Annotated in this window: 46 protein-coding genes and 1 pseudogene (1 of these 47 cut by a window edge); 30 read left to right on the top strand and 17 right to left on the bottom strand. The window is 50.6% G+C overall.

All coding sequences use genetic code 11. From position 1 onward, the window contains the following. Together DEF47_RS07105 and DEF47_RS07100 are read left to right on the top strand one after the other, a co-directional pair. On the top strand, positions 1-739 hold the 3' portion of the coding sequence (locus DEF47_RS07105; protein WP_012192467.1) for a S1C family serine protease. Its footprint begins 386 nt before the window's first position; 739 of the gene's 1,125 nt are visible here — the last part of the coding sequence; its start codon lies off the left edge, out of view; its stop codon occupies positions 737-739. A 93-nt stretch (positions 740-832) separates the two neighbouring features. Continuing rightward, a complete protein-coding gene (locus DEF47_RS07100) occupies positions 833-1,930 on the top strand; it encodes a M20 family metallopeptidase (protein ID WP_012192468.1) in 1,098 nt (365 codons plus the stop codon). 179 nt (positions 1,931-2,109) lie between these two features. Here the strand turns inward: DEF47_RS07100 and DEF47_RS07095 are convergent, their stop codons facing one another. From DEF47_RS07095 to rpsB, 12 genes are all read right to left on the bottom strand, one after another. Beyond that, entirely contained in the window at positions 2,110-2,856 is a 747-nt protein-coding gene (locus tag DEF47_RS07095) for a DUF4388 domain-containing protein (protein ID WP_012192469.1), read from the bottom strand. Positions 2,857-3,016: 160 nt separating this feature from the next. Next, positions 3,017-13,228 carry a beta strand repeat-containing protein gene (locus DEF47_RS07090; RefSeq protein WP_287045045.1) on the bottom strand — a complete coding sequence of 3,404 codons (10,212 nt, stop codon included), beginning with the start codon at positions 13,226-13,228 and terminating at the stop codon, positions 3,017-3,019. A gap of 32 nt (positions 13,229-13,260) precedes the next feature. Further along, positions 13,261-14,388: an ABC transporter substrate-binding protein gene (locus DEF47_RS07085; RefSeq protein ID WP_041305003.1), complete on the bottom strand. Its 1,128-nt coding sequence runs from the start codon at positions 14,386-14,388 to the stop codon at positions 13,261-13,263. A gap of 20 nt (positions 14,389-14,408) precedes the next feature. Continuing rightward, positions 14,409-14,906, bottom strand: a complete 498-nt coding sequence (locus DEF47_RS07080) for a phage tail protein (RefSeq protein WP_012192472.1) — start codon at positions 14,904-14,906, stop codon at positions 14,409-14,411. 44 nt (positions 14,907-14,950) lie between these two features. Then, positions 14,951-15,466, bottom strand: a complete 516-nt coding sequence (locus tag DEF47_RS07075; RefSeq protein WP_012192473.1) for a phage tail protein — start codon at positions 15,464-15,466, stop codon at positions 14,951-14,953. A gap of 54 nt (positions 15,467-15,520) precedes the next feature. Then, entirely contained in the window at positions 15,521-16,033 is a 513-nt protein-coding gene (locus DEF47_RS07070; RefSeq protein ID WP_012192474.1) for a phage tail protein, read from the bottom strand. A 17-nt stretch (positions 16,034-16,050) separates the two neighbouring features. Beyond that, the gene (locus DEF47_RS07065) at positions 16,051-16,533 is read right to left on the bottom strand and encodes a GNAT family N-acetyltransferase (RefSeq protein WP_012192475.1); all 483 of its coding nucleotides are present in this window, start codon (positions 16,531-16,533) and stop codon (positions 16,051-16,053) included. A gap of 58 nt (positions 16,534-16,591) precedes the next feature. Continuing rightward, positions 16,592-17,737 (bottom strand): type 1 periplasmic-binding domain-containing protein, encoded by a 1,146-nt coding sequence (locus DEF47_RS07060; protein WP_041305005.1) that lies wholly within the window; start codon positions 17,735-17,737, stop codon positions 16,592-16,594. Between the two features lie 297 nt (positions 17,738-18,034). Next, the gene (gene frr / locus DEF47_RS07055; RefSeq protein WP_041305007.1) at positions 18,035-18,595 is read right to left on the bottom strand and encodes a ribosome recycling factor; all 561 of its coding nucleotides are present in this window, start codon (positions 18,593-18,595) and stop codon (positions 18,035-18,037) included. A gap of 28 nt (positions 18,596-18,623) precedes the next feature. Further along, complete coding sequence (gene pyrH, locus DEF47_RS07050; RefSeq protein ID WP_012192478.1) at positions 18,624-19,370, bottom strand: UMP kinase; 747 nt, start codon at positions 19,368-19,370, stop codon at positions 18,624-18,626. A 156-nt stretch (positions 19,371-19,526) separates the two neighbouring features. Next, a complete protein-coding gene (gene tsf / locus DEF47_RS07045; protein WP_041305009.1) occupies positions 19,527-20,111 on the bottom strand; it encodes a translation elongation factor Ts in 585 nt (194 codons plus the stop codon). A 122-nt stretch (positions 20,112-20,233) separates the two neighbouring features. After that, on the bottom strand, positions 20,234-21,001 hold the full coding sequence (gene rpsB, locus DEF47_RS07040) for a 30S ribosomal protein S2 (protein ID WP_012192480.1): 768 nt from the start codon (positions 20,999-21,001) through the stop codon (positions 20,234-20,236). Positions 21,002-21,627: 626 nt separating this feature from the next. Here rpsB and rpsF point away from each other — a divergent pair. The 5 genes from rpsF to DEF47_RS07015 all read left to right on the top strand — a co-directional run bounded on the left by rpsF (position 21,628) and on the right by DEF47_RS07015 (position 25,231). After that, the gene (rpsF, locus tag DEF47_RS07035) at positions 21,628-21,933 is read left to right on the top strand and encodes a 30S ribosomal protein S6 (protein WP_287045043.1); all 306 of its coding nucleotides are present in this window, start codon (positions 21,628-21,630) and stop codon (positions 21,931-21,933) included. 19 nt (positions 21,934-21,952) lie between these two features. Next, entirely contained in the window at positions 21,953-22,453 is a 501-nt protein-coding gene (locus DEF47_RS07030) for a single-stranded DNA-binding protein (protein ID WP_012192482.1), read from the top strand. Between the two features lie 45 nt (positions 22,454-22,498). After that, on the top strand, positions 22,499-22,759 hold the full coding sequence (gene rpsR / locus DEF47_RS07025) for a 30S ribosomal protein S18 (protein ID WP_012192483.1): 261 nt from the start codon (positions 22,499-22,501) through the stop codon (positions 22,757-22,759). Positions 22,760-22,855: 96 nt separating this feature from the next. Then, complete coding sequence (locus DEF47_RS07020; RefSeq protein ID WP_012192484.1) at positions 22,856-24,247, top strand: peptidylprolyl isomerase; 1,392 nt, start codon at positions 22,856-22,858, stop codon at positions 24,245-24,247. A 69-nt stretch (positions 24,248-24,316) separates the two neighbouring features. Continuing rightward, positions 24,317-25,231, top strand: coding sequence for a PH domain-containing protein (locus tag DEF47_RS07015; protein ID WP_012192485.1), 915 nt, complete (start codon positions 24,317-24,319; stop codon positions 25,229-25,231). 27 nt (positions 25,232-25,258) lie between these two features. On the opposite strand, the gene uvrB is transcribed toward DEF47_RS07015, so the two are convergent. Continuing rightward, complete coding sequence (gene uvrB, locus DEF47_RS07010; protein WP_012192486.1) at positions 25,259-27,355, bottom strand: excinuclease ABC subunit UvrB; 2,097 nt, start codon at positions 27,353-27,355, stop codon at positions 25,259-25,261. Positions 27,356-27,646: 291 nt separating this feature from the next. Here uvrB and DEF47_RS07005 point away from each other — a divergent pair, with 291 nt between their 5' ends. From DEF47_RS07005 to DEF47_RS06995, 3 genes are all read left to right on the top strand, one after another. Continuing rightward, positions 27,647-29,041: a hypothetical protein gene (locus DEF47_RS07005; RefSeq protein WP_012192487.1), complete on the top strand. Its 1,395-nt coding sequence runs from the start codon at positions 27,647-27,649 to the stop codon at positions 29,039-29,041. 243 nt (positions 29,042-29,284) lie between these two features. Beyond that, a complete protein-coding gene (locus DEF47_RS07000; RefSeq protein WP_012192488.1) occupies positions 29,285-31,039 on the top strand; it encodes a DEAD/DEAH box helicase in 1,755 nt (584 codons plus the stop codon). A 98-nt stretch (positions 31,040-31,137) separates the two neighbouring features. Next, a complete protein-coding gene (locus DEF47_RS06995) occupies positions 31,138-32,028 on the top strand; it encodes a phosphatase PAP2 family protein (protein WP_012192489.1) in 891 nt (296 codons plus the stop codon). Here DEF47_RS06995 and DEF47_RS06990 read toward each other — a convergent pair. Further along, positions 32,009-33,304: a sensor histidine kinase gene (locus tag DEF47_RS06990; RefSeq protein ID WP_012192490.1), complete on the bottom strand. Its 1,296-nt coding sequence runs from the start codon at positions 33,302-33,304 to the stop codon at positions 32,009-32,011. The genes DEF47_RS06995 and DEF47_RS06990 overlap by 20 nt on opposite strands. Positions 33,305-33,740: 436 nt before the next feature. On the opposite strand from DEF47_RS06990, the gene DEF47_RS06985 reads away from it, so the two are divergent. After that, positions 33,741-34,580 carry a hypothetical protein gene (locus DEF47_RS06985; RefSeq protein WP_012192491.1) on the top strand — a complete coding sequence of 280 codons (840 nt, stop codon included), beginning with the start codon at positions 33,741-33,743 and terminating at the stop codon, positions 34,578-34,580. Here DEF47_RS06985 and DEF47_RS06980 read toward each other — a convergent pair. Beyond that, positions 34,577-35,017 carry a nuclease A inhibitor family protein gene (locus DEF47_RS06980; RefSeq protein WP_012192492.1) on the bottom strand — a complete coding sequence of 147 codons (441 nt, stop codon included), beginning with the start codon at positions 35,015-35,017 and terminating at the stop codon, positions 34,577-34,579. The genes DEF47_RS06985 and DEF47_RS06980 overlap by 4 nt on opposite strands. 104 nt (positions 35,018-35,121) lie before the next feature. Beyond that, entirely contained in the window at positions 35,122-37,701 is a 2,580-nt protein-coding gene (gene clpB, locus DEF47_RS06975) for an ATP-dependent chaperone ClpB (protein WP_012192493.1), read from the bottom strand. Between the two features lie 245 nt (positions 37,702-37,946). On the opposite strand from clpB, the gene tsaE reads away from it, so the two are divergent. From tsaE to DEF47_RS06880, 19 genes are all read left to right on the top strand, one after another. Beyond that, a complete protein-coding gene (gene tsaE / locus DEF47_RS06970; protein WP_012192494.1) occupies positions 37,947-38,462 on the top strand; it encodes a tRNA (adenosine(37)-N6)-threonylcarbamoyltransferase complex ATPase subunit type 1 TsaE in 516 nt (171 codons plus the stop codon). Between the two features lie 37 nt (positions 38,463-38,499). Beyond that, positions 38,500-39,171 carry a tRNA (adenosine(37)-N6)-threonylcarbamoyltransferase complex dimerization subunit type 1 TsaB gene (tsaB, locus tag DEF47_RS06965; RefSeq protein WP_012192495.1) on the top strand — a complete coding sequence of 224 codons (672 nt, stop codon included), beginning with the start codon at positions 38,500-38,502 and terminating at the stop codon, positions 39,169-39,171. Continuing rightward, positions 39,168-39,695 carry a P-loop NTPase family protein gene (locus tag DEF47_RS06960; RefSeq protein ID WP_012192496.1) on the top strand — a complete coding sequence of 176 codons (528 nt, stop codon included), beginning with the start codon at positions 39,168-39,170 and terminating at the stop codon, positions 39,693-39,695. Before tsaB ends, DEF47_RS06960 begins: the two co-directional genes overlap by 4 nt. 27 nt (positions 39,696-39,722) lie before the next feature. Beyond that, entirely contained in the window at positions 39,723-40,451 is a 729-nt protein-coding gene (locus DEF47_RS06955; protein ID WP_012192497.1) for an FHA domain-containing protein, read from the top strand. Continuing rightward, positions 40,452-40,928, top strand: a complete 477-nt coding sequence (locus tag DEF47_RS06950; RefSeq protein WP_012192498.1) for an FHA domain-containing protein — start codon at positions 40,452-40,454, stop codon at positions 40,926-40,928. Positions 40,929-41,234: 306 nt separating this feature from the next. Next, positions 41,235-41,591 (top strand): NADH-quinone oxidoreductase subunit A, encoded by a 357-nt coding sequence (locus DEF47_RS06945; protein WP_012192499.1) that lies wholly within the window; start codon positions 41,235-41,237, stop codon positions 41,589-41,591. 88 nt (positions 41,592-41,679) lie between these two features. Then, positions 41,680-42,432: an NADH-quinone oxidoreductase subunit B gene (locus tag DEF47_RS06940; protein WP_012192500.1), complete on the top strand. Its 753-nt coding sequence runs from the start codon at positions 41,680-41,682 to the stop codon at positions 42,430-42,432. Then, positions 42,416-42,952 carry an NADH-quinone oxidoreductase subunit C gene (locus tag DEF47_RS06935; RefSeq protein ID WP_012192501.1) on the top strand — a complete coding sequence of 179 codons (537 nt, stop codon included), beginning with the start codon at positions 42,416-42,418 and terminating at the stop codon, positions 42,950-42,952. Before DEF47_RS06940 ends, DEF47_RS06935 begins: the two co-directional genes overlap by 17 nt. Before the next feature lie 3 nt (positions 42,953-42,955). Further along, positions 42,956-44,068: an NADH-quinone oxidoreductase subunit D gene (locus DEF47_RS06930; protein WP_012192502.1), complete on the top strand. Its 1,113-nt coding sequence runs from the start codon at positions 42,956-42,958 to the stop codon at positions 44,066-44,068. Then, positions 44,065-45,057: a 4Fe-4S binding protein gene (locus DEF47_RS06925; RefSeq protein WP_012192503.1), complete on the top strand. Its 993-nt coding sequence runs from the start codon at positions 44,065-44,067 to the stop codon at positions 45,055-45,057. Before DEF47_RS06930 ends, DEF47_RS06925 begins: the two co-directional genes overlap by 4 nt. A gap of 3 nt (positions 45,058-45,060) precedes the next feature. Continuing rightward, on the top strand, positions 45,061-46,302 hold the full coding sequence (gene nuoH / locus DEF47_RS06920; protein WP_012192504.1) for an NADH-quinone oxidoreductase subunit NuoH: 1,242 nt from the start codon (positions 45,061-45,063) through the stop codon (positions 46,300-46,302). 59 nt (positions 46,303-46,361) lie between these two features. Next, positions 46,362-47,024 (top strand): NADH-quinone oxidoreductase subunit J family protein, encoded by a 663-nt coding sequence (locus DEF47_RS06915; RefSeq protein WP_012192505.1) that lies wholly within the window; start codon positions 46,362-46,364, stop codon positions 47,022-47,024. Positions 47,025-47,034: 10 nt separating this feature from the next. Further along, positions 47,035-47,352 (top strand): NADH-quinone oxidoreductase subunit NuoK, encoded by a 318-nt coding sequence (gene nuoK / locus DEF47_RS06910; RefSeq protein WP_012192506.1) that lies wholly within the window; start codon positions 47,035-47,037, stop codon positions 47,350-47,352. An 80-nt stretch (positions 47,353-47,432) separates the two neighbouring features. Beyond that, a complete protein-coding gene (gene nuoL, locus DEF47_RS06905) occupies positions 47,433-49,643 on the top strand; it encodes an NADH-quinone oxidoreductase subunit L (RefSeq protein ID WP_012192507.1) in 2,211 nt (736 codons plus the stop codon). A 12-nt stretch (positions 49,644-49,655) separates the two neighbouring features. After that, the gene (locus tag DEF47_RS06900) at positions 49,656-51,353 is read left to right on the top strand and encodes a complex I subunit 4 family protein (protein WP_012192508.1); all 1,698 of its coding nucleotides are present in this window, start codon (positions 49,656-49,658) and stop codon (positions 51,351-51,353) included. An 18-nt stretch (positions 51,354-51,371) separates the two neighbouring features. After that, the gene (locus DEF47_RS06895) at positions 51,372-52,886 is read left to right on the top strand and encodes a complex I subunit 4 family protein (protein ID WP_012192509.1); all 1,515 of its coding nucleotides are present in this window, start codon (positions 51,372-51,374) and stop codon (positions 52,884-52,886) included. A gap of 11 nt (positions 52,887-52,897) precedes the next feature. Beyond that, positions 52,898-54,517 carry an NADH-quinone oxidoreductase subunit N gene (locus tag DEF47_RS06890; protein WP_012192510.1) on the top strand — a complete coding sequence of 540 codons (1,620 nt, stop codon included), beginning with the start codon at positions 52,898-52,900 and terminating at the stop codon, positions 54,515-54,517. A gap of 192 nt (positions 54,518-54,709) precedes the next feature. Beyond that, complete coding sequence (locus DEF47_RS06885) at positions 54,710-56,635, top strand: serine/threonine-protein kinase (RefSeq protein WP_012192511.1); 1,926 nt, start codon at positions 54,710-54,712, stop codon at positions 56,633-56,635. After that, entirely contained in the window at positions 56,632-57,102 is a 471-nt protein-coding gene (locus DEF47_RS06880) for a hypothetical protein (RefSeq protein ID WP_012192512.1), read from the top strand. The genes DEF47_RS06885 and DEF47_RS06880 overlap by 4 nt, the downstream gene beginning before the upstream one ends. A gap of 54 nt (positions 57,103-57,156) precedes the next feature. Here DEF47_RS06880 and DEF47_RS06875 read toward each other — a convergent pair. Beyond that, a pseudogene (locus DEF47_RS06875) lies at positions 57,157-57,671 on the bottom strand (glucosidase family protein); the annotation flags it as partial.

Genomic DNA, 57,671 nt, shown 5'->3' with positions numbered 1-57,671 from the left:
GATCGCCGATGTGATTGGCGTTGATAGCGATTCAGATTTGGCAGTAATTAAAATGCGTAATCCTGATCCTGCTATTCTGATTCCTGTTGAGTTTGGCGATTCGGCGGCGGTGCAAGTTGGCGATGTGGTGGTAGCGATTGGGAATCCCTATGGTGAAAATCGTACCGCGACTGCGGGGATTATTAGTGCGATTCGTGGAGCCAAGAATGAGGGTGGCGGCAGTACCTTTTCAATTCCTGGGGTGTTGCAAACCGATGCGGCGATTAACCCAGGCAATTCGGGCGGGCCATTGTTCAACAGCCAAGGCCAAGTAATTGGGGTCAATACCTTTATTCTCGACCCATCGGGGCGGGGCGCGAATATTGGCTTGGGTTTTGCAGTGCCGATTAATTTGGTTAAGCTGGTGGCCCCAGCGATTATTCGCGATGGCAGCTATACGCATCCATTCTTTGGCGCGGCGGTAAGTAGCGTTGATAGCTATTTTGCTGAAGTTAATAATTTACCAAGCAAAGGCATTATTATTACCCAACTCTACAATGGCCCTGCTGCCGAGGCTGGCTTGCAAGTGGGCGATGTGATTGTCTCGGTTAATGGTGAGCCAATGCTTGAAGCTGGCGATCTGATCACGCTCTTAGAATTAACCACCCAACCAGGTGATCGGATGACGGTTACGGTGGCCGAGGGCAATGGCCGCACCCGTGATGTGCAAGTGCTGGTCGGGGCACGTCCAGGTCGCTAAATTAACGAATAATCAAGATTCAACCCTTAGCCCTAGCGTGTTGCGCTGGGGCTTTTGCTACAATACAGTCAGGTTTATCGAAAGGGGTTCTGTGTGTCAATCCGTACAAGTTTGGTTGATCTGACCACGCGCTTGGTGGCGATTCCCAGTGTTTCCGCCGAAAAACGCGATTTGCAGCCAGTGATCGATCTGGTGGTGGCTGAATTAGCCGATTATCCAGCGGCGTTGTTGCATCATCGCGATGCTAATGGCTACCCAATGTTGGTGGTCAATTTCAACCAAGAACTGCGCAGCGATCTTATTTTGAATGCCCATTTGGATGTTGTGCCAGCCCGCCCTGAGCAATGGCACGCCTTCGAGCATGATGGCAAATTGTATGGTCGTGGCACGCAAGATATGAAGGGATCGGCGGCGGTCTACATTGAAATTATTAAAGAAATTGCCCAATTGCCTGCTGAGCAACGCCCTAACGTAAGCTTTCAATTTGTGACCGATGAGGAAATTGGCGGAGCAAATGGCACAGCCTTATTGCGTGATGAAGGCTGGCAGGCTAATTTATTTATTGCTGGCGAGCCGACCAACCTGAATATTTGTCATGGAGCCAAGGGCATTTTATGGCTGGCAGTTGAGCAACCAGGCGTGCCAGCCCATGGTTCGCGGCCTTGGGAAGGCGTGAATCCGATTGAGCGTTTGGCAAGTGGCCTTGGGCGTTTGTACGAATATTATCCAACGCCTGCGCAAGAAATTTGGCGCACTACGGTTACGCCTTCGATTATCAAAGGCGGCGATGCTGGCAATCGGATTCCAGCCAATGCCCAACTGAATCTTGATATTCGCTGGACACCCGAAGAAGGTGCTGATGCGGTGATTGATAACGTGAAGCAAGCCTTTGCAACGAGCAGCGAACCCAATCCCAATGTGCAGATTTTGCATCGTGGCACGGCCCTAAATACGCCAGCCGAGGAGCCAAACTTACAACGCATTGTTGATGCACAACAATCCAGCCTTGGTCGCCAAGCCCAACTCTTCCGCGAGCATTTTGGCTCCGATGCCCGCTTCTACAGCGATGCCGGAATTCCAGCGGTCTGTTGGGGGCCAGAAGGTGCAGGCTTGCATACCGACGACGAGTGGGTCAGCATCGATGGCTTGGTCGATTATTATCAGGCGGTCAAAACCTTGTTGGGTATGTAGGTGATCCACGAAGGCCGAGGGATCAGGGATCAGGGGTTAGGAATCAGCTTGGCAATGCGAGGCTGAATCCTGATCCCTGATCCCTGATAAACTCTGTGCCGCTGTGTTAACGTTCATTAAACAAATTGGCTATAGCACGGGAGCACTGTAGCCAATCAAGGAAGCTGTTGCAATATTGTTTAGCGGCGGACTGGGCCTTGAGCCAAACGACCAAGCAGACCACCTTGATTTGGGCGACTAATATCGCTCGTTGGCGTTGCTGCTGGTTGGGTTGGCAGTGGAGCCGTCGTCAACTCAGGTTGTTTGGCTGGGGTTAGGGTTGGCGTTAAGCTAGCCAAGGGCATTGAGGCAGTTGTTGGCTCCAACACCTTGGTTTCTAAGCTTTTAGCAGGATCAACCCCCATAATTGCCACTACGCCAGCTTTGATCAAGCGAACAATTGCCCGTGAAACATCAATTGGCTCGATGATCAAACGTTCAGCTATCTGGCGAATGCTGCTTTCACCATTGATTGTCCGTGCTACTGCCACCGCCATCGAATCGAGTGGTTGGCTGGGCGTTGCGCCATTGCGAATATAGGGAATCGCATTATCGCTAGGGATAAAAATACGCAATTCACTCCATGAACGAGCGCGATCCTCAGCCTCGTCACACAAACTCATTGCATCCGAGAGCATGGTTTCTTGGGTTAGCTCACGTAAATCGCGCACCGCGAATTCAGCATTGGGTTCTTCAAATAGCAGCCAAACTGCCTCTGGCCCAACTTTATCGTTATATTCAGCGTGGCGCACCAACCCATCGCGGGTCAGGATCAAGCCACGTCCATGTTTGCCGACAATTTCAAGCTCGCCACACATTGAGCTTTGTTGCATGAGTTCGAGTAATTCGCGTAAAGGAAAGCTGTTGAATGTGCCTGTTAGTTCCATGGCAACCTCCCGAATCTGTTTGCCATAGTAACATAACTAGCTTATACATATGTCAATCTGTAGTCCCCTTCTTGGTTAGTACTGAGATTTACTCCTGCGGTTAAAACAATCACGAGGCAGTAGTACTGCCCCGTGACTTCCGTTAAGCGTTCATTTGGGTTTAGCGTGGTAATGGTCGTTCTGGCACGCCAGTCAAATCTTCTGGGGTGCTTGGGCGTTGCTCATCAAAGACCAAGGTGGTGTTGGCAGGCACAATGTATGGCCCGCGAATATTGTTGTAGGTTCCACCATTGATTTCGTGAGTTTCCAGAATCGCGCCATAGTTGGTCAAGCCAAACGAATCGGCTTGGGCGTAGATCCGACTGCCAGCACTGAGTTGGCCTGGTGGCACGAAGCTCAAATCTGAGCGATAGTATTGGCCACCGCTGATTAATGTCAAGGTTGCATTCGGCGCTAGCACCGGTGCATTGGTTGGAACTGCCCATGCCATCCCGAAGAGACTAATACTATTCCATGGTTGGTTGACTGCGGTTGGCGCTTGGAATGGATTGATATAGGCATCAACCCAATAGCCGCCCGACAGTGGCTCCGAACCTGTGTTGCGAATTGTGACGCGGACTGTGCCATTCAGTACTTGAATGCTATCAACCACTACGTCAACCGAAGCTGGTTTGGTCGCCATTGGGATGAAGACCAAGGCTCGATCGTCGTTGATGATTGTGATTGTGCTGGTGATTGGTGTGCCGAAGGCTGTCCCAGCTGGGTTGGTCAAACTCAACAAGATGGTTTCGTTCAGTTCATAGGTGCTATCATCAATGATTGGCACAATCACTTGAACGCTGGTTTGACCTTGTGGGATGGTCAGCGTTTGGGTGACTGGGGTGTAATCGCTGAGCGTTGCCGTACCATTGCTGGTGGCAAAGGTTACCTGAACTGCGCTATTTGGATTTGGCGCGTTTAGTTGAACGGTTACGGTTGCGCTGCCCGTTGCTTCGACCACCTCGTAATTGTTGAGGCTGAAGCTGATGCGTGGCACAACCAAGGCCACAATCGCGCTAGCACTATTGTTGGCCAACAGTTGGTCAATATCATCGCTGACACTGACATTGTTGATTAAGGTTGTATCGCTTGCCAAGCTTGGGCTGATAATCCCCGAAATTTGAATCGAACCGCTTGCGCCCGCTGGAAGATCGTTGACCGTCCAAACGTAACTTGGGTTGGCTCCCGTATCGGTGATCGTCAGGCCTTGGCTGCTCACATTCACATTGGTCAGCAATGGCGAGACAATATCGGTCAAGACGATGTTGCTGGTTTGCAGGTTGCCAGTGTTGGTCAAATGGATGGTAAAGGTGACTGGCGTACCTGGCGTTGCAACACTTGGTGTAACTTGCTTGCTGATTGCCAAATCGACGCTGGTTAGCGTGACGGTTACATCATCGCTAGCGTTGTAGCTGCGTTCTAAGTTGACCGTGCCACTGGCCGAAGTCCAGGTGAGATCAACCTCGTTGACCAAGCTTGCGCCAATTGCCAAAGCTGGTGGCGAAGCAACACGGGCTTGGTAGCCTAATACTGTGGTTGAGCCAGTTGCGAAGCTAGCGAAGGTTGCTTCGATCGTTGAGCCATTGATTACAAAGCTGGTTGGAGCTGGACCTGAGATAACGCTCAGTGAACCAGCAACCGCACTCAAACCAGTTGGTAAACTATCTGCAACCAGCAGATCATAGGCAATCGAATTGCTTTGGGCGGTGTGTTCAATCGTCAAGGTGTAATCGAGCACTTGACCAAAGTCAGGTGTGCTGTCATCAACTGCCTTCACGATGGTCAAGGTTGGTTCAGCGACATCGACGGTGGCAGTATTGACCGTATCGGTCAAGCTTGGGTCGGCGCTACCATTGACGCTATTCAGCAGTTTTGCGCCACGTACCACGCTACTGCTGCCATCGACGGTTGCTTGGTAGGTAATCGTAAAGCTATCACTATCGATCGTATCAGCATCGTTGACATTGCCTGGGTTGACCACGCTGCTGGCAGCAATTGTCAAAGTTTGGCCACTGAGGTTAGCGGTCAAGCCATTGACAGTCATTCCGTTGGCGTTAGCTACACTGGCCGAACCAGCGACATAGGTCAAACCAACTGGCAGGCTATCAACAAAGCTTAAGTTATTGGTTGTACCTTCGAGTACGGTTGCGGTTAAGACGTAGGTCACAACTTCGCCGAAGGTCACTTGGTTGCCAACTGTGCTTGCAATGCTGGTGTTCGCCACGGCTTTTTCAAGCGCGAAGCTGGTTGCTACGCTGTAATCCAACACATTGCTGTCAGCAGTGAAGCTTGGTAATTGCGAACCGCTAACATTCTTCCAGGTGATTGATCCTTCGCTGCTTGCCGTTGCACCTTGGTTGATGCTATTGGGCAGCGTGTACTCCACAATCACGGTCAGTCGTTGGTCGTTGTTGCCATTGGTATTGATCAAGAGATTAATGTTGCCAGTGTTGATCAAATCACCGTTGGCATCGAAGCCCAAATTACCACTAAAGTTGGTGCTGGTTGCACCATCGCTGACAATCGCCGAGATCAAGGTTGGCGTACCAAAGCTTGCTGGCAAGTCAACATTCAAATCAACATCATAGGCCGAGGCCAAGCTGTTGGTGGTATGGCTAATCACCAGTTGTTGGCGGATTCTATCGGCGGCATCTACGCCACCATCAGCCGTAAGTTTGCTCAAATTGATGTTGAGGTCAGGCTCAACCACGGTTACCGTGACCGAGTTATCGTTATCGCTCAGGTTGGGGCTAGCCGTTGCATCAACATTGTTGGTCAAGGCTGTACCCGAAGGCACGTTTTGGCCGATGGTTGCACGATAGACCAAACTAAAGTTATCGGTATCGAGGCCATCGCCTGGGTAGCTACCAGGATTGGTCGCTGGATCGACGCGGAAGATCACCGTTTGGCCTACGCTGGTCACCGTAAAGTTATTCAGCGTGATTCCGCCATTGCTCAAGATTGCTCCTGAGCCAACTTCATAGCTCATGCCAACTGGCAAGGTATCGGTTAGCACGATATTGCTGGTGCTGCCTTCAATCACCTCAACTTCGAGGGTATAGGTGACGGTCTGGCCAGCTGAAACCGTGCTCGCTGCTGGCACAATTGCTTTGGTTACTGTAAAGAACGAAGCAATCGACGCATCAATGCTATCGGTCTTGCTATAGCGTGGCAAGCTTACATCGGCTGCGTTGCGCCAAGTTACGCCGCTTTGCATGCCAGCCAAGCTAGCCGGAGCAGCAGTGTTGTTAACTTCAGCACTAATCGTCAAGACAATTTGCGAGCCAATTGGCATGCTTGCTGGGGTATTGGTTTGCAGGTTGTTGCCAACAATTGTAAAGCTACCACCAGTTGCCCCGCCAGTTTGTTGGGCGCTCACAATGTTCAAGTTGCTGAGGTTGCTGGTAAAGCTGCTAGTAATTGCAACCGTGTTCGCATCCTGTGCATTGGCTCCAGCAGGATTGTTGACCGTTACGACAAAGGTGATTGGATCGCCTGCTTCGAGTTGAGCATCGCTGGTTTCAGCAACACTTAGCGTCAAGTCGGGTTCGCGCACAGTCACGCTAACCGAATTGTCGTTGTCGCTTAGGCTTGGATCGGCGGTTGCATCAACGTCGTTGGTCAAGGTTGTGCCAAGGCTTACGTCGTTATCAACCATGGCTCGGTAGCGAATCACAAAGCTATCGCTATCGGTTGCTGCGGCGTTATTGACATTGCCTGGGTTGACCACGCTGCTGGCCGCAATCGTTAATGTTTGGCCGCTTACGTTAGCGCTAAAGCCATTGATCGTCATGCCATTGGCATCGAGCACCTGGGCTGAACCAGCAACATAGCTCATACCAACAGGCAAGGTATCGACCCAGCGAGGGTTGGTCGTTGTGCCTTCCAGTACCGTCGTAGTTAAGGTGTATTCAACCACTTGGCCTGGCGAAACCGTACTAACTGCTGGCGAAATCGCCTTCGTCACGCTCCAAACACTTGGAGCAGTAATGGTTGGGGCGGAACCCGTTGCCGTATAGACTGGGCGGCTAACTCCGCTAGCGTTCGACCAAGTTGTGGTTGCTGAATTGTCAATTGTCGAGTCTGGCGTAATCAGATCGCGCACTGTGCCTTGAACAATCACTGTCAGTACCTGATCGTTCGAGCCATTGGTATCGATCAAAAGATTGAGATTGCCAGTTACTCGGAGCACACCACCGCTGAGTGAGAAATTACCAGAAACATTGGTGCTGGTTGCACCATCGCTGACAATCGCTGAAACCAGCGTCAGGTTTTGGAGTTGTAATGGCAAGGTGTCAGTCAGCAAGACCGAGGTTGCATTATTGTTGCTGCTTGGCACGTGAGCTACGCGAATTTGGTAGCGTACCGTGTCTCCAGCGTCAACGCCACCTGTCGCGGTAGTGATGGTCTTGACCACGCTCAAGGTTGGCTCAACCACGGTCACCGACACTTGATTATTGTTATCGACCAAGCTTGGGCTAGCGCTTGAATCAAGGTCGTTGGTCAAAACCGTGCCACCAGCGACATTACCGACGACTGTTTGATAGGTCATCAAGAAGGTGTCGATATCAACGTTGCCAGCATTGTTGGTATTGCCGGGGTTGACGATACTGGTTGCGCTAATCGTCAGGGTTTGGCCGCTGAGCGCGACGCTGAAATCGTTGATCGTCACGCCGTTGGCATTCGAGATTTGCGCCGAACCTGGCACATAGCTCATACCAGTTGGAATCGTATCAACCCAGACTGGATTGAGGGTTGTACCTTCAATCACGGTCGTGCTAACGGTGTAGGTTACGACTTGACCGATGCTGACTTGGGTGATTGGCGGAACAATAAACTTACCAACTGTCCATGTGCTCGCCACATTGATCGTGGGAGTCGTGGCACTATCGTTATAGTTGGCATTGAAGACACCGCCCGGGTTACGCCATGTAAGGTCGGCAGTATTGTTGATCGTGCTGAGTGGCGTAGTTGAGTCTGCCACTAAGCCACGAACCATCAAGGTCAACACTTGGTCGTTAGCTCCATTAGTGTTGAGATCCAATCCAAGGTTGCCAGTGGTGCGTAATTGGCCACCAACAATTGTGAAGTTGCCAGCAACATTGGTGGTAGTTGCCCCATCACTGATCGTTGCCGAGAGAATGCTGGTAGCAGTCAATTGGCTGGGCAAGGTATCGGTAATCATCACACTGGTGGCGTTGGCTCCGCTACCTGCGGTTGGCTGCACCTTGATGAAATAGCGTACTTCATCACCAGCGTCGATCCCAGTTGTAACTGAATTGATCGTCTTGCTGATGTTGAGTTCTGGCTCAACCACCGTTACCGTAACTTGATTGTTGGTATCGCTCAAGCCTGGGTCGGCACTCGCATCAACATCGTTGGTAAGCAATGTACCGCTGGTGGCGTTGCCTGCTACGGTTGCCTGATAGGTAATCGTAAAGCTATCGGTATCAGCAACCGCTGCATTATCCACGTTGCCTGGATTGACCACGCTGCTAGTGCTGATGGTGAGTACTTGGCCGCTGATATTGGCGGCAAAGCCATTGACCGTCATGCCGTTGGCATTTTCAATCACTGCCGAAGCTGGTACATAGGTCATGCCAACAGGCAAGGTATCAACCCACTGAATATTATCGGTTGTACCTTCGATCAGGGTTGTGCTCAAACGGTAGGTGACAGTTGCTCCAGCCCCAACTTCAGGGCCAGGTGCAACTACCGTTTTGGTGACGCTAAAGTTGTTGGCAACGGTAATTGTTGGCGCAAGAGCGGTCGCCGTGTAGCTGGCCCGTTGGACACCAGCACTATTACGCCAGGTCACGGTTGCAGCGTTTGCAATCGAGCCACCTGGATTAATCTGGTTGCGTACTTGGCCAGCTACAACGATCGTTAGGCGTTGATCGTTGGTGCCATTGGTGTTGAGCAACAAGTCTGGCGGCGTAAGCGTGACCAAATCGCCGCTGCCGTTGATGCTAAAGCTACTGGCAACATCGGTATTGGTTGCACCATCGCTAATTGTGGCACTTTCAATCACCATATTTATAATGCCAGCGGGCATATCATCGCTAATATTAAGGTCAAAGGCATTGCTGTCACTAGTAGCTTGTGGCGAGACTTCAATGCGGTAGCGCACGGTATCGCCTGCATCAACTCCAACCGCGCTGGTCGTGAGTGCCTTATCAATCGCCAAGAGTGGTTCAACCACGGTAATGCTGGCGGAGTTATTGTTGTCGCTCAAACCTGGATTAGCAGTTGCATCAACGTCATTGGTTAGCACCGTGCCAGTAACATTGCCAGCAACATCATTGACCGTAGCCTGATAGGTAATCGTGAAGCTATCAGTATCAGCAGCAGCAGCATTATCAACGTTACCCGGGTTGGTTACACTGCTAGCACCGATAGTCAGTACTTGACCGCTTAATGAGACGTTCAGGCTAGGGATAGTCATGCCATTGGCGGTTTCAACGGTTGCTGAACCTGGTACATAGCTCATACCAGCGGGCAAGGTATCAACCCATTGCAGATTATTGGTCGTGCCTTCGATCACGGTTGTACTTAAGCGATAGGTAACAGTTGCGCCGACGGCAACGTTTGTGCCTGGTGCTGCAACCGTCTTGGTAACACTAAAGCTGGCCGGAATCGTGATGCTTGGCGCAAGATCGGTGGCAGTGTAGCTGGCGCGTTGCAGGTTTTCGCTATTGCGCCATACCACAGTGGCAGCATTGGCAATTGTGCCACCTGGGTTGACGGTGTTGCGAACCGTGCCGCGCATTACAATCACCAAAACTTGATCGCTCGGCCCGTTGGTATTCAGCGCTAAGTCTACTGGGGTAAGCGTGACCAAATCGCCGCTGCCATTGATGCTGAAGTTACTGGCAACATCGGTATTGGTTGCGCCATCGCTAATCGTCGCGCTTTCAATCACCGTACCTTGCAAGGCAGCCGGCATATCATCGGTGATATTGAGACCAAAGGCGTTGGCATTGCTTGCTGCTTGAGGGAAGACTTCAATTCGATAGCGCACGGTATCCGCAGCATCAACCCCGGCAGTGCTGGTCGTGATGCTCTTATCAATCGACAAGAGTGGCTCACGCACCGTAACACTCACCGAGTTGTTGTTATCGGCTGCAACGCCATCAGCAGTTGCATCAACATCATTGGCTAATACCGTCCCAGCAACGTTGCCAGGCACATCGTTAACCCGAGCCTGATAGGTAATTGTAAAGCTATCAGTATCCATAATGTTTGGAGCATCGGAGTTGCCGGGGTTGACGACACTTGCTGTACTAAAGGTCACTACCTGACCGACAGGTGAGACAGTTACGGTCGCTATGGTCATCCCATTGGCATTGAGTGAGGATGAACCAGTTACATAACTCATCCCAGCAGGTAAGGTATCGACCAGCTGAATATTGCTGGTTGTACCTTCTAAGACTGTGACGGTTAATTGATAGGTAACAAGGCTGCCAATCGTAGGTGTGCTACCTGCAATCACCGATTTGGTCACGGTAAACGGCGCTGGAACCGTAATATTCGGTGCAGTGCTCGAATCGTTATAATTTGAGCGCTGGAGCGACGTTGCATTACGCCAGGTAATATTGGCAGTATTGGCAATCGTTGCGCCAGGGGCAACTGTATTATTGACAACGCCGCGTACAACAATTGTCAAGGATTGATCATTTGGACCATTGGTATTGATATTAAGATTAGTGGCTGTTGTGGTTGAAAGTTGACCAGAGCCATTGATTGTGAAATTACTGGTCACGTCGGTATTGGTTGCACCGTCGCTGATTGTTGCTGATTCAACCACTGGTGAGCCAAGCACCGCAGGTAAATTATCAACTACACTCACATCATAAGCTTGGGCGGTGCTGGCAGCGGTATGGCTGACCCGAATCTGGTAGCGCACCGTATCGCCAGCATCAACAGCGGTTGATACGCCAACGATGGTTTTGCTTACATCCAAAAATGGTTCAACAATCGTCAGGTTATGAGTGTTGCCATTATCAACTTGGCCGGGGCTAGCCGAAGCATTGACACTATTGGTCAAAACCACGCCGCTGACATTGGCTGGCACATCAAGCACTTTTACTTGATAGGATAAACGGAATACATCGCTATCAGCGGTTGCGCCGTTATCAACATTGCCTGGATTGACGACACTGCTTGCATTGATCGTTAAGGTTTGGCCACTGACATTGGCAATTAAGCCATTGATCGTCATTCCATTGCTATTACTAACGTTAATTGAGCCTGGCACATAACTGGTGTTCGCAGGCAGGGTATCGACAAATTGTAAGCTATTGGTCGTTCCTTCAATCACGCCAACGTCAAGATGATAGGTAACATCTTGGTTAATCAACGCCTCAGTTTCAAGGCTCGATTTGCTGACGGTAAAGGCGCGGGCCATCGTGGCGTTCACATTCGCGCTACTATCAGTCAAGCCTGTAACACTGCCAAGTAAGCTGGTATTGCTCCACGTTGCATTGGCAGTATTGCCGAAAATTGCGCCAGCAACGCTTGTATTGGCAACTTTGGTGTTCAGCACCAAGGTTAATTTTTCGCTGTTGTTGCCATTGGAGCGGTAGCGTAAGCCAAATGGGGTTGAGGTTGCCAGATCGCCGCTACCAACCGAGAGGTTGCCAGCAACATTGGTGCTGTTTGCCCCATCACTAACAAGCGCACTGACAATCGTGGGGCTATTCAGTTGGGCTGGTAAATCATCGGTCAGGTTGAGATTAAAAGCATCGGCCAAACTCAACGAAACCGTATCAGCGCCTTCAACAATCGTGGCATGTTCAACTTCGATTTGATAGGTTAGCGTGTCGAAGGCATCGAGGTTGGTAATATTGCTGGTGATGGTTTTGCGTACATTCAGAATTGGCGTAATCAATTGGCCAAAAATTTCTGATTCGCCAGTAGTTTGACCATCACGATTGTCAGCCCCACCCCAAACAACTAAGGTATGGTTGAGGGTCTGGCCAGCGTAGGCAATTCCAATAAAGCCATTGGCAAAGAAATTATCGTTACCATTTGGCCCCATATCGCTGACTTGCACATCATTGGGGGCGATGCGTGCACCCGTTGCAGCATTGATTTTTTGGGTGAAGATTTCGCGCTCGGTATTGCCAGCTGCGCTGGGAGCCATCCACGCGATGATAAACTGGTTATCCCGCGAGTTATAAGTAATAACTGGGTCAGTTGAAACCCCGGTGTTGGTTGATGAGAGGGTCAACAGTCCACCAGTTACCGCTCCTGCCCCGCTGACGATCTGTCCATAAACGTTATAGACCGAGTTGGCCACGTTATCGCCCGACCAAAGCACTAAATAGAGATTGTTGGTTGGATTGTAGCCAACATTCACATCAAACGAATCTTGATTGGCATTATTGGCGATCAAGAAATCGTCTGCACCAACTTCGGCGAGGGCGGCAGTTAAGCGTTGGCCATAGACATCAAAATCGCCGTCGGTGCCGCTATCGTCGGAGCGCCAAACAACTAAATATTCGTTGGCAGCACTATTCCAAACGATATTGGGGTCTTCTGGGCGAATAGTTGCACTCCCAGTTGTGCCAACATCGGAGACTTTAACATCGCCGCCAACCTCAATCAGGTTACCGCCGCTAAAGCCAAGCAACTGGACATAGACTTCAAACTCACCATCGATGCGACCGCCAGCCAGATCATCGCCGTACCAAACCACCGCATATTGATTGTTGGTGGCGTTATGGGTAACGGATGGTTCAAAGGCATCGGCGGTATTCACGCCATCAGTACCCATTTGGCTGACCCGCAACGGCGTACCAATCAAGCTGCCGTTGGCGGCAACCCGCTGAGCATAGACTTCAAGCTCATTGGTAAGACCGACGGCAACTTGGCTATCGCCTTCAAAAATGACTAAATATTCGTTGTTGACGCTATTCCAAACGACTTGCGGTTTGCCATAAGCATCATTCGCATCAACGTCATCGGCAATTAAAAAGTCATTCGTGCCAATTTCGAGGCCGGTCACTGCATCGATCAATTGACCATGCAAGTTTAATGAGCCAGTGGCGGTTTCTAAGCCTTCCCACACCAAAAGATATTGGCTATCGGTGACGTTATAGGCAACCACAGGGTTCACAGCAATGCTACCATCAGCATTGCCAACCCCGCCCATATCGCTCAACAACACATCGTTGGAGCCGAGAAGTGGCGCAGCCATGGGGCGTTCAGCCGACGTTTGGGCTTGCTGCACAGGCTTTGGAGCGGCAAAGGCTCCACTTCCTTGCAGCACAAACAGCACTCCAACGAGGAGTGCCGCTACCACAGCAGAAAGTCGAGATTGTTTCAACACAGCGGGATACCTTTCTGTTTGGGTTACCTTCATCAGACACACAAATATGAGTTGAGCCAGCCACTGCGCGGCGCTTGTTCAATGGTGCGAAGCAGTGGATTAAGATCAAGCGTCGCAAGCTCAAGCGCGATAACTTGGTTGCTGGTTTGATCGGTTGGATGAGCTTGAATAAGGTACAACTGTGGCACACTGGTTTGTTGGCTTGAATAACGTTCGATTGAGCCGCGTGGGGTCATCCAGGCTACGTTGCTCAGCGCATGCAACAATCCTTGATCATCGGAATTGGGCGACTTAAGCAGTGCCTGAGCCAGGCAAGCTCCAGCCTCTAGGCCTAAAAGCTGCGCCAATGCTTCAAATGGGTTTGTTGCTGCATTCGCTGACGAAAGGAGATCTGGATGCCATGGCAAACAGGTCGTTAGGGCTAGCTTTGAGCGTAGCTCAGGCTCGATTTCAAACCAAACCATCGGACTAACGACTAACGATCGTTTGCCAAGCAATGGACTATCTGCCCACGCCGCTAAAAATTGTTTTGCCTCAGGGCCGCATGCCGTATAAAAGAGCAGATCGCTAGGGGTTTCTGCCAAATAATGCCAGAGTGGCGTAAAATTGCCGCGATCAGGCGCAACATGGCTCAGGTAGTGACCAACTGTCTCGCCGCCAGCCTGGTTAAACCCCTCTAAAAGGGCATAATGCAGATCATAACCACTATCGTAGTGGCTCAACGCATGCACGGTGCTGCGGCTCAGCTGTTCCGCCGCCCACCGTCCAAGCGCATAATGGGCCTGCCATAACCCCAAACTGTGTTGAACAATCCACGGATGCTGTTCGCTCGTGCGTGGAATATTTTCACCAAGGTTGACGACCAGCGTTGGGCGTGGCATGCGCTCTAAAAATGGCGTAATGTATTCAATTAGGCCACTTTGCAGCCACAATACTAAAATATCAATATGGCGATTGCCAAGCAATTGTTGAATTTTTTGCTCAAGCAGAATCACCCCAGCGCCAACTTCTTCAACAACCACATGAACATCCTTGATCATGCCATCGTGAATGCTGGGAGCCAGAGCGCTACGCAAGCCTTGCTCAAATTGCTCGGCAATCGCTGATCGATCGACTGCGAAAGGGACGAGCATACCAATACCCAAACGCTGATTGTTCATTCCTTTAAATCCTCAACCTATTAAGTCTGCGATGGGAAGATGCCTTGTAAGGCAATACAAAAGTTAATTGTCAAAAACGGAGCCATATTCAGGTGGGCTTGGCTGCCCCCAACATTACTAACCGCCAGTGGGTTCATCGTACCATTTGGGCCTGTGGTGGTATAGCCATTCACCCCACTCGAACGGGCAGGCGGATAGCCACTAGCGCTATTGGCTGGTTGGTTTGAGGCGGCTAAGCTATGATTATGGGTTGGTAATTCTGTAATACTCAAGGTATGTGCTTGCTCACCCGCCCGTTCGCCTAAAGTATGCCCACCACCCATATGGATCGGAATGCGCCCACGTAAATCGGGCAAAGCAAAATTTGTTTGACCATTGCCACCATAAGTTGTACCTAAAAGCGAAAATAAGGCCTGATTTTGGTTAATGGGCAACAATTGACCATTACACAAAGCCCAACCCTTGGGGGCAAATACGAACGAAAACAGGCGAATTTCGGCTAAAAATGGTTCTGCCATATTAATGTCATCCTCTTAAATAGCTTAATGCCGATCGTTCGAACTTAGGTGCGGGGTGGGAAGACCCCTTGTAGGGCAATAATAAAATTCAGGGTTAGATAGGGCTGCATATTATTATGCGGTTGATCTCCACCAGTTAATGAAAGTTCTTGCGGCGATAGCGTTGTATCGGGAGCATTGCGAAAGGCATCGGTTGATTCGCTGCCACCAAAGAGATTATTCGTTGGATCAGCATTATTGCCATCGATCCCAACATAATTAAAGATATGGTTGTGGCTGGGGATTTCGCTTTGTAATAAGGTGACAGTTTCAGAACCACCAGTTTCTCCCAGATCGCGTAAACTCAAGCCTGGCCCTTGTCCTTGATGCATTGGGGAACGCCCTTGGAAATCGGGCAGGGCAAAGTTGCTTTTGCCATTACCACCATAGGTTGTGCCTAACAATGAAAATAATGCAGTATTTTGCGAAATTGGCAATAATTGACCATCACAAAAAGCCCAGCCACGGGGAGCAAAGTTGAAGCCAACAATCCGAATCTCAGCAACAAATGGGTCTGCCATACAAGCACCTCAACAACTACATATACTTAACGATTCAAGGTCGGCTTTTTTCGCCTAAGTTGGGGATGGGAAGATGCCGTACAAAGAAATAATGAAATCAACAACTAAATATGGTTGCATATTCTCATGTGGCTGTGAACCACCAATTAGGCTAATGGTGTTGTTGGCAAATGGTGAAAGATCACCTGCCGATGCACCTGCTACGTACAGATTAGTCGCACCAGCTTTGGCCCAAAACCCATTTTGGGGGATATTGGTTGTACCATTGTTAGCGCTGACCAACGCTGGGTGGCTATGGGCAGGCATTTGCTGAACAGTCAGGGTGATTGTTTCAGCCCCGCCGGTTTCGGCCAAAATAAACCCATTGCCTTGGTGCAAAGGGAACCGCCCGCGTAAATCGGGCAAGGCAAAGGTTTCTTGCCCATCGCCGCCATAGGTTGTGCCAATTAATTGAAAGAGCGTTTCATACTCTGAGATCGGTAATAACTGCCCCTCGCAAAACATCCAGCCAGCTGGGGGGAAATTACCGCCAAACATCCGAATTTCACCGACATACGGTTGTGCCATGAGCGATCCTCCAAAAACTAAGGCCGCCATTCCATTTCGGTGTACATACTCAAGCCACCGACAGCTTGAAATCCCAAGCGCTCGTACCACGTACTGACGCGAGGATTTTCTTTATAGACATATAAACGAATCCGGCGTTGGCTGGCTTTGGCCTCAGCGATAAACTGGGTCATGAGTTGCCGACCAATGCCGCGCCCACGAAATTGCGGCAGAATCGTTATATCTAAAACGCGCATCAGGGTTGAACTTTGAAATGTGTACCAGTTGCCAACGGGTTTGGCTTTGTGCAGCACAATTTGGTAGCTGCCATCGGGGTAGTGTTGCATGTAGTGGGTATGTTGGGCATGGTATTGCATGTTGATGAAATCGGTCTTGCGGGTTTCATCCCAATCAACCCGTGCCAATTCGGCTGCCCGGGTTGAAGCATACAAATTAATCAGCAGCGACTCATCGTTGGGAGTCGCTGCCCGCAGACTCAGTGGGGCTGCTAATCCAATCATCGGTGATCTCCTTCAGCACACCAAACCCTAGAGAATCAAGCAAACCGAGTCTTTGTGTTTATTCAAAATATGGTTGAATTACGCCGCTCCGCGTTGCATCAAGCCGCTGTTGAACGCTGGATTGATCAAGCGCTGCCAAGCTAATTGGCGCTGCTTGGCGTTGTTGGCTAACCAAAAAGTGCAAATAGGTTGGAGCATGGCTTGTGCGATAGGCATTGATAGTGGTTGCCCCCCGCAATCCATCGTAGCGAATCGTTTTTTGCCCAGCCCGAGCACTGGCAATCAACAAAGCGGTATCGTAGCCAAGCGCATGATGGCGGGTTGGTTCAGCCCCATAGACTTTGCTAAATGCCTGGTGGAAGCTTGGATTATTCGCCGTGCTCCAACCACCAGCATAGGCCAAATCCAGTCCTTGTTTGCGCAGCCGTTGAGCTAATTTGGCATCGAGCGTAGCATTGGGCGTAATCCACAAGGCTTTGCTGCTAGTGGTGTAGCTATGCCACCATTGCTGCGATTCGGCGGCATTGAGCGCTAGGTACACAACATCGGGATTGAGGCTAGCAACTTTGGCGGCCAGATCGGCTGAATCGAAGCTAAAATCGCCAATTAACTCAGCGCCTGCTGCCAACAACCCTTGGGCAAAACCCCACGTACAATCGTAGCCACTGAGCGCATTTGAACGAATGATGATGGCGCGTTTGCCCCGTTGTTGGCTCGCCCAAACTGCGCTTTGCCAAGCAGCATCGGCCAGGCCAAAACTATTAATCAACAGATTGGGGCTGGGGTTGGCAACCGCGAAATGTTCGCCCAAGGTGGCGGCAATGATCGTCTGATTGGGCAAGCAGTCGCTTAAGGTTTGGATGCCTAAGGCTGTGCCAAGGCTTAGCCAAATATCTGCCGTTGCAGCCTTGGCGGTGAATAGGTGGTTGAGGCTTTGGGGCATTTGAAGATTAAATCGAAAGGGAACTGCTGCTTGCTCGCTGGCAAACTGCAAACCTGCCAAAAACGCTAGCGTTGCACGATGGCTGTGCAATTCTGTGGGCAGGATAACTCCAACCTGCATTACCTCTGGCTCTCGTAGCCGAATAGGGCTTCCCTCGTTGGCAGCGGCTAGCTCGGGCATGCTGGCAAGCAACCCGGACATAGCGCCCAACTTGAGAAACTGCCGCCGATTGATGGCTTGATTGTGATCTTGATCGGGCATGGTGGCATCCTCAAATGTATTAAATGTGGGTGTGGATCGGGCAATGCGCCAAAAGCATACCATAGCCCTGGAATAACCCTTGTAGGAAAAAGGTCATAGTAGCATATAGTACCTAGGCTGATAGATAAAAGATTAAAAAACCACCGCATGGGGTGCGGTGGTGAAATGAGCCTTGCAAGAATCAAAACTTACACTTGGCTCATGGGGGATTTTTGGGCTTGTGCAGTCGGTTGAGTTGAATTAAGCGTTGGCCTACTGGTGGTAGGCCAACGCTTAATTTACCAACAGCCACAAGTCCTAGACTTCCATGACCTCGGCTTCTTTGGTTGTGCCGATCGTTTCAACTTCCTTTTGGAAGCGGTCGGTCAATTTTTGCAACTCTTCCTGGCCACGACGCTCGTCATCTTCCGAGATGGCCTTATCTTGTTGCAATTTGCGAATGGCATCTTGGGCTTCGCGGCGCACATTGCGAATCGCCACTTTGCCATCTTCAACTTTGGCCTTGACCTGCTTGACCAACTCCTTACGACGTTCTTGGGTCAATTGGGGAATCGCCAAGCGAATGACGCGGCCATCGTTGCTCGGGTTGATTCCCAACTCGGAATTTTGGATGGCCTTTTCAATCGCCTTGATTGCCCCTTGATCGTAGGGTTGAATCGTGATCATACGTGATTCAGGGGTAGCGATGTTGGCCAACTGGTTGAGCGGCATTTCAGAGCCATAATATTCAACCTTCAAATCTTCGACCAAGGCGGGAGAGGCGCGGCCAGTGCGCACAGCACCAAGGGTATGGCGCAACGAATCGATGCTCTTTTTCATTTTGCTTTCGGCATCGCGTAAAACATCTTTAACCGTCATACTAAAACTCCTTGTCATTTGGCTAATGCTACCCAGCGGTAGCGGGGGCTTCAGTGTTGGCTTTGCTAATCAAGGTACCAACCTGCTCACCTAGCACAATTCGTTCCAAATTGCCTGGGGTATCGAGGCTAAATACAATGATTGGAAGATTATTATCCATGCAAAAGGTCAGCGCCGTACTGTCCATAATCGTTAAGCCACGGGTTAGGGCATCAAGATAGGTGATATGGTCAAATTTGGTTGCTTTGGGGTCGGTGCGTGGGTCAGCGCTATACACCCCATCAACGCGGTTTTTGGCCATCAGAATAACATCGGCATCGAGTTCGGCAGCGCGTAAAGCTGCGCCCGAATCGGTGGTGAAATAAGGATTACCAGTGCCAGCGGCCAAAATAACCACTCGGCCTTTTTCCATATGGCGCACCGCTCGCCGTCGAATGTACGATTCTGCCACCTCATCCATTTTAATCGCGGTCATGGCACGGGTTTGCATGCCGTTACGCTCAAGCGCATCTTGCAAGGCTAAGGCATTGATAATTGTTGCCAGCATGCCCATATAATGTGCTTGGGGTGGTTCCATGCCAGCTTTGATTGCTGGGCCACCACGCCAGATATTGCCGCCGCCAAGCACAATTGCCACTTGCACCCCATGCGCCAACAATGGCTTAATCTCGGCTGACATATAGTTTAACACGTCAGGCGAAATATTGGTTTTACCATCGCCAGCCAATGCTTCGCCACTGAGCTTGAGCAAAACCCGTTTGTAGCGTGGTTGCATACCAGAACCCTCCAAGTGAAAGTCAAAAGATCAAAAGCAAGGAAGAAACAAACACCTGCGTGATTTCAGAAAAAAACCGTCGCCTGCGGATTGAGAACAATCCACAAACGACGGTTGAAGAGCGAATAGATTGGGTTGCGCCAATCGTCGCACTGTTTAGTTGCTGCCAACTTCAAAGCGGCTAAAGCGGCGCACAACGATGTTTTCGCCCAATTTAGCAATCGCTTCTTGGACCAAATCTTTGATCTTGACGCTAGGATCTTTGACGAATTCTTGTTCGAGCAAGACGATTTCGCCATAGAATTTCTCGATGCGACCTTCAACAATTTTTTCGACGATATTGGCTGGCTTGCCACTATCGACATTTTGTTGGCGCAAGATTTCGCGTTCGCGTTCGACTTCGGCTGCTGGCACTTCTTCGCGATTGACATATGATGGGTTGGTTGCAGCAACGTGCAAGGCCAAATCATAGGCCAATTTCTTGAAATCGTCGGTTTTGGCCACGAAGTCGGTTTCGCAGTTTACTTCCACAATCGCAACAACTTTATTGCCTGGGTGGACATAAACTTCGATCCGGCCATCGCTGGCATCGCGTGATGATTTCTTGGCGGCGGCAGCCAAGCCTTTTTCGCGCAAAATCTTGATTGCAGCGTCAACATCGCCACTGGTATCCGTCAGCGCCTTCTTGCAGTCGAGGATGCCAGCGCCGGTGCGTTCGCGGAGTTCCTTGACTTGATCCATCGAGATACTCACAGGGTATTCTCCTTGTTGTAAAAACGGACGAGCATTGTTGCTCGTCCGGGGTCTGGGTGTCTATCGATACTAGGACGGCATTCGCGAGCGCAGGCCGGAATGACCTCGGCCTAGAATGCGTCTTCTTCGTACTTGGTTTGTTCTGCCAAAGCACGTTCTTCGATATGTTGTGATTGACGGCGGTTTTGGCCTTCCAAGGCTGCGTCGGCAATTTTGCCAGCCATTAAGCGGATAGCGCGAATCGCGTCGTCGTTTGATGGAATTGGGTAATCGATTGGATCGGGATCGCAGTTGGTATCAACCATCGCCACCACTGGAATGCCCAGCTTCTTAGCTTCGCTAATTGCCAAGGTTTCTTTGTGTGGGTCGATCACGAACATAGCTGCTGGCAAGCGTTCCATCGTTTTGATCCCGCCGAATACGCGGTTCAATTTAACGATTTCGTCTTCCAACTTCAATGCTTCAGCCTTGGTAACCAAGTTGAATTCACCACGGTCGCGGCGAGCTTCCAAATCGTGCAAGAATTGCAAGCGGCGCTTGATGGTTGAGAAGTTGGTCAACAAACCACCCATCCAGCGTTGGGTCACATACAATTGATTTGAGCGGGTGGCTTCATCGCGCACAGCTTCTTGAGCTTGCTTTTTGGTGCCTACGAAGAGCACCTTGCCGCCGCCAGCAACTGCATCGGCTACAAAGCGATAGGCGCTTTGCAAGCTGGTGACAGTTTGTTGCAAATCGATAATGTGAATCCCATTGCGATCCGTGAAAATAAACGGACGCATTTTGGGGTTCCAGCGCTTGGTCTGGTGGCCGAAGTGAACACCTGCTTCAAGCAGGGCCTTCAGCGACACTACACGGTTGGTAGTTGTGTCGGTCAAGGGATGACTCCTTACAAAATAATGTTTTCCTCCGCCGCCGCAGTTATTCCAGCACTGAACCAATCACCCAAAGGATCGGCAGGAGCGGTGCCATGCAGACGACGTGCGTCACTAGCGACCAGCCCAAGGGCTGGCACACCGTCGATTAGTATAGCATGACTAGGAGTAAAAATCAAAAGGATGAACCTAGAACATAGAGCATCGAACCTAGAACATAAAGCATGCTGCTGATTGATTTACCAAGCTCAGGCGATAGACTGAAGGCTACGGGCTAGCGGAACAAGTATTGGCATTTCTAATCTTCGTGCGCTTCGCGTTCTTCGTGGTTAAAATTAGCCCCTGACCCCTAACAACTGATCCCTCAAACGATTGCCGAGAGTTTACTTTTATGCTATACTGCGGCGGCCTTTCTGCTCCGTAGCCTTGTGGCCACCAAACCCACGGCAAAACGGGGCAAACCCGAAGGAAGGAGTCTTCTGAGTGGTTCGATTTGAACCCTCCTCGCGCCATATTTGGTGCTGGTTGCCAACGCAACCCCTTGACTCCATGCATATAACTCAATTGGATATTGGCGGCCCCGTGCCATGAAACGGTGGCAATTAATGTTTCATGTAGGTGAAAACATCGTGCGTGCATACGAAATGATGACCGTCCTGCGCCCTGATTTGGGTGGCGAGGAAGAACTCAACACGACCATCGAGACCATCCAAGGCTATATCAAAGCTCAAGGCGGCGAAGTAGCTAGCACCGAACAAGGCGCTCCTTGGGGCCGCCGCAAATTGGCCTATCCTATCGACGACTACACTGAAGGTTTCTACTTCTTGACCCACTTCACGTTGAACGCTGATCGTGTGACTGAAGTCGAACGCCACTTGAAGTTGGCTCCACAAATCCTGCGCTATTTGTTGATCCGCGACGAAACCAAGCGCTAAAACCAACGGGGAGGAAACCGTGGCGAAAGATTTAAATAAAGTGATGATTATTGGTCGCTTGGGCAAAGATCCTGAAATGCGTTTTACGCCACAAGGAACACCCGTGACCAACTTCACTGTCGCCGCTGGTCGTCAGTGGAAAGACCCCAATGGCGAGACCCGCGATGAAACCGAATGGTTTTCGGTCGTGGTCTGGAACAAATTGGCCGAGATCTGTAATCAGTATCTGACCAAAGGCAGCCGCGTCTATATCGAGGGTCGGCTGCAAACCCGCTCGTGGGACGACGATAGCGGCCAGAAGCGCTTTCGTACCGAAGTGGTCGCCAGCGATATGATCATTCTTGATCGTACCGATCAACAGCAAGGCCAAGGCCAGTCGCGCAGCGGCGGCTACCAAGCTGGAGGCAATCAACGCCCACCCCGCGATAATTCCGCCAATGATTATAATCGTGGTGGCAGCTACGGTGGTGGCGCTGGCTACAACGAGCCTGATATCGGCGATGACGATATCCCATTCTAAACACTGTTGAATTAGAATTACTAGAACATACAAGGAGCCGTTCGCATGTCAGATCAACGCCGTAAGTCGGCAGGTCGCCGCAAATACACACCCCGTCGCAAAGTGTGTGTCTTCACGGCTGAAGGGATTGTGCCAGATTATAAAGATATCAAGCGCTTGCAACGGATGGTCTCGGATCGGGGCAAGATTTTGCCCCGCCGTCGCACTGGCACATGTGCTAAATATCAACGTAAATTGAATGTTGCAATCAAACGCGCTCGTCACTTGGCGCTGTTGCCATTCGTTTCTGAAAATACCCGCGGTTAGTTCTGCGTTGTTGGTTTAATGAAGCACAGGCACAGTCGCGAACTTCGCGCTGTGCCTGCTTTACTTTAGTTTCCCCCAATGGAGTAGGCAAGGATTATGGCAAAACATACTGATAATGTGCAGCACTCAAAGCCCCTGAACAAACGGCAACGTGCTCGCTGGGATCAAGAACGCAAGCAAAGCACCCGTGTCTTGCTGATCGCTGCTGCTGCGGTTGGCTTGGCGGTGCTACTGATTGGGATTGGGTTGGTCATTCAGAAGGTGATTGTTCCCAATAAAACGATTGCGAATATTGCAGGGGTTGAAGTTACCAACGCTGAATATCAGCAATATCGTCAAATTATGCAAGCCCAACAAGCAATTAATTTGGCTCAACAAATTCAGCAATATGCCCAATATCAATTGCAAGGTACTGAGCAATTTGCGACCGATGTCACCAATTATATTGCTGGCTTGAAAGATCAGAATGCTCCGCTTGATTATGCGGTGCTCAATCAGTTGATCAGCGATAAGATTCTTGAAAATAATGCTGCTGCTGAAGGCATTACGGTCAGTGATGAAGAATTGCAGCAAAGTTTGGCAACCAAGTTTGCTCCTGCCAACGAAGTGATGAATCCAGTTGCCCCAGTAACCTCAACGACTGGTTTGACTGATACCGCTTCGTTGACTCCAACCCCAACATCAACTCCAACCCTCAGCGAAGCCAGTAATCGGGTTGATTCAGCGGTTACAACCTATTTTGGTACGTTGCGCGAATTTATCGAGGAAACTTCGACCTATGGCTTGGCTACCTTGCCATTTGATCGCGAAGCCTTCAAAGCGTTTGTTTTGCACCAAGAACGTTTGCAATTGATGCGCCAAAAGCTTGGCGAAAAGTTGGTCACTGAGGATCAAGCCATTAAGGAAGTTTATGCCGATGCACAGCAAATTTTCGTCACGGCGAATATTACCGATCCTGCCGACCCTATGACTGTTACCAAGTGGCTGCAAGCTAAAACCAAAATTGATGATATTGCTGCTCAGTTGACCGATACTGCCAGCTTTACCGACGTGCAGATCTTAAATACCAACGATAATGCAACCGATAATCCAACCACTGGCATGCAACCACTATCTCAATATGCTGCCTTTGGAATTACCGAGCCAATTTCAACCCAAGAAGTTGGGGTGATTGGTAAGCCTTATCAATCGACCCAAGGCTGGCATATTATCTTGGTAAATCAGCGTGAGTGGCGACCAAGCCAAAGCGATTTGACTACCAAGCGCGATGAGGCGGTCAACAAGTGGATCGAGGACAAACGAGCTGTCTCGAATGTTCAGCGCTTCCCTGAACCAACCGCTACCACCGTTCCACCAACGATCGAGCCAATTCCAACCACCATTCCGCAGCCAACCACCGATCCGGCGGCGGTTACTGCAACCCCAACTGGTGAGGCTGCGCCAACCAGCGAAACTGCACCAACTGAAGCAGTAACGCCAACACCATAAGCAAAAACAGGTAGAATAGTGGCGGGTCAATGGCGACCCGCCATTTGTTGTTTAATCTGAGGAGTTGCCATGAATCGATGGTGGGCCAAACGAACCTTGCGACTATGGGTTGCCCTAGCAATCACCCTGCTGATGATTGGCGCAACGATCTGGGCAACCATGCAATTGCTGGCTGATATCTCTGGTACTGCAAGTGCCTGGCGCATCGATTTAACCACCTTTGCTTGGTTTGCAACCGCAGTTTCGGGCTTTTTGATTAGTTTGATTATGCTCTATCGGGTTGGTAGTGCTTTAACCTTGCACTATCGAGTTGATCGCAATGCCTTGACAATTCACTGGTTGGGCAATACTGCGGTTGTGCCAATGAACTTGATCACAGCGGTTGAGCCAAGTGTTGATGTCAAGCAAAAGCCTGGTTTGCTGACGCGCTTTGGCTATATCAGCGGGGTTGGTCAGGCTGCCGATGAGCAGATTTTGAATTTCTTTAGTACCCAGCCTGCCGAGCAATCACTGCTTTTGCGCACTACTGGCGGCAGTTATGTGATTACTCCAGCCCAACGTGATAGCTTCATCCAAGAGGTCGAGAGCCGCCTCAATTTGGGGGTTGTCCAAGTTCAAAGCGAAGGTGTGGTGCGCTCCACCCGGATTGCCTATGATTTTTGGTTGAATAATGCCGTGCGTTGGGCATTAGTAGTTGGCCTCTTGCTCAATTTTGCAGTTTGGGGCTTAATTGCTTGGCGCTATAACCAATTGCCGCTCGAAGTGCCAATTCGCATCGATGCGACTGGTGCGGTTAGTGGAGTCGAAGCCCGCGAACAATTATTAGCGTTGCCTTTGGTCGGCTTGTTGGCTTGGCTGATCAACGCTGGATTTGGCGCGTTGGTTTATCGCACGTCGCGAGCTGGGGCATTTGCACTCTTAATTGGTAGCTCAGTGATCCAGCTATTTTTGGCGGTGGCAGTTTGGGTGGTGGTGCGCGGCTAGCTGTGCTCAACCAGCCGCGCATTGCGATTAAAGTTTGCCGCGTGAACGGCCTTTGACTTTGCGTTTACCAGTATCTTCAACCACCATAGCTGCTTTGGCTCGTGGTTTGCGATTGACGCTCTCAAGCAAGGCCGTGTTGTCGATCAAGGCTAGGGTTTGGCGCATTTCGGTCAGTTGGTCACGCAGCAAGGCCGCTTTTTCAAACTCTAGGTCTTTGGCGGCTTGTTTCATCTGTTTTTCAAGCGCGTTGATCACTTTGAAGAGTTCTTCTTTGGTCATGCTGTCGGGGTTGGCGGCGGTTTGGTAGGCTGCTGGTTTTTCAGCAACTTTTTTCATACCTTCGGTCAAATCGCGTACTGCTTTGACGATCCCTTTGGGTTCAATGCCATGTTGTTGATTATAACGCTCTTGAATTTGGCGACGGCGACGGGTTTCGCTGATCGCATAATCCATGGCTGGGGTAATCGTATCGGCATACATCAGCACCGTACCATCGATGTGGCGGGCAGCCCGCCCAATAATTTGCACCAACGACGATTCGGAGCGTAAGAAGCCCGCTTTATCAGCATCAAGAATTGCCACCAACGATACTTCAGGCAAGTCTAAGCCTTCGCGCAAGAGGTTGATCCCCACCAGCACATCAAAAACCCCTAAACGTAAATCACGCAGAATGTCGATGCGCTCAATCGTATCAACATCGGAGTGGAGATATTGAGTGCGCACGCCCATTTCTTTGAGATAATCGGTCAGATCTTCGGCCATGCGCTTGGTGAGGGTTGTGACCAATACCCGCGAGCCAGTATCAACCCGCCGTTTGATTTCACCAAGTAAATCATCGATTTGGCCACGGGTGCGTCGCACTTCAACCATAGGGTCGAGCAAGCCAGTTGGCCGAATAATTTGCTCAACTACCTGTTCATGATGTTGATATTCGTAGACCCCAGGCGTAGCTGAAACATAAATTGCTTGATGCACATGCTTGGAAAATTCGTCAAACATCAAGGGTCGGTTATCGAGCGCCGAGGGCAAACGGAAGCCAAAATCGACCAAGGTTTGCTTGCGCGAACGGTCGCCATTGAACATCCCACGAATTTGCGGCACTGAAATATGCGATTCGTCGATCACCAAAAGAAAATCATCAGGAAAGTAATCGAGCAATGTCCACGGTGTTTGGCCTTCGCTACGCCGATCCATATGCCGACTATAATTTTCAATTCCTGAGCAGTAGCCCAATTCTTCCATAATTTCGAGATCGTAGAGTGTGCGCTGTTTGAGCCGCGCTGCTTCAAGCACTTTGCCTTCGCCTTCGAGATGGGCTAATTGCTGTTCAAGCTCAAGCCGAATATCGCCAATTGCTGCCTGCATTTTGTCGGCGTTGGGAATAAAGTGCTTGGCCGGAAAGACTTCGATGTGATCTTTTTGGGTCAAAATCTCACCTGTCAAGGGATCAACCTCGACCATGCGCTCAATTTCATCGCCCCACATCTCGATCCGAAAGGCGCTTTCGGCATTAGCTGGAAAGATTTCGAGTGTATCGCCACGCACACGGAAGGTGCCACGGTGAAAATCAAGATCGTTGCGCTCAAATTGTAGATCGATCAGCGTTCGCAGCACTTTATCGCGGTTGCGAATCTCACCAGTTTTAAGCTTGAGTGCCACTTGACCGTAATCCGTGGGCGAGCCAAGCCCGTAGATCGCCGAGACCGAGGCCACGATAATGACATCGCTGCGGGTAAACAGCGCTTGGGTTGCTTCGTGGCGCAAACGATCAATTTCTTCATTGATTTGCGCTTCTTTTTCAATATACAAATCCTTTGATGGCACGTAGGCTTCGGGGGTATAGGCATCGTAGTAGGAAACGAAATAGCCTACGGCATTCTCAGGAAAAAATTCTTTAAACTCAGCATACAACTGTGCGGCGAGGGTTTTATTATGTGCCATCACCAAGGTAGGCCGTTGAACTTGCTCAATAACCCGCGCAATTGTATGAGTTTTGCCAGTCCCTGTTGCCCCCAATAAGGTTTGGTGGACAAGCCCGCTGTTTAATCCATTGACTAATTGGGCAATCGCCTGTGGTTGATCGCCACGCGGTTCGTAGGGTGCATGGACTTTTAATGGTGGCATACGACCTCCTAAATCACGTCATTAATTATACTGTGCTTATGCTTATTTATGGTCGTTCTTGCGACTGATTATCGAACAATTGTGTTATTATAGCGATTTTTTAGGATTGATCGAGGATTATTTTAGGGGTTGGGGTCAGGGGCTAAGGATCAGTATCCAGTCCTTCGTGTCCTTCGTGGTTCCCTGATCCCTCTCCTTGGTGTCCTTCGTGTCCTTCGTGTCCTTCGTGGATCGAAACCCAACCCAGCAAAATCGTGGATAATAGGCCTAAATCTGGTTGGGGAGGCACATGTGGCACGGATTTGGCGTTGGCTTGGGGCTAGCTTAATCATCATTATTGGGTTGATATGGCTTATTCGGCAGCCACCAAGTTTGGCGCGGCAAGCGGCTCAAGCTCGTTTAGCTGGCAACTGGCATCAAGCAACTCGCTTATATCAACAATTAAACCAAACCCAGCCAAGTGTGCCCAATCAATTAGCCTTGACTGAGTTGTATTTGACTCGCGGCGAGTGGCAAGCAGCTGATTATCAATTAATCGAGGTGTTTCGCCAACCTCTGAATGTTGAACAACACCAACAAGCTTGGCAATTCTATGGCTGGGCTGGCTTGCAACGTGGCGATCAAGCTGCGGTTCAAGCAACAATTCGTACTTTAGAATCTGATCCATGGAGCCACTTGCTACAAGCCGAATTGGCGTTCCGCGTGGGCGATTTGATTAGTGCGACCAATCAATTAAATCAAGTTCAAGCCTTGCCCCAGCCTTGGCAGAATTGGGCTTGGCTGCGGAGCGCTGAGCTGGCATTGCCCACTGATCCGAGCCTTGCACAACAGGTTTTAGCCCAAATTCAACCGCAAACCAGCGGCCCGCGCTTGGCCAATCCATGGCAGTTGCAACAACGAATTCGGCGGATGCAGCAACTTGTGCCACAAGATCCAACTCAACGTATGCTTGGCGTGGCCAGTTTATGGAGTGAACAGGGTTTGTGGCAAGCCGCCGATCTACTGCTTAGCCAAATTCCTGCCAGCGATCAAATGGCGAGTTTTGCCGCTAACCAACGCGCCTTGTTGTATTGGAGTGCTGGTGATAATGTCACGGCGTTGGCGTTGATCGCCACGGCTCAAGAGCAATGGCCAAATGTTGCGACCCTGCCACGCACCCAAGCCAAAATTGCCGCTAGCAGTCAACAGCTCGATTTGGCCCTGGCTGCATTGCAACAAGCAGTTAATTTGGAGCCAGCCAGTAGCGAAAATTATTTAGTTGCGGCAACGATTAGCCTAAGCCAAGGCGATTTTAATGGCACTACCGCCGCCTACAATCAAGCGATTGCGACTGGGCCGTTGAGTGGCAGTTTGGCTTTAGAGGCTGCCAATTTTTATATCAATACGCCGTTGCGCCGCTGTAGCAGTGGCTTGGAGTATGCTCGTCAAGCGCTGAATACACCAGTTGACGCGTTGGCACGGCGGGTTGTAGCCAATACTGCGTTGCAATGCTCGTTGGCGGCTGAAGCTGAACACATGATCTCGCCGCTCTATCAAACCAGCCCTGATGATCCGCAATTGGCCTATTTATATGCTGTTGCTCGTTGGCAACAAGCCAAGCCCGATGGCCAAATGTTGCTCAAACAAGCTGCCAATCAGGCAATTCAAACCCCATGGCTTCAGCAAATTGAACAGTATTTGAACTGAGCCAGCGCAATCAAAAATTAAGAAGATGCACCTATCTGCGTTTTGGCATAATCAAAAAATCATGCTATAATCGGATCTAACGCTAAGCAGAGAACGAAAACGCGGGCGGTGTAGCCCCCGCGTTTTTTGTGTCGTGCGCGTCGCTTGCTTGCCATTCGGGGGGTTAGGGCGACTCCGCACGCTGCGGGACGGTAACAGCAACGGGCTGTTAACCCTACATTCACCGAAAGGATACTCGTTTTAATGACTACGTTTACGGAACTTGGGCTAGGCGAAGCGACGTTGCGGGCAATTACTGAACTTGGCTATGAAGAACCAACTCCAATCCAAGCCCAAAGTATTGGTTTGATGCTTAGTGGCAATGATATTATTGCCCAAGCTCAAACAGGTACCGGCAAAACCGCTGCTTTTTCGTTGCCAACGATCGAACGGATTGATCCCAAAGCCATGGGTGTGCAAGCCTTGATCTTGACCCCAACGCGCGAATTAGCCGTCCAAGTCTCGGATGCTATTTCAGCGTATGGCAAATATTTGAATATTCGCGCCTTGCCAGTCTATGGTGGTCAACCAATTGATCGCCAACTTCGCGCTTTGAAGCGTGGGGTCAATATTGTCATCGGCACACCTGGCCGTTTGATGGACCACATGGAACGTGGCACGCTTGATCTTTCGACCGTGCGCACTGTGGTGCTCGACGAAGCCGACGAAATGCTCAACATGGGCTTTGTTGATGATATTGAATATATTTTGGAACGCGCTCCCAAAGATCGCCAAACCGCTTTATATTCAGCCACCATGCCCGATGAAATTGCGCGTTTGGCTCGCAAATACTTGCGCTCACCCCAAATGGTGACGATCGAACGCGAACAATTGACTGTACCGCAAATTCGCCAAGTCTATTATGAAATTGGCGCACGCGATAAATTTGAAGTGCTCACGCGGATTCTTGACCTTGAAATGCCAACCTCGGCGATTATTTTCTGCCGAACCAAGGCCATGGTCGATGAGCTTGGTGAAAAATTGTTGGCTCGTGGTTATGGCGCTGAATTGCTGCACGGCGATTTAAGCCAAGCTATGCGCGACCGCGTGATGAAGCGCTTCCGCGAAGAACAAGTGGAAATTTTGGTCGCAACCGACGTTGCTGCCCGTGGTTTGGATATTGAACATGTCAGCCACGTGATCAACTATGATATTCCGCTTGATCCAGAAGCCTATGTTCACCGGATTGGCCGAACTGGCCGAGCTGGCCGTTCAGGTGTTGCTGTAACCTTGGTAACGCCACGCGAACGCCGCCAACTGCGCACGATCGAACGTATGACTGGTGCTCCAATTCAACGCTTACGCTTGCCAACGATTGCCGATGTGGTTGCCCGCCGCCGCGAAGCATTCAAAGATAACTTGCGTGAATTGATCGAGCAACACAACGAACAGGGTGGTTTGGAGCAATATTTGGTCTTGGCTGAAGAATTGGCCGAACAATATTCACCAACCGATTTGGCCGCTGCTGCCTTCAAGATGATGCTTGGTGAGCCAGATTTGACCGCCGAAGATCCTTTAGAAATGGTTGAAGACGAAGCCACCTTCGATGCTCGCCGTGGTGATCGCCGCGATAGCCGCGATAATGGTCGCCGTGGCGATCGCCGCGACAATGGTCGCGCTGGTGAGCGACCTGGTGAGCGCGGTGGCGATCGGGCTGCCCGTGGGCCTCGTAGCGGTGGCGATCGCAACAACGGTGGCCGCTCGTTCCGCGAAGAAGGCATGACCCGCTTGTTTGTAGACATTGGCCGCGAACAGGGTGTGCGCCCAGCTGATATTGTTGGCGCAATTGCCAACGAATCAGGCTTGCCAGGCCGTGCAATCGGCGCAATCGACATTTTCGATAACTTCACCTTTGTTGATGTGCCAGATGAGGCTGCGAACCGCGTGTTGGCTGCCCTTGGTCGGACCCAAATTCGCGGTGTGAAAATCACCCCAACCTTGGCCCGCCCACGTCGCTAAACTCATTTATTCGTCCAGTGCTTCGGCTCCTTGGTTGCTGCCAAGGAGCCGTTTTTGATTAACGTATAATTGCGCCAATCATCTTAGTGAGGTTGGCGATGCAACTCGATTTGCTTGAACGTTTGCAGCAATGGCATAACCCAGTGCTTGATCGGCTGTTTTTGTGGATTACCAATATTGGCGGCGAGGATTTTTACCTGCTGCTTGGGCCGTTGATTTTTTGGTGTGTTGGAATCAACTTAGGCGTGCGATTGCTGGTGATGTTACTTGGCTCGTTCTATACCAATGCTTGGCTGAAAGATTGGTTTGATACTGCTCGACCTGCGGCGGAATATCCTGAGCGTTTTGTGTTGAGCGAAGGCGCTAAAGCCACTGCGCTCGAAGATGATGGCTCGTGGAGTCCTTCGTTTCCCAGCGGTCATGCCCAACATACCTTGGTTTTTTGGGCGTTTGTTGGCTTGTGGCTGCGCCAGCGCTGGGCTTGGGCTATTGCTGGCATTATGATTTTGCTCGTCAGCTTTTCGCGACTCTATTTGGGTGTGCATTGGCCGATTGATCTGCTTGGTGGTTGGTTTTTTGGCAGTTTAATTGTGGTCGCCAGCATCTATCTCACGCCAATTATCAGCAATTTGCCAAGCAAACAGCAAGAACGCTTAGCCTTAGCAGTGGCCGCGATCAGCTTAATTGGCTTATTGGTCGATCCTGGTGCTGATCGAGTTAAGATGCTGGGCTTTTTAGCTGGTTCGTTGGGCACGTTGGGTTTGCAACAACGCTACGCGCAATTTCAAGTGCAAACAGTGTGGTGGCGGCAATTAATCAAAATCGTGCTGGGCATTAGCATTGTATTTGTGTTGCGGGCGCTGCTCAAAAGTATTTTGCCCGAAACGCTGATTGCTGATGGTATCCGTTATTTGATCATTGGCGTGTGGACGACCTTTGGTGCACCATTGCTATTTCGTTTGACGATTGCTAAACCTGCGGCAAATTGAGCCTAATTTGTGCACCGCCTTCTGGCCGATTGCTAAACTGGGCAGTGCCACCATGCAAGAGTGCCACATGGCGAATCAAGGGCATACCTAAGCCGCTGCCACCCATTTTGGTCGTCCAGCCCAAGGCTTGGTTCAACGATTGAGCCTGATTTAAATGATCAAGCAAATCGGCAGGAAAGCCCTTGCCCGTGTCGTAGATCTCAATCTGCGTCGATTGAGGCGTTTGTTCAACCTGAATGAAGATTTGGCCTTCGCCAGGGTGGCGTAACAGCGCCTCGATCGCGTTTTGCAAAATCGTATGAATCGCCAAGCGCAAAAAAAGTGCATCGCCAACCACAATACAATCAGCCGGGCAATCGATCTGAATCGTCGAATTAAGGCCATGGCGCTGCATTTCGGTTTGGCATTCAGCTTGTTCAGTTTGCAGCAGTGGCAATAATTGGATGGGAATGCGTTGTTGAGGCAGCAATTGGCCTTCGCGGGTCAGCACCAGCAATTCGGTGGTGAGTTGGCGAATTGAATCGGCGGTGGTTTGCAATACACGCACCAACTCCTGCGGATGAATCGCATCGTGGTCGATCACTGATTGTTTGGCAAGATGTTGATTGAGCATTGGCAACAGCACATCAAGGCTATTACTGTAGGAGCGCAATTCGTGCTGGAAGAAGCGCATAAATTGGCGGACTTGCTGCTCTTTGCTCAGTTGAGCTTCAGTTTTGATCCGTGCTTTGGCAAATTGCACCGCCTGCGACGTGACCCCCCAGAGCATCAAAAACTCTAAAATGTTGAATGCGATGATAGCTGGCGTAAAAACGCGCCAACCACCAGCATGAATCGAAGCAACAATCGTGACTGAGAGCGGGTAAAAGGCAATTGGCCACCACCGCCGACTAGCCAACATTGCCATCAAAATTGGCAACATCGTCAAGACAACCACCGCCGCATCCGAGGGAATCGTCGCCAGCACATAAAAACAGGCGATCGTGAGCACAGCAACCACAATCCAGCGTGGCCAAAGTGCATTAGGTTGGCGGAACATCCACCATGCTAAGCCGCCCAAACACAATGTAACCCCAAAATCGAGCAAAATAACGGCGGTTGGCACATCACCATAATCTAAATTGACTGCGCCCATAATCCCAATTAATGCCGTAAACAAGGCCAAAATCGCCGTGAGCGTTGCAAATGGATCAGCGCCATGGACAATATCCTGCCACCATTGCTTGATCCAGCGCCAAGCACGCACTTTCCATGGGACGATTGGTTGCTCTGGCATAGGCTTGCTTTCTTGAAATGGGCTTGAGTGGTTGCTAAGGGTTTGGTCAACGTGGCTTTCTAACACTTTTTAAGGGTTCATTTAGCCTAATTCGATCTAGTTCTCGTTGCAAGTCAGGTAAAGCTGGTTGGATATAGGCCATGCCTAGCACTTAGTCCTATCCACAATAAGCCCTTAAGAACTGTTGTGATATATAAATAGATCATGATTTAATAGCACTATTCCCACCAACTGTTATCAATTGTTACCGTCATTTTGTTCACCAATTGTCTGCTGGCTTATTAAAATGATTGAAATAAGGAGCCTACTCTATCCCAAGTTTACGAGAGAATAATTCGCGTGTGCCGCCATGTTCTGCAAATCATCCTAGCATTACCATTTGTTATGCAGTGCAGCCGATTGTATTAATTGAATTATGTTTAGAATGAGGCAGCATATGACTAAGCCCGACGACTTAACTGATATAGTAGCTGATTTGAATCAACAACAGTGCTGGAATTTAGATGGGGCGGGATGCCAGCTTCTTTGCCAGCGCAGTTGTGAAATCTTGCAACGCAACCCAATCCCCAACCCTGCCAAATTTGCTGATGTGGTGGTTAATGTCTATCATGATTATGCCACGGTCGCCGCCGCCTGCGATCCACAACATCCTAGTCATGAACTGATTTGGGTCTCGATTATGGATGAGATTTTGAGCTGGTATCGTTGCAAGCGCTTTTCGCTGGGCAATGGTTCGCAATTGTGTGAGCATTCACCAGATTTAGTGGCCTACGAAAATGTCAAACGTTCGCTGCCCCAATTTCGCTTTGAAGCCCGCTTGCGCAGCTATATTCACACGATCGCTGATCGGGCGATTATTCATTGGTGGCGAGCCAAGGATGCCAAAAAACATGGTGGCAGTGGCGGACGCAGAATCCACGAAAGTAGCAATGTTTATACGCCCAAGCCCCAAGATCAAACCTATTACCTGAGCCAAAGCCATGGGCGTGATCATCAACGTGAATTAGGCGACACGATTGCTTCGCCTGATCTTTCACCCGATGAGCATGTTGAGCGCTGTGAACTTCAACGGCACATGGCAGCTGAAGTTCACGCGATGGTCGATGATCCGCTGTATCCAATTGCCCAGCAATATTGGTATGCCTTGTTGTGCGAGGATAACAACATTACAGCTTTGGCGAAACAGCTCGGCTTGCAGGCCAATGATCTCTACAATTTGCGCGATCGGCTACGGCGGCGTTGTAAACCATTTTTGGTGCAATGGTTTTTGGTCTAAGTTTCGACCAACTGGGTTTTTAAACCAACCAGATTGCCTGCACTATCCTTGCCCACAATATAGGCATCGATGTTAATCTCGCCCACACGATAGACTTGGATATCGGTTAATTCGGCCTTGAGCACTTCGACCAACTGCTGAAATTGGCTAACCGTGGCTTTTTCAGCCTCGCCATGCCACTCTTGCACAGTTGTAGCATTGCCCAAGAATTGCTCAAGGCTAATGGTTTGGATGGGCTGGCCATTGGCGAGGGCTTCGGGGCTGAATGGAGTGGCAGCATCCCAAGCAAACGGCGTGAAGGGGGCATCGGTTTCGCTCATCATCAGCAAGCCATTGGCGGCGGCTGTAATTTTTTCTACGCTTGTTTCGGCCACAGAAACTCCTTGTTTACGTCGAATTGGGCTAATCCGCCCGCGACGTGGACGACGAAAGGGCATATACTGCTCCATCGACAATTGGCTGAATGGGGCTAGTATAGGGCATTTTTCGCACCAACAAAAGCCCCCATCAAGCTACTGATGAGGGCTGCGATTGCTAGCACTTAGTCGAAACTGAGTTTGCCATTTTTAACATCAACATTGACGGTTGTGCCACCTGGGAATTTACCTTTGAGCACTTCCAAGGCCAATGGATTGAGCAACTCGCTCTGGATGGCGCGTTTGAGTGGCCGTGCGCCGAACACTGGGTCATAGCCAACTTGAGCTAAGTGCTGACGGGCCGCTTCATTCAACACCAATTTAAGTTTGCGTTCGCTCAAGCGTTTGCTCAGCCGATCAACCTGAATATCGACGATATGTTTGATTTCAGCTTGAGTCAAGGGCTTGAAGATAATCACATCATCGATCCGGTTGAGGAATTCAGGCCGTAGCTCGTCGTGCAATTCTTCCAACACGGCTTCGCGCATCGCTTCTTCATCATCAACCAAACTTTGAATCCGATTACTGCCGATGTTCGAGGTCATAATCACCACGGTATTGGTGAAATCGACCAACCGACCTTGGCCATCGGTCAGGCGACCATCATCGAGCAATTGCAATAGCGTGTTGAACACATCGGGATGGGCTTTTTCAATTTCGTCGAACAGCACCACGCTATAGGGGCGACGGCGCACAGCCTCGGTTAATTGGCCGCCTTCTTCGTAGCCAACATAACCTGGAGGTGCACCAATCAGCCGTGCCACGGCATGACGCTCCATATATTCCGACATATCGATCCGCACCATTGCTGCTTCGTCATCGAACAAAAATTCAGCCAAAGCCCGTGCCAACTCGGTTTTACCAACCCCAGTTGGCCCAAGGAATAAGAACGAACCTAGTGGTCGATTGGGATCTTGCAAGCCGGCCCGTGAACGTCGCACTGCATCGGAAACGGCTTTGACCGCTTCGTGTTGGCCGATCACGCGGGCATGCAAGCGTTCTTCCATCTTGACCAGTTTCTGCAATTCGCCTTCCAACAGCTTGGAAACCGGAATACCCGTCCATTTGGCGACAACTTGAGCAATATCTTCTTCGGAGACTTCTTCGTTGAGCAACATACCATGTTCTTGCATATCGCGAACTTTGGCTTCGGCCTCGCCGAGTTGTTGCTCTAAGCTGTTGAGCGTGCCATATTGCAACTCGGCAGCACGGTTATAATCGTATTGGCGTTGAGCTTGCTCGATTTGCACCTTGGTTTGATCGATTTTTTCCTTGAGTTGAGCGATAGCATTGATTGCGCCGCGCTCACTGGAAAGTTTGGTATCGAGCACTGCCTGTTGTTCGCGCAAGTTGGCCAAATCACGTTCGAGCCGCTCCAAGCGCTCCTTGGAGGCAGGATCTTTTTCGCGTTTCAAGGCTTCGCGTTCAATTTCCCATTGCATGCGTTTGCGCTTGATCTCATCGAGTTCAACCGGATCGCTGGTGATTTCCATGCGTAGTTTGGCAGCAGCTTCGTCGATTAAGTCAATTGCTTTGTCGGGCAAGAAGCGATCAGCGATATAGCGATTGGATAAGGTTGCGGCGGCGACAATCGCTGCATCAGTAATTCGCACGTTGTGATGGGTTTCGTAGCGTTCTTTCAAGCCGCGCAAAATCGAGATGGTATCTTCAACACTTGGCTCGCCGACCAAAACAGGTTGGAAACGGCGTTCCAATGCTGGATCTTTCTCAATATATTTGCGATATTCATCAAGCGTGGTTGCCCCGATTGTGTGCAGTTCGCCGCGAGCCAATGCGGGCTTGAGCATATTCGAGGCATCCATCGAGCCTTCGGCAGCACCAGCGCCAACCACGGTATGTAACTCATCGATAAACAAAATTACCCGACCATCAGCCGAGGTTACTTCGCTGAGCACAGCTTTGAGCCGTTCTTCAAACTCGCCGCGAAATTTTGCGCCTGCCACCAGCGCTCCCAAATCGAGCGCGATCAAACGTTTGTTACGCAGTGCTTCGGGCACATCGCCGCGCACAATCCGCGCCGCCAAGCCCTCGACTATCGCAGTTTTACCAACGCCTGGCTCACCAATTAAGACTGGATTATTTTTGGTACGGCGTGAAAGGACCTGAATCGTGCGGCGAATTTCTTCATCGCGGCCAATGACTGGATCAAGCTTGCCGCGTTGGGCCAACGTCGTTAAATCGCGGCCATACTTTTCGAGCGCTTGATATTTACCCTCGGGATTTTGGTCGGTGACCCGTTGATTGCCACGGATGGCAGTTAAGGTTTTGAGAATCGCATCTTTGGTAATGCCAAACGAGGTCAGCAAGCGTTGCGATGGGCCTTTGGCGCGTTCGCTTGCGAGGCCAAGCAAGAGATGTTCGGTGGAAACATACTCATCGCCCATGCCTTTGGCTTCATTTTCGGCGGTTTGAGATACTTGATCTAAGCGTTGTCCAATGCCAGGCTGCATTTGAGTGCCACTCACTCGGGGCAAACGGCGAATTTCATCATTAACCGCAGCAACTAAGGCCTGCGGATCGCGATCCATTTTGGTGATAATTTGCGGAACCACGCCATCAGCTTGTTCGAGCAAGGCCACAAGAACGTGTTCTGGTGTGATTTCGCTTTGGCCGTTGCGAGAAGCGATGCTTTGGGCATCAAAAATAGCTGCGCGTGATTTTTCGGTGTAAATATTCAAATTCATCTGTGCGAAACCTCCCTATTCAGTTGTCGTTGCAGTTAGCATAGCAGAGCCTTGTTAAAAACATAGTAGGCCAATGTTAGAAGATTGTCTGAACATAATGATTTCAGCGAAATATCATCGGTGTTTGCTAATTTAGGCGCTATGCTAAAGCGGCATTGATCGGCTTGACAAGTAGCGTAGAGCATAGGAGCCATGGCAATTGGGATGATGCCCGTTTTCAGCCAGCATATGCTACAATTGAGCCTATGAAAGCACGTATTCCTGCCATTTTAGAGCCTGATAGCATCGATGTGGTTAGCCATGGGCCAGCCCACACGGTGCGAATTGGTCAGCAGATCGGTGCAGCCTTAACCGCTGGCGATTTAGTGCTGTTGTTTGGGACGTTTGGCGTGGGCAAAACCCACCTCACCAAGGGCATTGCCAGCGCATTTGGTATCCCTGAAGCAGACGTTACCAGCCCAACTTTTGTTTTAGTCAATAACTATACTGCCGATAAAACCCATGGTCGCACCCGCATTCACCATATCGATTTGTATCGACTTGAGGGTAATGCCAAGGATTTCGATTCGATTGGTTTGGAAGAATTGTGGGACGATAGCGCAATTTGTGTGATCGAATGGGCTGAACGGGTCTCCGACTCGTTGCCCAGTGAATATCTGGAAATTCGGATCGATCACTTAGCCGAAACTAAACGGATGATGCGACTCAAGCCGCATGGCGAGCGCTATAAGCAATTGATCCAGCGCTTACGTGGTAAATAATTGGGCCTTCTGCCTGTGTTGTTAGATTGAGATTGTTATGTTACTTGCCTTTGATACTGCCACCGACACCGCTGGGGTTGCCGTGTACGATGCCACTGGATTACGTGCTGAAGCCAATTGGTTTGCTGGGCGCGGCCATTCCAGCCAATTATTGCCAATGGCCCAGCAATTACTCAGCAACCTTGATCTGACCCCAGCTGAATTAACTGGGGTTGCCGTTTCGGTTGGGCCTGGCTCGTGGAGCGGCATTCGGGTTGGCATGAGCAGTGCCAAAGGCCTAGCCTTGGCCCACGATTTGCCGTTGCTTGGTATTAGCAGCCTTGAAACCTTGGCCTATCCCCATCAGCGGATTGGGCGCAGCGTGATTGCCGTGATCAAACTTGGGCGCGATCGGTATGCCATGGCTGAATATCGCTTACGCCGAGCTTGGACGCGAATCGGAGTTGAACGCAATGTTTCGCGCGAAGAATTGTTGGCGGCAATTCCTGAATTGGCGTTAGTTTGCGGCGATGTTGACCCTCGTTTAGCGTTGTCAATTAACGAAGCACGAGGGGCTGGGGTTGTGATTCCATCGCCAGCGGTTGGTTTGCGCCGCGCTGGTTTCTTAGCCGAGATTGCTTGGAATCGGCTGCAAGCGGGCGAACGCGACGATTTGACTAGCTTAGAGCCTTCATATTTGGGTGCAGCGGTCAAGGAGCCAGCCAAGTGAAAGCGATTCGGCGGGTTTTGATCTTTGGCTCTATGGGGTCGGGCAAAAGCACACTGACCAAGCGACTTGGGGCAGTTTTGAAGTTGCCAGTCATCCATCTCGATAGCCATTTTTGGCGACCAAATTGGGTCGAGCCAGATCGCGAGACATGGCGAGCGCAACAACGCGAATTGGTGCAAGCGTCAGAATGGATTATGGATGGCAATTATTCAGCAACGCTCGATGAACGTTGGCCTTATGCCGATACTATTATTTTTGTTGATCAGCCACGCTTATTGTGTTTATGGCGGGTGGTCAAACGCCGAATCATGTATCACGGACGTTCACGGCCTGATTTAGCGCCAGATTGCCCCGAAAAGCTCGATCGAGTAGCTTTTGAATTTGTCTGGACGTACCCAAAGGCTCGGCGACCAAAAGTGTTGAAACGCCTAGCTGAGGCTAAAACGACTAAACTGGTTTTTCATCTACGCGGCGATGCGGCGATTGAACAATTCTTGGTTGATCTATCGCAGATTGCTGCTTAGTCAACTCCTGCGCACGGAGGAATATCGATGAGTGCATTATCACGCTTTGAACAATTTATGGAAGGGATGGTTGAGGGCAATGTGGCACGTTTGTTCCGCAGCCCGATTCAGCCAGCCGAAATTGGCAAGCGCCTTGAGCGGGCCATGGAAAGCCAGCAAACCATTAGCATGGATCGGATTTTGGTGCCGAATGCCTATAAAGCGCACTTGCACCCTGATGATTATAAAGCCTTTGAGCCAGTTAAAACCAATTTGCAGCACGAGATGGCCCGCTATTTGGCTGAGCTAGCCCGTGAACGTGGTTTTACCATGATCAACCATCCAAATGTTGAGTTGGTGGCTGATCCGGCGGTTAAGCAACGCTCAATTATGATCGATGGCCAAATCAGCGAAGCGCCAGCGCACTTGGGCGGCAATACCCAAATGATCGGGCCAAATGGTGCGGCGATGACTGGCCAGCCAGCTACCCCAAAAGCCAACTTAATCTTGTATACTGACCAAGGCGAACACCGGATTCCAGTTAAAAAATCGGTGACCAATTTGGGTCGTGGCCTGAATAACGACTTGATTTTAGAAGATAGTCGGGTTTCGCGCGAGCATGCCCAACTGCGCTATCGGGCGCGACGTTTTTGGGTCAGCGATGTGCGTTCGACCAACGGAACCTTTGTCAATGGTGATCCGGTGCAAGAACGGGAACTGCGCAACGGCGATATTGTGTCGCTCGGCGGCTTGGAATTGCGTTTTGAGGAGGCCTAAATGGGTCAGAGCATCACCAGTGCTACGCTCGATTTTGTAATCTTGCTCTTACGAATTAGCGTGATCTTTTTCTTGTACTTCTTTTTGTACCAGGTAGTACGGGTTATTCGGCGCGAATTGCAGGTAGTTGGCACAGGAACTGGTGGTGCGGGCGTGCTGGCGGGAGCGGCGCAAAATTTATATGGCAAACTGATTGTCATGTCGAGTGGCGATACTGGTTTGCAGCGTGGCTATGCCTTTGAGCTTGGCGCGGTCAATATGATTGGGCGGCGGCCTGATAGCGATGTGGCCCTGAACGACTCATTTTTATCCTCGGAGCATGCCCTGTTGGAGTGGCGTGGTGATAGCTGGTGGCTTGAAGATCAGCGCTCAACCAACGGCACCTTTATTAATGATATTGAAGTAGCTGATCCAACGCCAATTGTCTATGGCGACATCATTCGGATTGGGCGGATCGAGCTCAAACTTTCACGTTAACTCTGATCAGCAGCATTGACAATAGCTTGATGCTGCTGCCCCTTTTTTAGCCCCTAAAACCCGCAGTTACAGCGTTTGCAACCAACCCAGATGAGAACTTGACATAATTTTCGATTTTCGAAATAGCTGATTATAAAGGGCTAAAAACCACCTCTTGAGGGTTAAAAGTTATTTGTCAGTTTAATCTGCCTGTGATATACTTCGCAATGGCTGCACGGTGTTAGTGCAATTATGTACAGCGAGTACTGGGGCTTACCCGTCTCGCTCTTTGTGTGTTTGTAACAGGCATCACTAGGAGACCGACCTATGCTTACAAACTATGCGTTTATCGGGATCTTCGCGCTTGCCGCGATCACCTTTCCGCTCTTGCCGCTGGTGCTGTCGGCCTTTTTACGGCCCAACCGACCCACACCAGTCAAGCTTTCGACCTACGAGTGTGGTTTGGAGGCGATTGGCGATATCTGGGTCCAATTCAAAGTTCAATACTACTTGTATGCTTTGGCCTTTGTGATTTTCGATATCGAAACGGTCTTTTTGTATCCATGGGCAGTGGCCTATGGGCAACTGGGCTTGTTTGCCCTCTTTGAAATGGTGGTCTTTTTAGCAATTCTGACCATCGGTTTGGTGTATGCCTGGAAAAAAGGCGCACTTGAGTGGATCTAAACGACGAATAGGGGAGTGACGGCGCGGAGGCGGCGCGGCTGCGCTGGGCCTTGGCCTAATTCAATTCACCATTTTGCCCGGAGGGCGTATGTCTGATCTACAAACGCAAATGGATCTTGAGCAGCAGGGGGTGCTGTTTACGACCATCAATAAGCTGTACAACTGGGGTCGCCGCTCTTCGGTGTGGCCGATGCAGTTCGGGTTAGCTTGCTGCGCGATTGAGATGATTGCCGCAGCTGCTTCGCGTTATGATATTTCGCGCTTTGGCTCGGAACTCTTTCGCGCCTCGCCCCGCCAAGCTGACGTGATGATCGTTGCTGGGACTGTGACCAAGAAAATGGTTCCACAGGTTGTTCGTTTGTTTAACCAAATGCCTGAGCCACGCTATGTGATTTCGATGGGAGCTTGTGCAACCTCTGGTGGCCCCTTCCGCGATGGTTACAATGTGGTGCGCGGCGTTGATTTATATGTTCCGGTTGATGTGTATATTCCGGGTTGCCCACCTCGCCCTGAAGCTTTGTTGCACGCCTTGATGACCTTGCAAGCGCAAATCGATGTGCAATCATTACAACAAGTGCGTTGGTATGGCGATGATGAAGGCGTGGTCAACGAGTTTCCAGTGCCAATTTTTGGTGCTGAAGGCTTGGAAGTGCCTGGAATCCCTGGGACTGCCGACCCCGTGGGTGGCACGCCCAAAATGCCGCCATTTGTTAGCCCAGCCTTGGGTGGCAAAGGCGAACGCGATGCATCAATTAAAGCCTTGGAAGGCAATCAGCCCAAGCCAATGTTGCGGGCTGGCACGGTAACGATCGAGGAGGTAGCCCATGGCATTGCTGGCTAGAGGCGAACTGCGCTCGATCCTGCAAACCGAAATGCCCAACGCCCTAGATACCCGTTGGGATACCCAAGCAACCGACCAACCCGAAGCTCATGGCGAAGGCCAAACCATATTGCTCGATTTCGATGCAGTGGTTAAGGCTGAGGCACTTGTCGAAGTTGCCCACTTCATCCGTGATAAATTTGGCTACACTTTGCTTTCTAACATCACAGCGGTCGATTACCTCAAACAAGGGTTAATCGAAGTTGTCTATCAATTTTATAACGCTGCTGAGGGTGGCCCCGACCTACGGGTGCGGGTGCGGATTGGTCGTAGCCCAGAAGAGTGTATTGTTCCATCGCTAACTCCCACCTGGCCTGGTGCCGATTTGCAAGAACGCGAAGCCTACGATATGTATGGTGTGGTGTTCCCTGGCCATCCAAATCTGGCACGGATCTATATGTGGGATGAGTTTAAGGGCTTTCCAATGCGGAAAGACTTCCCCAAGACGGGCGATAAATATACCCACGTCACGGGAGAATAGTCAATGCTAAAGACTGAAGAACTGCAAATTAATATTGGTCCTCAGCACCCTTCGACTCACGGTGTGTTTCGGATGTTGGTGACTGTCGATGGCGAAACCTTGGTTGACCTTAAACCAGTGTTTGGCTATTTGCATCGTAATCACGAGCAGCTTGGTGAAGTCAATACCTATTTGCAAAATATGCCCTTCACCGACCGTCTCGATTACTTTAATTCGATGGTCAACAATCATGCCTATGCCCGGGCTGTCGAGACGCTTGCCGGCGTTGAAGTGCCTGAACGTGCCCAATACATTCGCGTCATTATGGATGAGCTTTCGCGAATTTTGAACCACGCTACCGCAATGGGCTTTATGCTCGGCGACATGGGTGCGTGGCAAACGGCATTGCTCTGGGGTATGCGCGAACGGGAAAAAATTCTCGACATGTTTGAGTATGTGTCGGGCGCTCGCATGATGTGTAACTACTGCCGCTTTGGCGGGGTGGTGCGCGATATCGACGATTGGTTCATCACCGAATTGAAGAAGTTGATGCAGGGTTTACCGCACTACTTCGACGATTTTGAAGGCTTGTTGCTCAACAGTGAAATTCTTTTGGCGCGTGCCCGTAATATTGGCGTGTTGCCCAAAGAGTTGGCGCTGGCCTATAGCGTGACTGGTCCAGTCTTGCGTGGTTCAGGCGTTGCCTATGATATTCGCAAAGCCGAACCCTATGCCGTTTACGATCGCTTCAAATTTAAAGTACCAGTTGGCACAGTTGGCGATGTGTACGACCGCTTCTTGGTACGGATCGCCGAAATGCGCGAATCGTACAAAATTTTGGAGCAAGCGATCGAACAATTGCCCGATGCAACTGGTGGCTTTATCAACCCCAAAGTCAAGCAACAAAGCCTCAAAGCTCCTGCTGGCGAAGCCTATGCGCGGGTTGAATCGCCCAAAGGCGAACTTGGTTTCTACCTTGTGAGCGATGGCTCAGGTAGCGCGTATCGCTATAAAGTGCGTGCTCCATCGTTCATCAACCTTTCATCGCTGGCTGATATGTGCAAAGGCTACTCGATTGCCGACGTTGTGGTTATCTTGGGTAGTATCGATATCGTGATGGGCGAGGTAGACCGATGACGTTGAGCCACTTAGCAACTGAAGACGTGTTCGTTGTTGAACGCAATGACGCGGATTTTCGGGCTGGTCAGGGGATGACCAAGGGCTTGGGAATTGTGTTTCGCAAATTCCGCAAGGCTTTGTTTGGCAAACCCAACAGCGACCGCGCCGATACCGAAGGCCAATTCAATGTGCAATATCCCGAAGAGCGGCTGGTGCTGCCTGAGGCTTATCGCAATATGCCAATTTTGCTCTACGATGATGCAACTGGCCATGAATTGTGTACTTCATGTTTCCAATGTGAGCGGATCTGCCCGCCGCAGGTGATTCACATTACCCAAGCGAAAGATCCCGCAACTGGTAAGCCAGTTCCAGCCGCTGCCAACTTTGTGTTGGAATACGACACCTGTATGTCGTGTGGCTACTGTGCCGAAGTTTGTCCATTTGATGCAATCAAAATGGACCATGATTTTGAATTATCAACGGGCAACCACCCAGAGCTTGATGTGAACTACGACCGTTTGTTGCGCCCAATCTCGTATTACGAAGCGATTGCGCCAACCATGTGGTCGGATGTCAAAGAACAAGCCATGAAGAAGTTGCAAAACAATATCAAACGCCGCCCAGGCGCGATTGGTCGCGACCATGGCCAAAAGGTCAAGGGTGGTGCTGCGGTTGCCGTCGCTGCAACTCCAGTAGCTGGCGCTGCGCCAGCCGCTGCTGCTAAGCCACGCGGCCCTGTGGCAGCAATTGGCAAAAACATGCCAGAAGAAAAAGTTGCCAAGCTGATTTCAATTCGTGCTGCCAACGCTGCTAAGCGTGGTGGTGGCGATGCTGGTGCTGCACCAGTCGCTGAAGCTGCGCCAATTGTGGAAACAGTTGTCGATACGCCAGCAGCCAGCGCCGCACCAAGTGGCCCAGTTGCGGCAATTGGTCAGAACATGTCGGAAGACAAACGTGCCAAGCTTGAGGCAATTCGCGCTGCGAAACGTGCCCAACGAGGAGAATAATCGATGGCTGATGCACTAACACAACTAGGCTTTGCATCATGGCTGAGTGTTCTGATTGCCAGCATCATTAAAGTAACCCTCATTCTCGTGGGCGGTTCGGTTGGCATGATGTTCCTGACGTGGTATGAACGCCGCGCTATTTCGTATATGCAAGACCGCCGCGGCCCCAACCGCGTTGGTCCTCAAGGGTTGTTGCAACCAATTTCCGAAGCGATCAAAACGATGACCAAGGAAGATGCAACGCCCCGTGAAGCAGATAGAATTGTGCACTTTTTGGCTCCAGTGGTGATGCTGGGGGCAACCGTGCTTTCGTTTGCGGTCATTCCGTGGGGGCGCATGTTCCCCGTCGATTTGAACGCCGCCGTGTTGTTTGTGATCGCGACTGGCGGTTTGCACAGCATTGGCATGATGATGGCTGGTTGGGGTTCCAACAATAAATTTGCCTTGCTGGGGGGGATGCGCGGGGTTGCGCAATTGATCAGCTATGAAATTCCCCAAGTTATGGCGATTATTCCCGTGGTGTTGATGACAGGCTCGATGTCGCTGCAAAAGATTGTCGAAGCACAAAATGACTTTGGCGGCTTGGGCTGGTTTGTCTTCTCACCAGTGGGCTTGTTGGGCTTTGCCTTGTTCTTCACAGCCAGTTTGGCCGAAGGCGAGCGCACACCCTTTGATATTCCCGAAGCCGACTCAGAAATTATCGCAGGCTATATGACCGAATATAGCGGCATGAAGTTTGCGGTTTTCTATCTCTCAAACTACATGAGCAACCTAGCCGTCTGTTTTATCACCGCGACCCTCTACCTTGGTGGTGGCAACGGGCCTGGGGTTGATGCGCTGGGTGGCTTTGCTGGTGGTTTGCTTTCACTGATTTACTTCCTGCTCAAGTCCTTCGCGCTGTTCTTTATCATGGTCTTGATCCGTGCAACAGTACCACGTTTGCGGGTTGACCAACTGATGGGCTTTGCTTGGAAGTTCTTGCTGCCCTTGGTATTGGTCAACATTCTCAGCGCCTCGTTCTGGGTAGCGCTGCTGCGCTGGGATCAACAATGGCCGCAATTGACCGAGTGGTTTGGTGCACCAAGCACTGCTGATGCCACCAATTGGGGGCGTTTGGCAATTGCCGTAGTGCTGACCCTCTTGATCAATGCAGGGGCTGTCGCGCTGATTATGCGCCTGACCAACCGCAACGTCCAGAAACACTTATACACAACCGACGAAGAACTTGCTCTTGGATTATCGTAAAAGCGCAAGCGTGAAGGATGGGGCGATTGCTCCATCCTTCATACGGAAGGACTAGCTTGATGAACCCGATTGCGATAGGTGTTTTTATTGTCATCGCGCTGCTGACGCTCGGTTCGGGCATTATGGTCGTGACAGTCAGAAACATCATCCACTCAGCATTATGGCTGATTGCCTCGTTTATCGGGGTGGCAGCGCTCTATTTGCTGATGGAAGCTGAATTTTTAGCAGTTGTCCAGATTTTGGTCTATGCGGGGGCTGTTTCAATCCTCGTTTTGTTTGCTATCATGCTCACACGCCAAGTTACTGGTGAAGGTGTGCGCGTGGTATTTGAGCGCTGGTGGGTAGCCCTGTTGATTGCCTTGGGGCTATTCGGAGTGATTGTGCCAACACTCTGGCAGCATGGCTCAACTTGGGAAGAAGCTTCGAAACTGGCTCAAGTTGGCCCAGCTCCGGTTGAAGGAACTGCCGCCGCTGGCTTGCAAGTTGCAACCGCTACCGAGATTGGGCGCTCGTTTATGGGCGAATACCTCTTGCCTTTTGAAGTTATTTCAATTTTGTTGTTGATGGCTTTGATTGGGGCGATTGTAATTGCCTATGAAGAACGAACCCGCCGTCGCCGTGTGCTGACCTTGGCTGAAGAGCTTGCGTTGAAAAAACGTGGGATTGTCGAGCCTCGTGATGCTGAAGGCGCAGTTGTTGCGCTAGATTCCGAACAGGCATAAGGAGAAAACGATGGTTGGTTCTGTCCCATTAGTGTGGGTGCTTACCCTCGCTGCCGGATTGTTCTGCATCGGCCTGTTTGGGGCGCTCTCACGGCGCAACATCGTGGGGATGCTGATGGGGATTGAGTTGATGTTGAATTCAGTCAACATTAACTTAGTCGCTTTCTGGCGCTACCTACAACCAACGGGCACAGCGGGCTTGGTCTTTGCAATTTTTACCATCGCAGTTGCCGCTGCTGAAGTGGCGGTTGGTTTGGCAATGGTGATTGCAATCTATCGTGCTCGCTTGACGATTAACGCTGACGAAATAGATACACTTAAAGGATAGTGACGTTTTGCCAAGGCCGGCGAGAGTGCCCAGCACTTTGACCACCCTTTGTAATTCGTCTCGAAGTAGGGGACTGATCAATGCCGTTTTTTGATCTTGCGTGGTTGATTCCGCTGCTGCCATTGGCAGCATTTGTGTTGATCACCCTCGTGCCACCGATTGGGCGCTCGCGCAAAGCGTCGTATACCACGGCGTTAGTCTTGCTTGGCCTGGCTACGGTGATTGCCTGGGGTGTTTTAGCACAATCGATCAGCGAAGGATTCCCTAATGCACCATTGGTTGCCGCAGCTAGCCAAGAATCGGCCAGCGAGGCTACCGCTGAAGGTGGCCATGCGGAAACCGCAATTCCAACATTTGGGAATTTCTATGCTAAATCGTTTGCATGGGCACCAGATGGTTCAGGGTTTTTTAAATTTGGCTATCGCTTAGATGGTGCTACGGTGCTGATGTTGGCGATGGTCACGCTGGCTGCATGGTGTATTCACCTCTTCTCAGTGGGCTATATGGCTCACGATGAATTCCCCACAGGCCACCAACGCCAATCGCGCTTCTTCTCCTATATTGCGTTATTTACCGCTTCGATGTTGGGAATGACGCTGGCAGATAATTTATTGCTGTTCTTTATCTGCTGGGAGTTGATGGGTCTGTGTTCGTTCTTGTTGATTGGTTTTTGGTTCTTCAAGCCCTCGGCTCGCGAAGCTGCCAAAAAAGCCTTTATCACCACCCGGATTGGTGATGTGGGCATGATGTTGGGGATGATGTACATCTACAACAAGGCTGGCTCGTTGACCTTCGGCCATGAACCAGGCCAAATTTACAACGGCGAATTTTTGGAAAGCATCAAAACTGCTACGAGCTTGATTCCTGGAATTAGCGCTGCTTCTTTGATGGCAGGCTTAGTATTTCTTGGCACGGTTGGCAAATCGGCGCAGTTTCCGCTGCACGTTTGGTTGCCCGATGCGATGGAAGGCCCAACGCCTGTTTCAGCGTTGATTCACGCTGCGACCATGGTTGCGGCTGGGGTGTTCTTGGTCATTCGCACTTTCCCAATCTTTGCGGTCAGCGAAGTTTTGCCAGTAGTCGCCTTTATTGGCGCATTCACGGCCTTGTTCGCAGCCCTGATTGCGGTGGCGCAATATGACATCAAGCGCATTCTGGCCTTCTCGACCTTATCGCAGCTTGGTTTCATGGTGGCAGCACTAGGGATTGGCGCTTGGGTTGCAGCGCTGTTCCACTTGCTGACCCACGCGTTCTTTAAAGCACTCTTGTTCCTTGGTTCTGGCTCGGTGATCCACGGGATGGAAGCAACCGTTGGCCATGATCCTGATAAAGCCCAAGATATCCGCAACATGGGTACCTTGCGCAAATTCATGCCAATCACCTTCTTGACCTATATGGCTGGTTTCTTCGCCTTGATTGGGATTCCACCGTTTGCTGGGTTCTGGTCGAAGGACGAAATTATCCTTGATGCCTTCCTGCATCACCATTATGTGGTGTATGGTGTGCTGACCGCCGCCGCTTTCTTGACGGCGTTCTATATGACCCGCCAAATTGTGGTGGTGTTCTTTGGCAAGTTCCGTGGCTACGAACCACGGAAGCTGGCTCACGCTGCGGCTCATGGTCACGATGATCACGGTCATGGCGACCACGACGACCATCACCATCATCACGAAGCCCATGATCCCCACGAATCGCCGCGCTCGATGACGATTCCGTTGATCATTTTGAGCTTGTTTGCGGTGTTTGCTGGGTTTGTCAACGCTGGCTTCTTGGGCATTCACTGGTTTGCTGACTATGTGAACCCAGGCGGACTTATTCCTAAACCTGACTTCATGGTGGCGGGGATTGCCACGGCGGTAGCTTTGGTTGGTGCTGGTTTAGGCTATTTGACCTATCGCAACGCCTTCAAAAATGCCAATGATCGTGACCCCTTGGCCGGAGCTTTGGGGCCAATCTGGACGCTGTTGGAAAATCGCTTCTACATCGACCAGATTTACGACAAGACCTTTATTGCCCTGACCTATGGCGCAGGCCAAGTAATGAACTGGATCGACCGCCATGTGGTTGATCGGGTGGTCAACTTGACAGGCTTGCTGACCTTGTTTATTGGCCGCATCAACTTCATCATCGACGACTTCTCGTTGAATACCGTCACCGACGATATTGGCGAAGGCACGATTATGGTGGGCGATGGGGTGCGTCAATCGGCCACGGGCAAGATTCAAGACTACGGTGCCTACATCTTTGGTGGCGTGGTGCTGTTGGCCTTGATTTATATGTATGCCTTCTAGGAGCGTGAGCGAATGCTGAACGAATTTATCAAATTCAGTGATTGGAGCATCACCACGCTAATTGCCCTTTCGCCATTGGTGGGGATGTTGCTGGCCTTGGTATTCCCCAAGCCAGCCGAAAACAGCCGCACGATTGCTTGGGGGGTGTTTGCGTGGAGCTTGGTGCCACTCGGACTCACGCTCTTCTTGTGGCTTAGCGGTGGGTTTAATCCAGCCCTCGCTTCTGTCGCTGGCGATCAAGCCATGATCCAGCAAGTGGATCGGGTGCGCTGGGTTCCATTTTTCAACGCTGACTATTTTGTTGGCCTTGATGGCCTGAACTTCCCGCTGGTGTTTTTGACCACAGCGTTAACGCCAGTCTGTATCTTGGCAGCCTTCCGCATCAAACATCGCCAAAACGTCTATTTGGCCTTGATGTTGTTGTTGGAATCGGCGATGTTGGGCTATTTCGTATCGCTCAACTTCTTGCTGTTGTTCCTGTTCTGGGAATTCAGCTTGGTGCCAATGTTCTTTATTATCAACAACTGGGGTGGTGAAAACCGCCGCTACGCTGCCTTCAAGTTCTTCGTGTATACGATGGCTGGCTCGGTGGCGATGTTGTTGATTTTCGAATTTATCTATTTGGCGACTGGTACCTTCGATTTGGTGGTGCTCTCACGCTTGGGTCAGGGCTTGCCCGTTGATCCAGCCTTGCTTGCGCCAAAATTGGGTGCAGGCTACACCAGCGGCGCAACCTTGCAATCAATGTTGTTCAGCGCCGTCGAAGATATTGGCTTGACCAGCATTTTGGGTACAAGCAATGGCACCCCAGCAGCAATTGTCTTCTGGAGTATCTTTGTGGCCTTTGCGGTGAAATTGGCAGTTTGGCCGTTGCACACCTGGCAGCCCGACACTTACGAAAATGCCCCAACCAGTGGCTCGATGATTGTCTCAGCCGTGATGTCGAAGATGGGTGCGTATGGCATGATCCGCATTATGATTATGCTCTTCCCCCAACAAACCAAATTCTTCGCACCAGCGTTAGCAATCTTGGCCTTGGCAAGCATTTTGTTTGGTGCCTACGCTGGTTTGGCCCAAATCAACCTTAAGCGTTTGATCGCCTATGCTTCGATTAACCACATGGGCTATGTTTTGCTTGGCTTGGCGGCAGTAGCTTCGGCAGCGCCCGAAAGCCTTGGCGACTTAGCCGTGAATATCCGCGCCTCAGCAATGAATGGGGTGCAAGCACAGATGGTTGCCCACGGTTTCAGCACCGCCGCATTGTTCTTCCTCGCGGGTGAACTCTACGAACGGACTGGCACGTACCAGCTTGATCAATTTGGCGGCTTGCGTAAAGTTATGCCAATTTTTGCTGGGATTATGGGCGTGGCGATGTTTGCCAACCTTGGGTTACCTGGTTTGGCTGGCTTCGTCGGCGAATTCTTTATTTTCCGTGGCGCGTGGGGCACGCAGCCAGTGATCACCACAATTGCTGTGTTGGGCTTGATTGTGACTGCCTTGGTGCTGATCCGAATGTATCAAAAGATCTTCTACGGGCCAGTTAACCACAAGCTGACCAACCTGCCAGACATCAAAGTTGGTGATTGGGCCTTCAACGTAACCCTACCGTTGATTATTGTACTGTTGGTGTTTGGGATTTTCCCCAAGCCACTGATGGATTTATCAAACTACGCAGCCACGGTGATGGCTCAGGTGTTTACAAACCTGTAACGTGGACGGAGTTAAACGATGCATTTGATCGAAAGTTTGCCAGCGGGCATTCCGTACCTGAGCCTTATCTGGTTGATTCCCTTACTTGGGGCTTTGGTGATTATGTTTTTGCCCAAAGAGCAAAAACAAGCCATGCGGATTATCTCGGCAGTGGTTGCGACAATCTCGTTTGGCATCGCCTTGCTGGTCTTTTTTGCCTATGATCCCAACGCAACGGGCTATATGGGCACCAAGATGCAGTTTGTCGAAAAGCTAGATTGGGTTCCGCAGCTCGGCATGTCGTATTTGGTCGGCGCTGATGGGATCAGCTTGCCCTTGATTGTTTTGAATGGTTTGGTGATTTTCACTGGCACATTCATCTCATGGAATATCGAAGATCGGGTCAAGGAATATTTCGTCCTGCTGCTCTTGTTGGTGGTCGGCGTGTACGGCGTGTTTATGGCGCTCGACTTGTTCCTGATGTTCGTGTTCTATGAATTGGCTGTGTTGCCAATGTACCTGCTGATCGGGATTTGGGGTTCGACGCGCAAAGAATATGGCGCGATGAAACTTACCATTTACTTGATGGTTGGTTCGGCAGCCTTGATGATTGGGATGGTGGCGATTTACGTTGTGGGCGGTACCTTTAATATGGTCGAGCTTTCACAACGGGTATTCAGCCTCGAATTCCAAAAAATCTTCTTCTTGCCAGTGTTTGTTGGGTTTGCCGTGTTGGCGGGGATGTTCCCCTTCCATACTTGGTCGCCAACTGGTCACGTGGCTGCTCCGACAGCGGTTTCGATGCTCCACGCTGGGGTGTTGATGAAGCTGGGAGCTTATGGTGCATTACGGGCAGCGTTGTGGTTGATGCCAAACGGCGCACAATTCTGGTTGCCAGGCATTGCCGTCATGACCTTGATGAACGTCGTGTACGGGGCATCGATTGCGATGGTTCAGAAAGACTTCAAGTATGTGATCGGCTACTCATCAGTGAGCCACATGGGCTTGGTGATGTTGGCGCTGGCCTCGATGAACGAAACCGCGCTCAACGGCGCAGTGATGCAAATGTTTGCCCACGGCGTAATGACCGCCTTGTTCTTTGCGGTGGTTGGTCGGATGGTCTATGAACGGACGCACACCCGCCAATTGCCTGAACTCGGTGGCTTGATGAAAGTTATGCCATTTGCCTTTGTCGTCTTCATCATCGCGAGTCTCTCGTCGATGGGGATGCCAGGCACGGCAGGCTTTATGGCCGAGTTCACGATCTTCACTGGCGTGATGAACCAATATCCCTTGGTGGCGGCAGTCGCAGCTTTGTCGATTCCAATTACTGCGGCCTATGTTTTGCGGGTTGGCTATATGGCGTTTATGGGCGAGGTCAAAGACCCGCACTACCATGATTTGCCACCGCTGACTTGGCAAGAAAAATTCTCAGGCACAGTCTTGGCGATTGTGGTGATTGGGGTTGGTTTATTCCCCAGCATCATCATGGACTACATTGCGACCGGTGTCCAGCCCATTGCCCAGCGCATGATTGATCTAGCAGGACGTTAGGGAGGAATGACGTGAATTTTCAAATAGCTGATTTTACGCGGCTCATCCCTGAGTTTTTGCTACTGGCGATTGCGGCCATGGTGCTGCTTGGCGATGTCCTGACGCGTTGGTCGAAGGGCAAGGAAGCATTAAACGATCGTACCGAAGAAGCCATCAGCATGACCTTGATGGGCTTGGGTTTGGCATTTGTGATGGTGTTGATCCAAGGTGGTTTCTTCAGCTGGATGCAGTTTGGCGATTGGAAGTTCTACGACTTCAGTATTTTCCAAAATCTGCGCAGCAGCGGCCTTGATGGCAGTATTCTGGGCGGGGCATTTGTGGTTGATCCACTGACCCACATTGGGCGCTTGGTGTTTATCGGCGCAGCCTTTGTGACGGTGATTTTGACTAGCAAAGCCAAGCCTTCGAATAATCCAGCCGAATTCTATGCCCTGATCTTATTTGCTACCCTTGGCATGATTTTCATGACCGCTGGCGGCGAATTGATTATGATTTACTTGGGCATTGAATTGACCAGTATTCCGCTGTATGTGTTGGCTGGCTACTTCCGCCGCAACCCGGTCAGCACCGAAGCTGGGGCCAAATACTACATTTTCGGGGCACTTTCATCGGCAATCTTGCTGTTTGGTATGAGCTTGCTCTTGGGCTTGACTTTGATGAATGGTCAGACCATGACCACAACTCCAACCAGCTTGCGCTCAGTGGCAACGGCGGTTGAGTTGGCTTTTGCTAACCCCGAAGGCCCAAGCCAAGGTGTTGCAATCTTAGCGCTGTTGTTCATCCTCGCGGGGATGGCCTACAAAGTTGCGATTGTGCCGTTCCACGCTTGGTCGCCAGACGTGTACCAAGGTGCGCCAACCTCGATGACGGCCTTTATCTCGACCGCCTCAAAAACCGCTGGCTTCTTCTTGCTGTATCGGGTGTTGGTGACCGGCTTCGGCGCACCCAGCATTCTTGGTACGGCAGCAATTGGCACCAGCACCAGTTTTGGTGGCTGGACAAGCCTGATCGCGATTTTGGCAGCCTTGACCATGCTGGTTGGCAACTTGGCGGCTTTGCCCCAAACCAATGCCAAGCGCATGTTGGCCTATTCATCAATCGCCCAAGCAGGCTTCTTGATGTTAGGCTTGGTTGGCACCCAACGCGATAGCGGCATCTCGCTCTTGATGTATTTGATTGCCTATACCGTCACCAACTTGAGCGCCTTCGGTATCTTGGCTTTGGTCGAAGATGCAGTGGGTGGGACCGACTTTAGCAACTTGAATGGCTTGGGCCGTCGTGCGCCTGGCTTGGCGTTGCTCTTAACGGTTGCAATCTTGTCGTTGGCGGGGATTCCACCACTCTCAGGCTTCTTTGTGAAGTTCTATGTCTTTATTGCTGCTTGGCAAGAAGGCGCAAAGTGGCTGGTGATCTTCGCAGTCAGCAATACCGTAATCAGCTTGTATTACTACCTGCGCTTCCTCAAGGCTGTCTATTTTGCGCCTGCGGAAACCGACGAACCAATCAAGGTTGGCTTTGGGCCTGGCATCGTAATGACCGCCATCACCCTGTTGATCTTTGGTTTGGGGATTGTACCAACCTGGTTGTACGGGGTGCTTGAACAAGCTACCATTCGGATTGCGGCTCAATAACAGGAGCGATCCAATGGGTCAAATGCCTGCTCGCTGAGTGCGTAGCGGGCATTTGCTTTTTAACGGAAACACAACCGTGCATCCAAACGTCAATTATGAAGGAACGTTTAAGCAACATTCATCGTTTGTACATACAATCTTGCTATGGTGTGCTAAGATGGATCGGCGTGGTGCATGCAACAAGAGGCGATCATGACAGATTTAACCAACACAACCTTAGGCAAATATACGCTGGGCCAACCCTTGGGGGCTGGTGGTATGGGCGCTGTGTATCGCTCGATCCATCCACAACTTGGGCGTTCTGTGGCAATTAAAATCATTTTAGGCAATGCTACTAAAGATGCTCGCCAGCGCTTTTTGCGCGAGGCCCAGGTGGCAGTGCAGCTATCGCACTCCAATATTGTGCGGGTATTTGATGTTGATGAAGATAAAGGCATGCCCTTTATTGTGATGGAAATGATCGAAGGTCCAAGCCTCAGCGATGAGTTGCGCCAAGGCCGCATGCCTTTGGAAAAAGTGCTGAAAATTACGGCCGAATTGGCCGATGCCTTGGAATATGCCCATAGTCAAGGGATTTTGCACCGCGATATCAAACCAGCCAATGTCTTGATTCGCCCCAATGGCAGTGCTGTATTGGTCGATTTGGGTTTGGCGCGTTTGGCCGATAGCGAATCGAAAGAACATCAATTAACCCAAAGCGGCATGATTATTGGCACGCTTTCGTATATGGCTCCTGAGCAAATTCAAGCGCAACCGCTTGATGCCCGCACCGATATTTACGCTTTAGGCGTGCTGCTGTTTCAAATGATAACTGGACGCTTGCCATTTGAGGGCGATACGGCCCAAATTATGTTTGGCCATGTTTATACGCAGCCGCCAGCCCCCAGCACCACTGGAGCCTTGTTGCCGCCAGCGCTTGATGGCTTAATTATGGCGATGATGGCTAAAGCGCCGCAAAATCGCCCGCAAAGCATGGGCGAGATTGCCCGTGTACTGCGCTCGATTATGAATAATGCGGCAACTCCAGTTGGCTATGAAAATTATTCAGGGCCAACGGTTGTGCGTCCACAGCAGCCTATGCCTGCTAATTATGCTGCTTTCCCAAGCCAGCAAAGTTATGGTGCAGCCCAGCCGAGCCAGCCGCAATATGGCGGCCATCCTAGCCAGCCCCAATATGGCGGAATGCCAAACACTGGCAATTTAGGGCCAACCCAACCGCAGTATGGCTCAATGCCCCAACCGAATCCAGTGCTGATTGGTCAGCCACCACGGCGCGGCATTTCGCCATGGTTTTGGTTAGCCCTACTCTCGATCGTGATCATTGGTGGCTTGGGCGTTTATACAATCAATGCTGCTTTTGATGAAAAACTACCGCCCAAAGATCCCGATATTTTTGTGCAAATTCCTGATCTGGCAACTCAACGCCCACGCCCAACAATCGGTAGCGCTGCCACCGCAGTTGCTAATAGAAAAACTCCAACACCAGAGGTTGTGGCGGCTGAACCACCTGCGAAAACTCCGCAGGCCGCCGATCCGAATGCTGAAGCTGAATTTACGCTTTCAAATATTGGTTCACGCAAGGCTGGCACAACCTTATTGATGTATGGCATGGTGACCAATAACACCGATACGCCCAAAAGTGCGATCAAAATTGAAGCAACATTTTTGGTGGATGGGAAAGAAGTTGATTTTGAGACTGGCTATGGGGTAATCGCAGTGGTCAATCCAGGCGAGCGTGCCCCATGGATTTTGGTGCTCAGCGAAGCACCCGAATATCAAACGATTGAATATGAAGTATTTGGTTTAAATAATGCTTTGGGCAGTGCTTTTGAATACCCTGATTTGAAAATTGATGAATTAGAGATTAGCCCTGATGGGATTTTCTACGAGGTGACTGGCAAGATTACCAACACAGGCGGAAAACGCACGCGAACAATTCTTATCTATCTAGTAACCTACAACGAAAAAGATGAAATTATTGGGGTCGATACAATCACGCCGGGCAATAGTACGCTTTCGCCCGATGCTACCGCCCGCTTTGAAGGCAGCGTATTGTTTAGCCCCAGCCAATATAAAATTGCCCGGTATGAGACGTTTGTTCGAGGAACGACTGAATGAAACGATTATGGCTTGGATTGCTGTTGTTGGTTTTAGCAAGCTGTGGTGGAGCAACCCCAACCAGCGTACCAGCTACCGCCACAACTGCGCCAACTGCAACCAGTGCAGCCAACCCTGAAGTGCTGCTGACCTTCGCCCAAACTGGTGGAATTGCTGGAATTAACGAGACCCTGACGATTTGGAGTGATGGCAAACTAGAATTAGCCAGTGTGAGCGCTGCAAGTACCTTGCGGGTTGGCGCTGCCACACCCGAACAATTGACCGCACTCCAAACAATTTTGAATGATCCAGCCTTTGCGAGCCTTGCCCCAAGCTACGGCGATTTGGGTAGTTGCTGCGATATGTTTAGCTATACCCTGACTACGGGCAACAAATCGATCGCGACGATTGATGGTGCAGCGTATCCCGAAATTTTAGCGAAATTGTTTGAGCAATTGCAAACCCTCAAACAATCAATTCCTCAATAATCAATAAGCTTAAAAACCGCCTTGATCATCAGCCGATTAAGGCGGTTTTTCGTGCTACCAATTGACCATAATCGAACCAGTGGCCTTGTTTAGCCGCAGTTCAAGGTAGCGACTTTGGCCGATTGTGCGTTCATGGCCGAATGATGGTAACCCATTGATCGTTAAATTAACGTGTTGTGGAGCATCGTTGGGTAGCAATAATTGCAATGTGACTTGTTCAGCGCTGCCGGTAAAATCAAGCTGAAAACCACGAGCTTGGCGTTGCCAGCGATAGCTCATATAGCCTTGCGAAGCAGCATAGCGGGTGGTGACCTGGGCTTGTTGCACATCTGGCTCAACAATCCAACGTGGGCTGAGCACTGCATGCTGATACAACGCACTTTGATCGGTCACCCCGGCTGCGCCTTCGATTAGCGCTGCCAGCATTGCCGTGCTGCCCCAGCCGTCGGTGGCGAGGGTGTCGGGGCCAGAGATACCAGGGTTGCCGACCGGGTAATACCACAAATAGCTGCCGCCTTGGGCTTCAATCATTTGGGCATAGCGGCGCAGAATATCAAAGCCATAGGCTG

It is taken from the genome of Herpetosiphon sp., assembly GCF_003512625.1.
Taxonomy (GTDB): Bacteria; Chloroflexota; Chloroflexia; order Chloroflexales; family Herpetosiphonaceae; genus Herpetosiphon; species Herpetosiphon aurantiacus.
The sequence above is the reverse complement of the archived record's forward strand: the minus strand, read 5'-3'. Positions and strand labels throughout refer to the sequence as shown.

What these genes read in the sequence shown, in the direction of transcription:
- DEF47_RS07095 (WP_012192469.1), bottom strand. Translation starts at nt 2,856, where the DNA reads ATGGAACTAACAGGCACATTCAACAGCTTTCCTTTACGCGAATTACTC.
- DEF47_RS07085 (WP_041305003.1), bottom strand. Translation starts at nt 14,388, where the DNA reads ATGAACAATCAGCGTTTGGGTATTGGTATGCTCGTCCCTTTCGCAGTC.
- DEF47_RS07080 (WP_012192472.1), bottom strand. Translation starts at nt 14,906, where the DNA reads ATGGCAGAACCATTTTTAGCCGAAATTCGCCTGTTTTCGTTCGTATTT.
- DEF47_RS07075 (WP_012192473.1), bottom strand. Translation starts at nt 15,466, where the DNA reads ATGGCAGACCCATTTGTTGCTGAGATTCGGATTGTTGGCTTCAACTTT.
- DEF47_RS07070 (WP_012192474.1), bottom strand. Translation starts at nt 16,033, where the DNA reads ATGGCACAACCGTATGTCGGTGAAATTCGGATGTTTGGCGGTAATTTC.
- DEF47_RS07065 (WP_012192475.1), bottom strand. Translation starts at nt 16,533, where the DNA reads ATGATTGGATTAGCAGCCCCACTGAGTCTGCGGGCAGCGACTCCCAAC.
- DEF47_RS07060 (WP_041305005.1), bottom strand. Translation starts at nt 17,737, where the DNA reads ATGCCCGATCAAGATCACAATCAAGCCATCAATCGGCGGCAGTTTCTC.
- frr (WP_041305007.1), bottom strand. Translation starts at nt 18,595, where the DNA reads ATGACGGTTAAAGATGTTTTACGCGATGCCGAAAGCAAAATGAAAAAG.
- pyrH (WP_012192478.1), bottom strand. Translation starts at nt 19,370, where the DNA reads ATGCAACCACGCTACAAACGGGTTTTGCTCAAGCTCAGTGGCGAAGCA.
- tsf (WP_041305009.1), bottom strand. Translation starts at nt 20,111, where the DNA reads ATGGATCAAGTCAAGGAACTCCGCGAACGCACCGGCGCTGGCATCCTC.
- rpsR (WP_012192483.1), top strand. Translation starts at nt 22,499, where the DNA reads ATGTCAGATCAACGCCGTAAGTCGGCAGGTCGCCGCAAATACACACCC.
- DEF47_RS07020 (WP_012192484.1), top strand. Translation starts at nt 22,856, where the DNA reads ATGGCAAAACATACTGATAATGTGCAGCACTCAAAGCCCCTGAACAAA.
- DEF47_RS07015 (WP_012192485.1), top strand. Translation starts at nt 24,317, where the DNA reads ATGAATCGATGGTGGGCCAAACGAACCTTGCGACTATGGGTTGCCCTA.
- uvrB (WP_012192486.1), bottom strand. Translation starts at nt 27,355, where the DNA reads ATGCCACCATTAAAAGTCCATGCACCCTACGAACCGCGTGGCGATCAA.
- DEF47_RS07000 (WP_012192488.1), top strand. Translation starts at nt 29,285, where the DNA reads ATGACTACGTTTACGGAACTTGGGCTAGGCGAAGCGACGTTGCGGGCA.
- DEF47_RS06995 (WP_012192489.1), top strand. Translation starts at nt 31,138, where the DNA reads ATGCAACTCGATTTGCTTGAACGTTTGCAGCAATGGCATAACCCAGTG.
- DEF47_RS06990 (WP_012192490.1), bottom strand. Translation starts at nt 33,304, where the DNA reads ATGCCAGAGCAACCAATCGTCCCATGGAAAGTGCGTGCTTGGCGCTGG.
- DEF47_RS06985 (WP_012192491.1), top strand. Translation starts at nt 33,741, where the DNA reads ATGACTAAGCCCGACGACTTAACTGATATAGTAGCTGATTTGAATCAA.
- DEF47_RS06980 (WP_012192492.1), bottom strand. Translation starts at nt 35,017, where the DNA reads ATGCCCTTTCGTCGTCCACGTCGCGGGCGGATTAGCCCAATTCGACGT.
- clpB (WP_012192493.1), bottom strand. Translation starts at nt 37,701, where the DNA reads ATGAATTTGAATATTTACACCGAAAAATCACGCGCAGCTATTTTTGAT.
- tsaE (WP_012192494.1), top strand. Translation starts at nt 37,947, where the DNA reads ATGAAAGCACGTATTCCTGCCATTTTAGAGCCTGATAGCATCGATGTG.
- tsaB (WP_012192495.1), top strand. Translation starts at nt 38,500, where the DNA reads ATGTTACTTGCCTTTGATACTGCCACCGACACCGCTGGGGTTGCCGTG.
- DEF47_RS06955 (WP_012192497.1), top strand. Translation starts at nt 39,723, where the DNA reads ATGAGTGCATTATCACGCTTTGAACAATTTATGGAAGGGATGGTTGAG.
- DEF47_RS06950 (WP_012192498.1), top strand. Translation starts at nt 40,452, where the DNA reads ATGGGTCAGAGCATCACCAGTGCTACGCTCGATTTTGTAATCTTGCTC.
- DEF47_RS06945 (WP_012192499.1), top strand. Translation starts at nt 41,235, where the DNA reads ATGCTTACAAACTATGCGTTTATCGGGATCTTCGCGCTTGCCGCGATC.
- DEF47_RS06940 (WP_012192500.1), top strand. Translation starts at nt 41,680, where the DNA reads ATGTCTGATCTACAAACGCAAATGGATCTTGAGCAGCAGGGGGTGCTG.
- DEF47_RS06935 (WP_012192501.1), top strand. Translation starts at nt 42,416, where the DNA reads ATGGCATTGCTGGCTAGAGGCGAACTGCGCTCGATCCTGCAAACCGAA.
- DEF47_RS06930 (WP_012192502.1), top strand. Translation starts at nt 42,956, where the DNA reads ATGCTAAAGACTGAAGAACTGCAAATTAATATTGGTCCTCAGCACCCT.
- DEF47_RS06925 (WP_012192503.1), top strand. Translation starts at nt 44,065, where the DNA reads ATGACGTTGAGCCACTTAGCAACTGAAGACGTGTTCGTTGTTGAACGC.
- nuoH (WP_012192504.1), top strand. Translation starts at nt 45,061, where the DNA reads ATGGCTGATGCACTAACACAACTAGGCTTTGCATCATGGCTGAGTGTT.
- DEF47_RS06915 (WP_012192505.1), top strand. Translation starts at nt 46,362, where the DNA reads ATGAACCCGATTGCGATAGGTGTTTTTATTGTCATCGCGCTGCTGACG.
- nuoK (WP_012192506.1), top strand. Translation starts at nt 47,035, where the DNA reads ATGGTTGGTTCTGTCCCATTAGTGTGGGTGCTTACCCTCGCTGCCGGA.
- nuoL (WP_012192507.1), top strand. Translation starts at nt 47,433, where the DNA reads ATGCCGTTTTTTGATCTTGCGTGGTTGATTCCGCTGCTGCCATTGGCA.
- DEF47_RS06900 (WP_012192508.1), top strand. Translation starts at nt 49,656, where the DNA reads ATGCTGAACGAATTTATCAAATTCAGTGATTGGAGCATCACCACGCTA.
- DEF47_RS06895 (WP_012192509.1), top strand. Translation starts at nt 51,372, where the DNA reads ATGCATTTGATCGAAAGTTTGCCAGCGGGCATTCCGTACCTGAGCCTT.
- DEF47_RS06885 (WP_012192511.1), top strand. Translation starts at nt 54,710, where the DNA reads ATGACAGATTTAACCAACACAACCTTAGGCAAATATACGCTGGGCCAA.
- DEF47_RS06880 (WP_012192512.1), top strand. Translation starts at nt 56,632, where the DNA reads ATGAAACGATTATGGCTTGGATTGCTGTTGTTGGTTTTAGCAAGCTGT.